General features: G+C 67.6%; 47 protein-coding genes (1 of these 47 running past the window's edge). 16 read left to right on the forward strand and 31 right to left on the reverse strand.

Features of this window, described 5'->3' with window-relative positions:
• Together J2S76_RS22360 and J2S76_RS22365 are read right to left on the reverse strand one after the other, a co-directional pair.
• Positions 1-12836, reverse strand: a 12836-nt coding sequence (locus J2S76_RS22360; protein ID WP_307064242.1) for an autotransporter-associated beta strand repeat-containing protein, incomplete at its 3' end; no start/stop codon positions are given.
• A gap of 367 nt (positions 12837-13203) precedes the next feature.
• Entirely contained in the window at positions 13204-14415 is a 1212-nt protein-coding gene (locus J2S76_RS22365; RefSeq protein ID WP_307064244.1) for an NADP-dependent isocitrate dehydrogenase, read from the reverse strand.
• 276 nt (positions 14416-14691) lie between these two features.
• On the opposite strand from J2S76_RS22365, the gene J2S76_RS22370 reads away from it, so the two are divergent.
• The 4 genes from J2S76_RS22370 to rpsD all read left to right on the forward strand — a co-directional run bounded on the left by J2S76_RS22370 (position 14692) and on the right by rpsD (position 18769).
• A complete protein-coding gene (locus tag J2S76_RS22370; RefSeq protein WP_307064246.1) occupies positions 14692-15528 on the forward strand; it encodes an RNA methyltransferase in 837 nt (278 codons plus the stop codon).
• Positions 15529-15672: 144 nt separating this feature from the next.
• On the forward strand, positions 15673-16515 hold the full coding sequence (murI, locus tag J2S76_RS22375) for a glutamate racemase (RefSeq protein WP_307064248.1): 843 nt from the start codon (positions 15673-15675) through the stop codon (positions 16513-16515).
• 70 nt (positions 16516-16585) lie between these two features.
• A complete protein-coding gene (locus J2S76_RS22380) occupies positions 16586-17851 on the forward strand; it encodes a lytic murein transglycosylase (RefSeq protein WP_307064250.1) in 1266 nt (421 codons plus the stop codon).
• Between the two features lie 300 nt (positions 17852-18151).
• The gene (rpsD, locus tag J2S76_RS22385) at positions 18152-18769 is read left to right on the forward strand and encodes a 30S ribosomal protein S4 (RefSeq protein ID WP_307064253.1); all 618 of its coding nucleotides are present in this window, start codon (positions 18152-18154) and stop codon (positions 18767-18769) included.
• A gap of 4 nt (positions 18770-18773) precedes the next feature.
• Here rpsD and J2S76_RS23210 read toward each other — a convergent pair whose 3' ends face one another.
• Complete coding sequence (locus J2S76_RS23210) at positions 18774-18968, reverse strand: hypothetical protein (protein WP_370874829.1); 195 nt, start codon at positions 18966-18968, stop codon at positions 18774-18776.
• A gap of 115 nt (positions 18969-19083) precedes the next feature.
• On the opposite strand from J2S76_RS23210, the gene J2S76_RS22395 reads away from it, so the two are divergent.
• A complete protein-coding gene (locus J2S76_RS22395; RefSeq protein WP_307064255.1) occupies positions 19084-19209 on the forward strand; it encodes a hypothetical protein in 126 nt (41 codons plus the stop codon).
• A 175-nt stretch (positions 19210-19384) separates the two neighbouring features.
• Here J2S76_RS22395 and J2S76_RS22400 read toward each other — a convergent pair whose 3' ends face one another.
• Together J2S76_RS22400 and J2S76_RS22405 are read right to left on the reverse strand one after the other, a co-directional pair.
• Complete coding sequence (locus J2S76_RS22400) at positions 19385-20536, reverse strand: alpha/beta hydrolase (RefSeq protein WP_307064257.1); 1152 nt, start codon at positions 20534-20536, stop codon at positions 19385-19387.
• A gap of 113 nt (positions 20537-20649) precedes the next feature.
• The gene (locus J2S76_RS22405) at positions 20650-20856 is read right to left on the reverse strand and encodes a hypothetical protein (RefSeq protein ID WP_307064260.1); all 207 of its coding nucleotides are present in this window, start codon (positions 20854-20856) and stop codon (positions 20650-20652) included.
• Positions 20857-20946: 90 nt separating this feature from the next.
• Here J2S76_RS22405 and J2S76_RS22410 point away from each other — a divergent pair, with 90 nt between their 5' ends.
• Positions 20947-21834, forward strand: coding sequence for a LysR substrate-binding domain-containing protein (locus J2S76_RS22410; protein ID WP_307064262.1), 888 nt, complete (start codon positions 20947-20949; stop codon positions 21832-21834).
• A gap of 66 nt (positions 21835-21900) precedes the next feature.
• Here J2S76_RS22410 and grxD read toward each other — a convergent pair whose 3' ends face one another.
• The 6 genes from grxD to purC all read right to left on the reverse strand — a co-directional run bounded on the left by grxD (position 21901) and on the right by purC (position 26725).
• Positions 21901-22239, reverse strand: a complete 339-nt coding sequence (gene grxD, locus J2S76_RS22415; RefSeq protein ID WP_018391434.1) for a Grx4 family monothiol glutaredoxin — start codon at positions 22237-22239, stop codon at positions 21901-21903.
• A 72-nt stretch (positions 22240-22311) separates the two neighbouring features.
• The gene (locus tag J2S76_RS22420; protein ID WP_018391433.1) at positions 22312-22545 is read right to left on the reverse strand and encodes a BolA family protein; all 234 of its coding nucleotides are present in this window, start codon (positions 22543-22545) and stop codon (positions 22312-22314) included.
• Between the two features lie 13 nt (positions 22546-22558).
• On the reverse strand, positions 22559-24772 hold the full coding sequence (gene purL / locus J2S76_RS22425; protein WP_307064264.1) for a phosphoribosylformylglycinamidine synthase subunit PurL: 2214 nt from the start codon (positions 24770-24772) through the stop codon (positions 22559-22561).
• A 45-nt stretch (positions 24773-24817) separates the two neighbouring features.
• The gene (purQ, locus tag J2S76_RS22430) at positions 24818-25516 is read right to left on the reverse strand and encodes a phosphoribosylformylglycinamidine synthase subunit PurQ (RefSeq protein ID WP_307064266.1); all 699 of its coding nucleotides are present in this window, start codon (positions 25514-25516) and stop codon (positions 24818-24820) included.
• 4 nt (positions 25517-25520) lie between these two features.
• Positions 25521-25763, reverse strand: a complete 243-nt coding sequence (gene purS / locus J2S76_RS22435; RefSeq protein ID WP_131835799.1) for a phosphoribosylformylglycinamidine synthase subunit PurS — start codon at positions 25761-25763, stop codon at positions 25521-25523.
• 152 nt (positions 25764-25915) lie between these two features.
• Entirely contained in the window at positions 25916-26725 is an 810-nt protein-coding gene (purC, locus tag J2S76_RS22440) for a phosphoribosylaminoimidazolesuccinocarboxamide synthase (RefSeq protein ID WP_026221476.1), read from the reverse strand.
• A gap of 313 nt (positions 26726-27038) precedes the next feature.
• Between purC and J2S76_RS22445 the strand changes: the two genes are divergently transcribed.
• Positions 27039-27362: a DUF1476 domain-containing protein gene (locus tag J2S76_RS22445; protein WP_307064269.1), complete on the forward strand. Its 324-nt coding sequence runs from the start codon at positions 27039-27041 to the stop codon at positions 27360-27362.
• A gap of 378 nt (positions 27363-27740) precedes the next feature.
• The gene (locus J2S76_RS22450; RefSeq protein WP_307064271.1) at positions 27741-28445 is read left to right on the forward strand and encodes an SH3 domain-containing protein; all 705 of its coding nucleotides are present in this window, start codon (positions 27741-27743) and stop codon (positions 28443-28445) included.
• Positions 28446-28511: 66 nt separating this feature from the next.
• Here the strand turns inward: J2S76_RS22450 and purB are convergent, their stop codons facing one another.
• Positions 28512-29819 (reverse strand): adenylosuccinate lyase, encoded by a 1308-nt coding sequence (purB, locus tag J2S76_RS22455; protein WP_307064273.1) that lies wholly within the window; start codon positions 29817-29819, stop codon positions 28512-28514.
• A gap of 151 nt (positions 29820-29970) precedes the next feature.
• On the opposite strand from purB, the gene J2S76_RS22460 reads away from it, so the two are divergent.
• Complete coding sequence (locus tag J2S76_RS22460) at positions 29971-30603, forward strand: N-acetylmuramoyl-L-alanine amidase (RefSeq protein WP_307064275.1); 633 nt, start codon at positions 29971-29973, stop codon at positions 30601-30603.
• A 4-nt stretch (positions 30604-30607) separates the two neighbouring features.
• Here J2S76_RS22460 and rpe read toward each other — a convergent pair whose 3' ends face one another.
• Together rpe and J2S76_RS22470 are read right to left on the reverse strand one after the other, a co-directional pair.
• Positions 30608-31294: a ribulose-phosphate 3-epimerase gene (gene rpe / locus J2S76_RS22465; RefSeq protein ID WP_307064277.1), complete on the reverse strand. Its 687-nt coding sequence runs from the start codon at positions 31292-31294 to the stop codon at positions 30608-30610.
• 78 nt (positions 31295-31372) lie between these two features.
• Positions 31373-33538, reverse strand: coding sequence for an inverse autotransporter beta domain-containing protein (locus J2S76_RS22470; RefSeq protein WP_307064278.1), 2166 nt, complete (start codon positions 33536-33538; stop codon positions 31373-31375).
• Positions 33539-33854: 316 nt separating this feature from the next.
• Here J2S76_RS22470 and J2S76_RS22475 point away from each other — a divergent pair, with 316 nt between their 5' ends.
• On the forward strand, positions 33855-34235 hold the full coding sequence (locus J2S76_RS22475; RefSeq protein ID WP_370874831.1) for a hypothetical protein: 381 nt from the start codon (positions 33855-33857) through the stop codon (positions 34233-34235).
• Between the two features lie 228 nt (positions 34236-34463).
• On the opposite strand, the gene J2S76_RS22480 is transcribed toward J2S76_RS22475, so the two are convergent.
• From J2S76_RS22480 to J2S76_RS22495, 4 genes are all read right to left on the reverse strand, one after another.
• A complete protein-coding gene (locus J2S76_RS22480) occupies positions 34464-35318 on the reverse strand; it encodes a glycine betaine ABC transporter substrate-binding protein (protein ID WP_307064282.1) in 855 nt (284 codons plus the stop codon).
• Positions 35319-35382: 64 nt separating this feature from the next.
• Positions 35383-36237 (reverse strand): ABC transporter permease, encoded by an 855-nt coding sequence (locus tag J2S76_RS22485; protein ID WP_307064283.1) that lies wholly within the window; start codon positions 36235-36237, stop codon positions 35383-35385.
• 12 nt (positions 36238-36249) lie between these two features.
• Entirely contained in the window at positions 36250-37449 is a 1200-nt protein-coding gene (locus J2S76_RS22490) for a quaternary amine ABC transporter ATP-binding protein (RefSeq protein WP_307064285.1), read from the reverse strand.
• A 126-nt stretch (positions 37450-37575) separates the two neighbouring features.
• Positions 37576-38568: a P1 family peptidase gene (locus tag J2S76_RS22495; protein ID WP_307064287.1), complete on the reverse strand. Its 993-nt coding sequence runs from the start codon at positions 38566-38568 to the stop codon at positions 37576-37578.
• Between the two features lie 143 nt (positions 38569-38711).
• Between J2S76_RS22495 and J2S76_RS22500 the strand changes: the two genes are divergently transcribed.
• Positions 38712-39443 carry a cytochrome c biogenesis CcdA family protein gene (locus J2S76_RS22500; protein ID WP_307064289.1) on the forward strand — a complete coding sequence of 244 codons (732 nt, stop codon included), beginning with the start codon at positions 38712-38714 and terminating at the stop codon, positions 39441-39443.
• Positions 39444-39559: 116 nt separating this feature from the next.
• Here J2S76_RS22500 and J2S76_RS22505 read toward each other — a convergent pair whose 3' ends face one another.
• From J2S76_RS22505 to J2S76_RS22530, 6 genes are all read right to left on the reverse strand, one after another.
• Entirely contained in the window at positions 39560-40660 is a 1101-nt protein-coding gene (locus J2S76_RS22505; protein ID WP_307064323.1) for a branched-chain amino acid ABC transporter substrate-binding protein, read from the reverse strand.
• A gap of 131 nt (positions 40661-40791) precedes the next feature.
• Entirely contained in the window at positions 40792-41172 is a 381-nt protein-coding gene (locus J2S76_RS22510; RefSeq protein WP_307064324.1) for a DUF6867 family protein, read from the reverse strand.
• 104 nt (positions 41173-41276) lie between these two features.
• Positions 41277-42053 carry an ABC transporter ATP-binding protein gene (locus tag J2S76_RS22515; RefSeq protein WP_126281472.1) on the reverse strand — a complete coding sequence of 259 codons (777 nt, stop codon included), beginning with the start codon at positions 42051-42053 and terminating at the stop codon, positions 41277-41279.
• A complete protein-coding gene (locus tag J2S76_RS22520; RefSeq protein ID WP_307064292.1) occupies positions 42050-43012 on the reverse strand; it encodes an ABC transporter ATP-binding protein in 963 nt (320 codons plus the stop codon). Before J2S76_RS22520 ends, J2S76_RS22515 begins: the two co-directional genes overlap by 4 nt.
• On the reverse strand, positions 43012-44445 hold the full coding sequence (livM, locus tag J2S76_RS22525; protein ID WP_307064294.1) for a high-affinity branched-chain amino acid ABC transporter permease LivM: 1434 nt from the start codon (positions 44443-44445) through the stop codon (positions 43012-43014). Before livM ends, J2S76_RS22520 begins: the two co-directional genes overlap by 1 nt.
• Positions 44446-44456: 11 nt before the next feature.
• On the reverse strand, positions 44457-45374 hold the full coding sequence (locus J2S76_RS22530) for a branched-chain amino acid ABC transporter permease (RefSeq protein WP_018391412.1): 918 nt from the start codon (positions 45372-45374) through the stop codon (positions 44457-44459).
• 392 nt (positions 45375-45766) lie between these two features.
• Here J2S76_RS22530 and J2S76_RS22535 point away from each other — a divergent pair, with 392 nt between their 5' ends.
• Positions 45767-46294: a flavin reductase gene (locus tag J2S76_RS22535; protein ID WP_307064296.1), complete on the forward strand. Its 528-nt coding sequence runs from the start codon at positions 45767-45769 to the stop codon at positions 46292-46294.
• A 6-nt stretch (positions 46295-46300) separates the two neighbouring features.
• Here the strand turns inward: J2S76_RS22535 and J2S76_RS22540 are convergent, their stop codons facing one another.
• Both J2S76_RS22540 and J2S76_RS22545 read right to left on the reverse strand, forming a co-directional pair.
• Complete coding sequence (locus J2S76_RS22540) at positions 46301-47488, reverse strand: BaiN/RdsA family NAD(P)/FAD-dependent oxidoreductase (protein ID WP_307064297.1); 1188 nt, start codon at positions 47486-47488, stop codon at positions 46301-46303.
• The gene (locus tag J2S76_RS22545; protein ID WP_307064299.1) at positions 47485-48573 is read right to left on the reverse strand and encodes a lysine-2,3-aminomutase-like protein; all 1089 of its coding nucleotides are present in this window, start codon (positions 48571-48573) and stop codon (positions 47485-47487) included. Before J2S76_RS22545 ends, J2S76_RS22540 begins: the two co-directional genes overlap by 4 nt.
• Positions 48574-48668: 95 nt before the next feature.
• On the opposite strand from J2S76_RS22545, the gene J2S76_RS22550 reads away from it, so the two are divergent.
• Together J2S76_RS22550 and J2S76_RS22555 are read left to right on the forward strand one after the other, a co-directional pair.
• A complete protein-coding gene (locus J2S76_RS22550) occupies positions 48669-48992 on the forward strand; it encodes an XdhC family protein (RefSeq protein ID WP_307064301.1) in 324 nt (107 codons plus the stop codon).
• Positions 48992-50329, forward strand: coding sequence for an XdhC family protein (locus tag J2S76_RS22555; protein ID WP_307064303.1), 1338 nt, complete (start codon positions 48992-48994; stop codon positions 50327-50329). The genes J2S76_RS22550 and J2S76_RS22555 overlap by 1 nt, the downstream gene beginning before the upstream one ends.
• Positions 50330-50340: 11 nt before the next feature.
• Here J2S76_RS22555 and bcsS read toward each other — a convergent pair whose 3' ends face one another.
• Positions 50341-51018: a cellulose biosynthesis protein BcsS gene (gene bcsS / locus J2S76_RS22560; protein ID WP_307064305.1), complete on the reverse strand. Its 678-nt coding sequence runs from the start codon at positions 51016-51018 to the stop codon at positions 50341-50343.
• A 202-nt stretch (positions 51019-51220) separates the two neighbouring features.
• A complete protein-coding gene (locus tag J2S76_RS22565; RefSeq protein WP_307064306.1) occupies positions 51221-51679 on the reverse strand; it encodes a DUF488 domain-containing protein in 459 nt (152 codons plus the stop codon).
• 225 nt (positions 51680-51904) lie between these two features.
• Between J2S76_RS22565 and J2S76_RS22570 the strand changes: the two genes are divergently transcribed.
• On the forward strand, positions 51905-53380 hold the full coding sequence (locus J2S76_RS22570) for an ATP-binding protein (RefSeq protein ID WP_307064308.1): 1476 nt from the start codon (positions 51905-51907) through the stop codon (positions 53378-53380).
• Positions 53381-53506: 126 nt separating this feature from the next.
• On the opposite strand, the gene J2S76_RS22575 is transcribed toward J2S76_RS22570, so the two are convergent.
• From J2S76_RS22575 to J2S76_RS22585, 3 genes are all read right to left on the reverse strand, one after another.
• Positions 53507-54835: a TRAP transporter large permease gene (locus J2S76_RS22575; RefSeq protein ID WP_307064310.1), complete on the reverse strand. Its 1329-nt coding sequence runs from the start codon at positions 54833-54835 to the stop codon at positions 53507-53509.
• Entirely contained in the window at positions 54835-55464 is a 630-nt protein-coding gene (locus tag J2S76_RS22580; RefSeq protein WP_307064312.1) for a TRAP transporter small permease subunit, read from the reverse strand. Before J2S76_RS22580 ends, J2S76_RS22575 begins: the two co-directional genes overlap by 1 nt.
• 240 nt (positions 55465-55704) lie before the next feature.
• Positions 55705-56847 (reverse strand): TRAP transporter substrate-binding protein, encoded by a 1143-nt coding sequence (locus J2S76_RS22585; protein ID WP_307064314.1) that lies wholly within the window; start codon positions 56845-56847, stop codon positions 55705-55707.
• Between the two features lie 360 nt (positions 56848-57207).
• On the opposite strand from J2S76_RS22585, the gene J2S76_RS22590 reads away from it, so the two are divergent.
• Positions 57208-57671: the 5' portion of an esterase-like activity of phytase family protein gene (locus tag J2S76_RS22590; protein ID WP_307064317.1), read on the forward strand. It continues 1753 nt past the right edge of the window; only the first 464 of its 2217 coding nucleotides appear in the window; it begins with the start codon at positions 57208-57210; its stop codon lies beyond the right edge, outside the window.

Here is a 57671-nt window from a genome sequence, read left to right on the forward strand (position 1 = left end):
GTGCCGGCGGAGATCGTCGTGCCGCCCTGATAGGTGTTGCTGCCGGAGAGGATCAGCGTGCCGGCGCCTGATTTGGTCAGCGCGCCTGTGCCGGAGACGACGCCGGAGAGGGTGAGCGTGGTGTCGGTCGCGGTGCTGAAGGTGCCGGTGCCGGTGAGGGTCACTGCACGGGTCGAGGTGAAGCTGGCGGTCGTCGCCAACGTGCCGCCGGCCAGCGTCAGCCCGCCATCTACGTCGCCGAGCGCGCTGTCTGCGGAAACCGCGAGCGTGCCGGCGGAGATCGTCGTGCCGCCCTGATAGGTGTTGGTGCCAGACAGCACCAGCGTGCCGGCGCCTGACTTGGTGAGGCTGCCCGTGCCGGAGACGACGCCGCTCAGCGTCAGGCTGGTGTCGGTGGCGGTGCTGAAGGTGCCGGCGCCGGTGAGGGTGACGTCGCGGGCGGAGGTGAAGCTGGCGGTCGTCGCCAACGTGCCGCCGGCCAGCGTCAGCCCGCCCGAGGCGTCGCCGAGGGCGGCGTCGGTGCCGACCTGCAACGTGCCGGCGGAGATCGTCGTGCCGCCCTGATAGGTGTTGCTGCCGGAGAGGATCAGCGTGCCGGCGCCCGACTTGGTCAGCGCGCCAGTGCCGGAGACGATGCCGCTCAGCGCCAGCGTGGTGTCGGTCGCGGTGCTGAAGGTGCCGGCGCCGGTGAGGGTGACCTCGCGGGCCGAGGTGAAGCTGGCGGTCGTCGCCAGCATGCCGCCGGCCAGCGTCAGCCCGCCATCTTCATCGCCGAGGGCGGCGTCGGTGCCGACCTGCAGCGTGCCGGCGGAGATCGTCGTGCCGCCCTGATAGGTGTTGCTGCCGGAGAGGATCAGCGTGCCGGCGCCTGATTTGGTGAGGCTGCCGGAGCCGGAGACGATGCCGCTCAGCGTCAGGCTGGTGTCGGTGGCGGTGCTGAAGGTGCCGGCGCCGGTGAGGGTGACCTCGCGGGCCGAGGTGAAGCTCGCGGTCGTCGCCAGCGTGCCGCCGGCCAGCGTCAGCCCGCCGGAGGTATCGCCCAAGGCGCCGTCCGCGGCCACCTCGAGCGTGCCGGCGGTGACGAAGGTGCCGCCGGTATAGGAATTGCCCGCAAAGCCGAGCGTCAGTGTGCCGGTGCCCGCCTGGGTGAGCGAGCCGGACCCATCCATGGAACCCGAGTAGGAGGCGTCGTCGGAGCGGTTGAAGACGACAGCGCCGTTATTGCCGACATCGCCCAGCAGCACGCCCGAGGTGCCGCCATTGCCGATCTGCAGCGTGCCGGCGGAGATGATGGCGCCGCCGTCATTCTCGGTATTGGTGCCGGCGAGGATGAGGGTGCCGGTGCCGGTCTTCTGGATGACGCCGAGGCCGGTGATGGCGCCGGTCAGGGTCAGGGTGGTGCTGCCCGCCACCTGGAAGGTGCCGCTGGAGGTGAAGGCGAGCGCCCGGGCCGAGGCGAAGGTGGCGGTGGTGGCCAGCGTGCCGCCATCGAGGGTGAGGCTCCCGAGCGCCCCGCCCGGTATGCCGCCGAGCGGGCCGCCCAGATTGGCGTCGGCGGACACCTGCAGGATGCCGGCTCTGAGCGTCGTGCCGCCGCTATAGGTGTTGGTGCCGCTGAGCACCAGCGTGCCGGCCGAGGCCTTGGTGAGCGATCCCGTGCCCGACACCGTGCCGCTGAGGGTGAGCTTTCCAGCCCCTGTCGTGAAGATCGTATTGCTGCCCGACAGCGACACCGCGCGGGCGGAGGTGAACGTGTTGTTGGTGGTGTTGAGCGCCGCGTCGGCCAAAGCGAGGCTGCCCGCGGCATTGCCCAGATTGGCATCGGCCGAGATCTGCAGCGTGCCGGCGGAGACGGTGGTGCCGCCCTCATACGTGTTGGTGCCGGACAGGACGAGCGTTCCGGCGCCGGCCATGGTGAGCGCGCCCGTGCCGGACACGACGCCCGACAGGGTCAGGTTGGTGCCGGTCGCGGGGGCGAAGGTGCCGGTGCCGGTGAGGGTGACGGCACGGGCGGAGCTGAAGGTCGCGGTCGTCGCCAACGTGCCGCCGGAGAGCGCGAGCCCACCCGAGGAGTCGCCCAGATTGGCGTTGGCCGCCACGCTCAGCGTGCCCGCCGAAACCGTTGTGCCGCCCGCATAGGTGTTGGTGCCGGAGAGGGTCAGCGTGCCCGCGCCGGCCTGCGTCACCGCGCCGGAACCGGAGATCACGTTGGAGAAGGTGACAGCATCGGAGCGGTTGAAGGCGAGCGTGGCATTGTTCACCACATTGCCGAGGATGCGGCCGGACGTGCCCCCGGCACCGATCTGCAGCGTTCCGGCGGAGATGGTGGTGCCGTTCTGATAGGTGTTGGTGCCTGACAGCACCAAGGTGCCCGCGCCTGATTTGGTCAGAGCGCCGAGATTGCCCGATACCACGCCGTTGAGGGTCAGGGTGGTGCCGCTCGACGGCGCGATGGTGCCCCCGCCGGGGCCAATGTTGATCGCGCGGCTAGAGGCGAACGACGCCGTGGTCGCCAGCGCGCCGCCCGACAGGGAGAGCGACTTGGAGGCGTCACCCAGTGCGCCATCCGCCTGGATCTGCAAGGTGCCGGCTTGGACGCTGGTGCCGCCCGAATAGGTGTTGGTGTCGGCGAGCACCAGCGTGCCCGCGCCCGCCTGGAGCAGCGCGCCGGTGCCGGACACGATGCCGGACAGTGTCAGGGTGGTGCCGCTGTCCGGGGCGAAGGTGCCGGTGCCGGTCAGCGTGACCGCGCGCTCCGAGGTGATGGTCTCCGTGGTCTGGAGCGTGCCGCCGGAGAGGGTGAGGCTCCCCAGGGCGCCGCCCGGCAGGCCGCCAAGGGGGCCGCCCAGCGCGGTGTCGGACGCGATCTGCAGTGTGCCGGCGGCGAGGATGGTGCCGCCCGTATAGGTGTTGGCGGCCGTCAGGGCCAGGATGCCATCGCCGGAGAGGGTCAGCGCCCCTGTGCCGGAGATGACGCCGTTGAGCGTCAGTGTCGCGATGCCGTCGGGCGCGAAGGCGCCGTTGCCAGTGAGGGCGATGGCGCGGTCCGAGGAGAAGCTGTCGGAAGCGGCCAGGGTGCCCCCGCCGGAAAGGGTCAGCCCGCCAGCTGCGTCGCCGAGCTTGGCGTCCGAGGCGACCTTGAGCGTGCCGGCGGAAATGAGCGTGCCGCCCGCATAGAGGTTGTCGGCGGTGAGCGTCAGCGTGCCCGATCCCGCCTGGGTCACCGAGCCGGAGCCGGAGATGGTGCCGTCGAAGGTTACGTCGTCGGAGCGATTGAAGACGAGGGCGCCGTCATTGGTCACATCGCCGGTGATGGCGCCGGTGCTGCCGCCATTGCCGATCTGCAGCGTGCCGGCCGAGATGGTGGTGCCGCCGCCATGGCTGCTTGCGCCGGTCAGCGTCAGCGTGCCGGTGCCGGCCTGGGTGAGGGTGCCCTGGCCGGAAATCTCGCCCGTGAAGGTGATGGCATCGGAGCGGTTGAAGACCAGCGCCGTGTCCACGCTCACGTCTCCGGCGAGGCTGCCGGATGTGCCGCCATCGCCCACCTGCAGCGTGCCGGCCGAGATGGTGGTGCCGCCGCTATGGCTGTCCTCGCCCGCGAGGATCAGTGTGCCATCGCCGATCGTGGTATAGGAGCCGCTGCCGGAAATGGCGCCGGTGAGGGTCAGGGTGCGGCCGAGGTCAACATTGATGGCGCTGTTGCCGGTCACCGAGACCGTGCGGGCGGAGGTGATGTCCGCGATGACGGCAAGCGCGCCGCCGTCGAGGGTCAGGCCGCCGGTGCTGCCGCCCAGATTGGCGTCGTCCGAAATCTGCAGGAGGCCGCCCGAGAGGATCGTGCCGCCGGAATAGGTGTTGTTGCCGGCAAGAACCAGCGTCCCCGCGCCCGCCATGTTCAGGCTGCCGGTGCCGGAGACAATGCCGGAAAGCGTGAGCACGGTGCCGAGGGATGGGGTGACCGCGCTGTTGGCGGAGAGCGAAACGCCCGAGCTGTAGGTCACGGAGGCCGTGGTAGCCAGCGTGCCGCCGGCCAGCGTCAGCCCGCCGGTCCCGAGATTGGCGGCGGCGGACACCTGCAGCGTGCCGGCGGAGACGGTGGTGCCGCCGCTATAGGTGTTGGTCCCCGACAGAACCAGCGTCCCGCTGCCCGCCTTCGTCAGGCTTCCCCCAACCCCCGAAACAACACCCGAAAGCGTCAGCGTCGTGCCGGTCGAGGGAGAAATCGTCCCGGCCGAACTCAGCACGATCGACCGCGCCGACGTCATGTCCGCCGTTGTCGCCAGCGTGCCGCCCGACAGGGTCAGTGACTTTGTGCTATCGCCCAGATTGCTGTCGGTGGAGACCTGCAACGTCCCGGCGGAAACCGTGGTCCCACCGCTATAGGTGTTGGCGCCAGAGAGAACGAGCGTCCCCGTGCCGCTCTGCGTCAGCCCGCCGCCGCCGGAGATGATACCTGCGAGGGTGAGCAGGGTGCCGGTGGACGGGGCGAAGGTGGCGGTGCCGTTCAAGGACACAGTCCGGGTGGACGAGAACGTTCCGGTGGTCGCCAGCGTGCCGGTCGTGAACGAGATCTGGGTGCCGGCACCGAGGTTGGCGTCGGCCGACACCTGAAGCGTGCCGCCGCTTATGCTGGTGGTTCCCGTATACGTGTTGGTCCCGGTGAGGACGAGCGTGCCACCGCCGGACATTCTGAGAAGGGTACCGGAGAGCTCCCCGGACAGGGTGAGCGTGGTACCGTTGTCGGGCTTGATGAAGCCGTTGCCGAGGATCACGGCCCGGCCGGAACTGAAGCTTGTGGTGGTGACGAAGCTGCTGCTGGACCCGGTAATGGTGAGGCTTCCTGAGGTGTCGCCGAGATTGGCGTCCGCGGACACCTGCAGGGTTCCACCCGAGACGGTCGTGCCACCGCTATAGGTGTTGGTCCCGGACAGCGTGAGGGTGCCGCTGCTCACCTTCGAGACGGCGCCGGTGCCGGATATCTTGCCGCCGAAGGTGAGGTTATCGCTGCGGGAGAAGGTGAGCGTCGCATTGTTTGTGACGTCGCCGGTGATGCTGCCGGTCGTTCCGGCATTCCCGATCTGCAGCGAGCCTGACGATATAGTCGTACCGCCGGAATAGGAGTTGGCACCCGTGAGAACCAGGGTGCCGGCGCCACTCTTGGTAAGTCCGCCCGAGCCGGTGATCCCGCTCGAAATGGTTGTCGTCCCTGAAGGACTGATGGTCGCGGCGCCGGTGAGGGAGATGGCGCGCGCGATCGTAAAAGACCCGGTCGTGGCCAGCGTGCCGCCCGCCATGGTCAGGGCGCCGCTCGTGTTGCCGAGACGGGTGTCGGCATTGATGCTCACGGTGCCGGAATTGAGGGTCGTGCCGCCGGTATAGTCATTGGCCCCGCCGAGAACCAAGGTCCCGGCTCCCGCTATGGTCAGCGCGCCGCCCCCGCTGATCTTTCCGTTCCAGGTCAGGGTCGCGCCATCTGCCGGCGCGATTGTGCCGCCGCTCCCGGACAGCGTGGTGACGCGCGAATTGGTGAAGGTTCCTGTGACCGCCAGTGTCCCCCCCGCAAGCGTGACGGTCCCGTTTGTCACTCCAAGGCCGCGGTCCGCTGCGATCTGGACCGTGCCGGACGCGATGGTGGTGCCGCCGGTATACGTATTGATGCCGGAGAGGAGGAGCGTGCCGGCTCCGTTCGCCGTCAGTCCGAAGCTGCTCCCGGAGACGATGCCGCTCAGCGTCAGCGTGGTGCCGGTGGCGACGGACACAGAGGAACTGCTGGTAAGGGTCACATTCGGGCTGAAAGTGAAGGTGCCGGTGGTGGACAGGGTGCCACCACCCAGGGTCAGTGTCCCGCTGCCGAGGGCCGTATCGCTGGCAACCTCCAAGGTGCCTGCGGAGATGGTCGTGCCGCCTGAATAGGTGTTTGTGCCGCTCAGGATGAGCGTGCCCGTGCCGTTCTTCGTGACTTTCCCCGTCCCGGAGATCGTGCCGGCATAGGTGAGGTCTGAACCGAAGGCGACTGTGGCGTTGTTGACGATGTCGGAGGAGAAGCTCGCCGTGTTGATCTGGAGGGTGCCGCCGGAAACCGTTGTCGCTCCGGTATGGGACGTGGTGCCGGAAAGGGTGAGGGTAGCGGTCCCGGTCTTCGTCAGCCCGCCGCTGCCGTCCACCGTCCCCGTCAAGGTGAGGTTGCTGGTGGAGTCGGCGAAGATTGTGCCGCCCCCCGTGCCGAGGTGGAAGGTGCGGTCGCTGGAGAAGGCGGAACTGACCGACAGGATGCCGCCGCCGGAGAGGGTGACCGATCCGGCGCTGTCCCCCAAATACGCGTTCGATGCCACCGAAACCGTGCCGGCGGAGACGAACAGGCCTCCGGTGAACGTGTTCGACCCCGACAAGGTGAGGGTGCCAGTGCCTGCTTGCGTCACCGAGCCGGAGCCCGAGATGATGCTGGCATAGGTGATGGCGTTGGACCGGTTGAACACCAGCGCGCTGTTATTGACGATATCGCCCGCGACGACGCCGGTGGTGCTGCCGGCGCCGATCTGCAGGGTCCCGGTGGAAACGGTCGTTCCGCCGCTATAGGTGTTGGTGCCCGAGAGGACGAGGGTGCCAGCCCCGTTCACCGTGAGCCCGCCCGTGCTGGAAACAATGCCGCTGAGCGTCAGCGTCGTGCCGGTGGCGACGGAAATGCTGGAGCTGCTGGACAGGCTCACATTTCGGCTGGACGTGAACGTGTCGGTGGTGGAGAGGGTGCCACCCGCGAGGGTCAGTGCCCCGCTGCCGAGTCCGGCATTGGCCGCGATCTCGACGGTGCCAGAGGAAATGGTGGTTCCGCCGGAATAGGTATTGGTGCCCGACAGGATGAGCGTGCCGGTGCCGGCCTGGGTGAGGGTGCCAGTCCCCGAAATGTCGCCGCTGTAGGTAACGTCGTCCGAGCGATTGAAGATCAGGGCCGCATTGTCGGTGATGTTTCCGGTGATGCTGCCCGCCGCGCCCCCATTGCCGATCTGCAGCGTTCCGGCGGAAATGGTGGTGCCGCCCTCATAGGTGTTGGTGCCGGTGAGGGTCACCACGCCGGAGCCAAGCTTGGTCAGAGCGCCGGTGCCGGAAATCACGCCCGCATAAGTGCCGTCCGTCGTCTGCGAAATGGCGACGGTGCCGTTGTTGAGGATGTTCGCCGAGAAGTTCGTCGTCGCGATCTGCAGGGTGCCAGCGGAGACCGTGGTGGCGCCGGTATAGGAATTGGTGCCCGCGAGCACCAGCGTGCCGCCGCCGATCTTGGTGAGCGTGCCGGTGCCGTCCAGCGTGCCTGATAGGGTGAGGGTGACCGCGCCCGTGCTAAAGAAAGTGCCGCCATCCGCGCCGAGATGGATCGTGCGGGCGCTGGTGAAGGAGCTGGTGGAAGCGAGGGTGCCGCCGGAAAGCGTCAGCGCGCCGGCCGCATCGCCGAGATTGGCATCGGCGCCGATCGACAGCGTGCCCGCAGTGACCGAGATGCCGCCGGTAAAGGTGTTCGCGCCTGAGAGGGTCAGCGTGCCCAAGCCGCTCTTGGCGATGCCGCCGTCGCCGGAGAGGATGCCGGACCAGGTGGCGCCGAAGCCGTTGGTGTCGATGCTCGTGTTGACGCCATTGACCAGCGTCGCGTTCACCGCCGTGGTGATGGCGTTGTCGATGATCCGGATCGAGCCGCCGCCAAGATTGAAGGCGTAGGTGCCGGTGGGGCTGCTGGCGCCGAACCGCGTCCGCAGGTCGCCGCCCAGCTCGAACACGCCGCCATTCAGGTCGTAGCGGCCGTTGCCGTAGGAGGACAGGTAGAGGGTCGTTCCAGAGCGCAGGCGGAAGGTGCCGCCGGTCTGCGTGATGGTGCCGGTGCTCTGGCCATTGGTGGCGCCCGGCTCGCGATTGCCGAGGATCAGCGTGCCCCCGCCGGACACGCCGGTGCTCAGTTCGACCGTGCCGGTGCCGCTAATGTTCAGCGTGCCGCTGCCCGCCGGGTTGGAGCCCGAGTTGCGGCCGATATTGTTGAGCCCGCCCTGGATGCTGAGCGTGCCGGCGCTGATGTTGTAGGTGCCGGTGCCGCCCTGATTGCCGATATTGATCGAGGCGCAATTGGCGCTCTCGCCGCAGGTGGCGGCGATGTTGAGCGTGCCGCCGGTCTGGTTGACCGTTCCCGTGCCGCCCCAGTCGCCGATCTGCAGCCCGACGCCGACATTGAGCGTGCCGCCGGAGATGGCCAGCGTGCCGGTGTTCGGCGTGCCGGAGGTGGTGGACGTTCCAACGGAGAAATAGTCGACGCTCGCCGTGCCGCTGGTGACGGCGACAGTGCCACCGAACACATAGGCTTCGCCACCGGCGATGGTCGCCCCGTCGATTGTCAGCGTGCCGGTGCCGGCCTTGGAGAAGGTGCCGGCGGCGCCGCCGCCATAGGCGGTGCCGGAGTTGGTAAGCGTGCCGGAGAAGCTGGTGTTGGTATTGTCGAGGCCGGCGATGAGCGCGTTCGTTCCGGTCGTGACATTGCCGGCGCCGGCGAGCGAGCCGATGAGGAGCTGCGCGGCGTTGAGGGTGAAGGTCGCCCCGCTCGCCACGGTCAGCGCGGTGCTGGTGGACAGCGCGCCGGTCGAGCCGGCGCTGAGGGTGCCAGCGGCGACCGTCAGGGGGCCGGCTGAGGTGTTGGTGCCGGTGAGGGTGAGCGTGCCCGCGCCGGATTTCGTCAGGGCTCCCGTGCCGGAAATGGCGCCGCTCAGCGTCGTCGACCCGGAGGCCACATCGAGCGTGGCGGTGACGCCGGTGTTCACGGCAAGCGCATTCGACACGCTGGTGGCGCTGCTGTTGAAGGCCAGCGTAGCGTCTGCCGTGACGGTCGCGGTGCCGGTGCCGAGCGCGCTGTTGGAGCCGATCTCCAGCGTGCCGGCCGAAACCGAGGTGCCGCCGGTATAGGTGTTGGTGCCGGTCAGAATGAGCGTGCCGGCGCCGGACTTCACCAGCGCGCCGCTGGAGACCACCCCGGAAAGGGTGAGCGTCATACCGGTGGCGGTGTTGATCGTGCCGGTGCCGGTGAGGGTGACGTTGCGGGTGGAGCTGAAGGTGCCCGTCGTTGCCAGCGTGCCGCCGGAGAGCGTGAGCGCGCCGGTGCCACCGAGATTGGCATCCGCCGACACCTGCAGCGTGCCGGCGGAGACGGTGGTGCCGCCGGTATACGCATTGCTGCCCGTGAGGACGAGCGTGCCGGCGCCGGCCTTGGTGAGCGAGCCCGTGCCGGAGATGACGCCCGACAGGGTGAGCGCGGTGGCGTCAGCCGTGACGATGGTTGCGCTGCTGGTCAACGCGACGGTGCGGGCGGAGCTGAAGCTGCCCGTCGTGCTCAGCGTGCCCCCGGCAAAGGTCAGCCCGCCGGCCGCGCCACCCAGATTGGTATCGGCCGAGATTTGCAGCGTGCCGGCGGAGAGGGTGGTGCCGCCAGTGTAGGTGTTGCTGCCGGAGAGCACCAGCGTGCCGGCGCCTGATTTGGTGAGCGATCCGTCGCCGGAGATGGTGCCCGACAGGGTGAGCGTGGTGGAGGCGTCGGTGCTGATGGTGCCGGCGCTGGTGAGCGTGACGCTGCGTTCTGAGGCGAAGGTGGCGGAGGTCTTGAGTGTGCCGCCGTCGAAGGTCAGGCCGCCATAACCCAGCTTGTCTTCGCTGGACACCTGCAGCGTGCCGGCGGCCAGCACGGTGCCGCCTTCATAGGTGTTGTCTTCGGTGAGAACCAGCGTGCCGGCCCCAGCCATCACGAGCGCGCCGCTGCCCTCCAGAGAGCCGGTGAGGGTGAGCGTCGTCCCGACCTTCGGGGTGAAGATGCCATCGGCGGTAAATTCGGCGCGGCGGCCCGAGGTGAAGCTGTTCGTGGTGGCGAGCGTGCCGCCGGTGAAGATCAGCGCCTGCCCCGCATTGCCGAGATTGGCGTCGGCGCCGATCGACAGCGTGCCGGCGGCGAGGGTGGTGTCGCCGCTATAGGTGTTGGTGCCGGACAGGGTGAGGGTGCCAGCGCCGGTTTTGGTCAGCGCGCCGGTGCCGGAAAGGACGCCGGACCAGGTGGCATTGAGCCCGTTGGTGTCGATGGTGCTGGTCGTGTCGGCGACCAGCGTCGCTTTCACCGAGGTGACGAGGTTCGATCCGATGACCTGGATCGTACCGCCGCCAAGGTTGAACGCATAGGTGCCGCTGCCGCCGGTATAGTTCCCGACCAGCCCGTCGCTGCCGCCCACCTGCAGCGTGCCGCCCAGCAGGTCGTAGCGGCCGGCGCCGTAGGCCGAGAGATAGAGGTGCGAATCCTGCGAGATCGTCAGCGTGCCGCCGGTCTGGTTGATGGTACCGGTGCCGTTATTGGTGGCACCGTCCGCGCGGTTGCCGAGCACCAGGCTCGCCCCGACGACACTCGTCTGCACGACGACGGTGCCGGTGCCGCTGATGTTGAGCGTGCCGGCGCTGGCGGCGCGGGTGCCGGTGCTGCGGCCGAGATTGTGGAGGCCGCCGACGAGATTGAGCGTGCCGGCGGAGATGGTGTAGGTGCCGGTGCCGCCCTGGTTGCCGATGTTGAGGCTGGCGCATCGGGAGAGGTCGCCGCAGGTCGCCGCGACGTTCACGATGCCGCCGGTCTGGTTCACCGTGCCGGTGCCGCCCCAGTCGCCAACCTGCAGCGCGGTGCCGATATTGAGCGTGCCGCCGGAGACGAGGAGCGAGCCGGTGTTCGGCGTGCCCGAACTGGTGCCGGTGCCGACCGCGAGATAGTCGATAGCGGTCGTGCCGCTGGTGACGGAGACCGCGCCGCCCTGGATATAGCTCTCGCCGCCGGTGATGGTGGCGTTGGACAAGGTCAGCGTGCCGCTGCCCGCCTTGGTGAAGGTGCCGTAGGAGGAGTTCCAGCCGAAGCCGCTATTGGTGATGGTGCCGCTGAAGGTGCTGTCGGTGGCGGTGTTGACGGTCAGGTTGTTGGTGTTGGTGGTCACCGTGCCGCTGCCGGACAGCCCGGCGATGGTCTGGCTGGCGGTGAGGTTCAGCGTCGCGCCGTCGGAGAGGCTGACCGCCGCGCTGCTCGACAGCGCGCCCGCCGCCCCGGCGGTGAGGGTGCCGGCGGCGACCGTCAGGGTGCCGGCGGAGGTGTTGGTGCCGGTGAGGGTGAGCGTGCCAGCGCCGGATTTCGTCACGGCTCCCGTGCCGGAAATGGCGCCGCTGAGCGTCGTCGAGCCGGAGGCCACGTTGAGCGTGGCGGTGGCGCCGGTGTTCACCACAAGCGCATTGGACACACTGGTGGCGTTGCCGCCGAACGCCAGCGTGGCGGCTGCCGTCACGGTCGCCATGCCAGTGCCGAGCGCGCTGTTAGAGCCGATCTCCAACGTGCCGGCCGAGACCGTGGTGCCGCCGGTATAGGTGTTGGTGCCCGACAGGGTGAGGGTGCCGGCGCCGGTCTTCGCCAGCCCGCCGTCGCCCGACAGCACGCCGGAAAGCGTGGCGCTGTTGCCATTGGTGTTGACGGTCGCCGTCGCGCCCGTCTTCAGCGTCATCGCGTTCGACGTGGTCAGCGTCGAGCTGACGAGCAGCGTGCCGCTGCCGAAATTGAACGCGCCGGTTCCCCTTATGCCGTTGGTGCCGCCGACGGAGAAGGTGCCGCCATCGAGGTTGAAGGTGCCGGTGCCCGAACCGAAGGAGAGGTAGCTGCTGCCCGAAAGGGTGAGCGTGCCGCCGGTCAGGTTGACCGTGCCGGTCGATCCCGAGGCGCTGGCGAGAATGAGCGTGGTCGCCACAGTCGCGGACCCGCCCGAGATATTGAAGGTGCCCGTGCCCCCCGATGCGGCGCCGAAGATCAGCTGCGGCGAGCCACCCGCATGCTGCACCGAGAGCGTGCCGGCGGAGAGGTTGTAGGTGCCGGTGCCGCCGGTGCCATCACCGCTGACATCGCTGCCGAAAATGATGGGATTCTCAAGCGCCAGGGTAACGGAGGAACCGGCGCCGTCCTGGGTGATGACGCCGACGCCCTTGGAATCGCCGACATAGAGCTGGCCGCCGGTGAAGCTGCCGGTCGTCATCGAGAAGGTGGCGCTGTCGGAGATTGTCAGCGTGCCGCTGGCGGCGGTTCCGCTTCCCCCCGCGCCTGATGTGCGCGAGCCGATATAGGCGGTCATGCCGCCGGAGGCGGCATCGAAGACCGCGTCGCCCGACAAGGCGTAGGTGCCCGTCCCGCCTTGCGTGCCGAGATCCAGACTGCCGACGCTGCTGAAGCGCACTTCGCCGCCGGACTGGTCGAACACACCCGTCACGCCAGTGCCGCGGCCGATGGCGAGGCCGCCATAGTTCAGGCTGCCGGCATTGGCGACATAGAGCAGCTCGCCGTCCGTCATGTTGACAGTGCCGCTGCCGCCGGTCGTGTTGGTGGAGCCGCCGCCGACCCAGATGCGGCCGATCGACGTTCCCGGCGCGGTGCTGGTGTCCGCGAGATTTACCTGGATCGTGCCGCCGGAGATGTTCAGCGTGCCGAAGCCGCCATTGCCGATCTCGATGCGGCCGGCGCTCGTGCCGCTGGTCGTGTTGAGGGTGAGGGTCGACGTGCTGTTCAGCGTCAGGGCCGCGTCGCCGTCGGCGTTGCCGATGACGAAGGGCGAGGTATTGAAGATGAGCTGCAGCGAGGTCCCGGCGCCGGGAAGAGTCCAGTCCGCGCCTGAAATGAAGGTGGATCCACCTTGCGCAGTGATGGTGTCCGGCTGGCCGGTGGCGATGGCCGCCTCGACCGCCGCAGAGAACTCAGTCTGATCGGTAACGGTAACGCTGTCGGCGCGGGCCACGCCCGGGGTGGCGACCTGCGCAAGCACAGACAGAGCAGCGACACCCGCATACAGCCGCGCTGCGCGTGCTTTCAATAAGCCAGCCAAACCCCGTCCCCCGCACCGTTTGTCGGCTTGTGCCGCAGAGCAGATTCGCCCCGTGGCTGCGCTTAGTCAGGTAACGTTGTACGCTGTCGGGCCTTCGCTACGCAATAAAACGCGGCAGATCTGGGTGGCGATTTTTGTATGTTCCCGTCCGATCCCGTGGGTCGGGTCTGACGCAGGAAGCGAGTAATGTCTCGGAGGTATCTGGCTCATCTCATCGGCCGGGGGCGCCGCCAAAAAGGCTGCGAGCTTTGGCAGTCCCGGCGAGCGGGGAAGCTCCCCGGGACGTGTCACGCCCCGGGGAGGTGACTCAGGCGAGCGCCTTGCCGAGATTCTCGGAGATCTTGTCGAGGAAGCCGGTCGTGGACAGCCACTTCTGGTCGGCGCCGACGAGAAGGGCGAGGTCCTTGGTCATGTAGCCGCTCTCGACCGTGTCGATGCACACCTTCTCCAGCGTGGCGCAGAAGGCGGCGAGTTCGGCATTGTCGTCCAGCTTGGCGCGATGGGCGAGGCCGCGGGTCCAGGCGAAGATCGAGGCGATGGAGTTGGTCGAGGTCTCCTTGCCCTTCTGGTGCTCGCGGTAATGGCGCGTCACCGTGCCGTGCGCGGCTTCCGCTTCCACCGTTTTGCCGTCCGGGGTCATCAGCACCGAGGTCATCAGGCCGAGCGAGCCGAAGCCCTGCGCCACGATGTCGGACTGCACGTCGCCATCATAGTTCTTGCAGGCCCAGACATAGCCGCCGGACCATTTGAGCGCCGAGGCGACCATATCGTCGATCAGCCGGTGCTCGTACCAGATCTTGTGCTTCTCGAACTCGGCCTTGAACTCGGCCTCATAGATCTCCTGGAAGATCTGGCGGAAGCGGCCATCATACTGCTTGAGGATGGTGTCCTTGGTGGACAGGTACACCGGGTACTTCCGCATCAGCCCGTAATTGAGCGAGGCGCGGGCGAATTCGGCGATGGATTCGTCGATATTGTACATCGACAGCGCCACGCCGGCGCCCGGGTACTTATAGACCTCATGCTCGATCACCTGGCCGTCGTCGCCGACGAACTTGATCGTCAGCGTGCCCTTGCCGGGGACGAGAAAATCGGTGGCGCGGTACTGGTCGCCAAAGGCGTGGCGGCCGACGATGATCGGCTTGGTCCAGCCTGGCACGAGACGCGGCACGTTCTTGCAGATGATCGGCTCACGGAAGATCACCCCGCCGAGGATGTTGCGGATGGTGCCGTTGGGCGAGCGCCACATCTTCTTGAGGTTGTATTCGGTCATGCGGCCGGCATCGGGGGTGATGGTGGCGCACTTCACGCCCACGCCCACGCGCTTGATGGCCTCAGCGGCGTCGATGGTGACCTGGTCGCCGGTCGCGTCGCGGTTCTCGACGCCGAGGTCGTAATACTCGAGCGGCACGTCGAGATAGGGATGGATCAACTTGTCCTTGATGTACTGCCAGATGATCCGGGTCATCTCGTCGCCGTCGAGCTCGACGACCGGATTCGCCACCTTGATCTTCGCCATGAAATATCACCTCGCACGGAAATCGTTGTCGGAGGGGTCGCGGCGCGTGTCCGCGCGGGCAGACGCCGGCTGCGCGGGTGATACCGCGCGGGGCGCAACAGGGGAAGCAGGTAACGGGCCAAATCGCGGAGAAAGCGGCGCCAAATGCGCCTTCTCCCCCAAGGAGTTCTGGCATTTGGTATGCCTTGCGCGTCCCGGGCCTGGCGGCCGGGCCGCTTCGCAACCGTCATCCGGGCGGCTATAGGAGCACACCCGCCGCCACCAGGAGAAACCGCCATGTCCGGCACTGACAGCACGAAGCCCTGGCTGGAAGGCGGGCCGGTGGTGATTCTGGTCGAGCCGCAGCTCGGCGAGAATATCGGTTCGGCGGTGCGGGCCATGGGCAATTTCGGCCTGTCGCGGCTGCGCCTGGTCAATCCGCGCGAGGGCTGGCCCAACCCGAAGGCCGTGACCTTCGCCTCCGGCGCCGACCGCATTCTCGACAATGCGCAGGTGTTTCCCGATCTGCGCGCGGCTCTGGCTGACCTTAATTTCGTCGTCGCCGCCACGGCGCGCGAGCGCGGCATGCAGAAATCCGTGCTCGGCGCCGGTGAGGTCGCGCGCGAGGTGGTGGGCCGCATGGCCGGGGGCGAGCAGGTGGGGCTGGTGTTCGGGCGCGAGCGCACCGGGCTCTATACGGAAGAGGTGTCGCTCGCCGACGTCATCCTCACTTTGCCGGTCAATCCCGCCTTCGCCTCGCTCAATCTCGGCATGGCGGTGGCGGTGGTGGCCTATGAATGGTTCAAACTTTCCTCGGGCGGCGCGCTGCCCTTCCAGCCGCCGGACCGCTACAAGATCGCCGACAAGGCGGACCTTCTGGCCTTCTTCGACCATCTCGAGCGCGAACTCGACACGGCGCTGTTCTTCCGCTCGCCGACCAAGCGGCCCGTCACCATCCGCAACATCCGCAACATTTTCCACCGCGTCGGGCTGACGCGGCAGGATGTGGCCACGCTGCACGGCATCGTGGCGGCGCTGGTGGAGGGCAGGGGGCTGCGCGAGGCGCGCACGGCCGCCCGGCTGGAGGGGCGGCGCGAGGAGGGCGGGGCGGGCGAGGGTGAGGCGGATGCCTGAGGCCGCTGCAACGAAGCGTTCACCAAGATGCGCCACAATGATGCCCGGGATGGAGGACATCAGATGCGTATCGAGGCTTCTCCTGTAACCGCTGCCGGCGTGCACGGCGTCTCGTCACCCGTTTCGTCCACCGGGGCTGTCGCCGTGTCGTCTGTCCGTACACCTGCCGCCCTGCGCGCGCCGACCATATTGGTGTTCGATTCCGGGCTCGGCGGGCTCTCCGTGTTCCGCGAACTCGCCCGCACCCGGCCGGACGCGCGTTTCATCTACGCCGCCGACGATGCCGCCTTTCCCTATGGCGCGCTGAGCGAGACCGCGCTCGTCGCCCGGGTGATGGCGGTGATGGAGCATCTGATCGCCCGCCACGCCCCCGATGCGGTGGTCATCGCCTGCCACACGGCCTCCACGCTGGTGTTGCCGCCGCTCCGGGCGCGCTTTCCCATTCCCTTCGTCGGCACCGTGCCGGCGATCAAGCCGGCCTGTGAAAGCTCGCTGACGCGGCAGGTGAGCGTGCTGGCCACGCCCGGCACGGTGCGGCGCGACTACACGCAGAAGCTGATCCAGGACTTCGCCGGTGATTGCCACGTCACGCTGGTCGGCTCCACCCGCCTGGCACCGCTGGCCGAGGCGGCGATGCGTGGCGAAGGCGTGAGCGACGAGGAGATCGCCGCCGAGATCGCCCCCGCCTTCGTGCGCGAGGGGCGTGCGCGCACCGACACGGTGGTGCTTGCCTGTACCCATTATCCGCTGCTGCGCGACCGGCTGGAGAAGGTGGCGCCCTGGCCGGTGCGCTGGATCGACCCCGCCCCGGCGATCGCCCGGCGCCTGTCCTCGCTGATCGGCCCGGTCGCCTTCGCCGCCAGCCCGGCGCCGCTGCGGCTGTTCTCCACCGGAAAGCTGCTCGACGCGGAAATGGTGGAGCGCATCGTCGGGCGTCGCGCACGGGCGGGCGAGATCCTGGTCATGGACGCGCCGGCGCCGGCGTGATCCACTGGCACGGGCGCCTTGCCCGCGCCGCGATCCCTGCCCAACATGCCGCAACGGCAGGAGCCTTGACGTGACGCGCGACCTCTTCCACGCCCTTCATTCGGCGATGCCTTCAAGCCGCCGGGCCTTCCTTTTCGGTGCGGCGGCGAGCGTGGGCACTCTCGCGCTCGGTGGCGGCGCCGACGCGCAGGTGGCGAAGGAGCGATTCGAGGCGTGGGTGGTGGCGTTCCAGCCCCGTGCCCGCGCCAAGGGCATTTCCGATTCGGTCTATGAGCAGGTGATGGGCGGGCTGCGGCCCGACCTGTCGGTCTATGCCAAGGACAGCGGCCAGCCGGAGTTCCGCGAGCAGCTCTGGCAGTATCTCAACCGGCGCATTTCCGACTGGCGGCTGATCACCGGCCGGGCGGCGGCGAAGGAGAACGCCGCGCTGATGAAGCGGCTGCAGAAGGATTTCGGCGTCGAGCCGGACGTTCTGCTGGGCCTGTGGGGCATGGAGAGCGCCTTCGGCGAGCTCGTCACCGACCCCGACCACATGAAGCCGGTATTCCCGGCGCTCGCCGCCCTTGCCTGGGGCGAGCCGCGCCGTCGCTCCTATTGGGAAACCGAGCTCATTAATGGCCTCGCCATCGTGCAGCGCGGCTGGGCGAGCCCCGACGAGATGCTCGGCTCCTGGGCCGGGGCGATGGGGCATACGCAATGGATGCCGGAAGTCTGGCTCAATCTCGGCGTCGACTATGACGGCAACGGCGCGCCCTCGCCCTACAGCGTGCCGGACGCGCTGGCGGGCTCGTCGCTCTATCTCATCAAGCGCGGCAAGTACCAGCGCGGCCTGCCCTGGGGCTTCGAGGTGCGGATGGAGGGCGTGCCGGAAAAATACGCCGATGCCAAGGCCTGGCGCACAGTGGCGGAGTGGGCCAAGCTCGGCGTCACGCCGGCCGGCGGCGGGCGGTTCGACCTGCCCAAGGCCCGGGCCCGCCTGTGGGCGCCGGTGGGGCCGGAAGGGCCGTGCTTCCTGCTGACGCAGAATTTCTACGCCGTGCGCAGCTACAACCCCTCGATGAACTATGCCCTCGCCGTCTGCCATCTCGGCGACCGGGTGCTGGGCGGCGATCCCTTCATCACGCCCTTCCCCGGCGGCGAGCGCCCGCTGACCTTGGCCGAGATTCAGGACGTGCAGCGCCGGCTGACCCGCGCGGGATTCGACACCGGCGGCGTCGATGGCCGGGTCGGCAACATGACGATGCGGGCGGTGGCCAACTTCCAGCGCAAGATGGGCGTGGAGCCGGACGGCTATGCCAGCCTCGACGTGCTGGCGGCGCTGCGCGGCGGGCGGTGAGCCATTTGATCGCGTCATCCCGGCCGCAGCGAAGCGGAGAGCCCGGATCTTTTCCATCGCGACGAGTGATCCCGGCGCGGCCTTCGGTCGTCCGGGATGACGGAATGGCGACAGGAGCTTGACCTTCCGCCCTTTTGTGCCTATGCACCCGGCCAAGCGCGGGGCTGGAAACGGCCCCGCGTGGTGTTTCACGCACCCGTGGGTCCGTCCGGCGCGTTCGGACGATCCTGTCGGCCCCCGAAATGGGGGTAGAGGAGGGGGCGCGATCCAAACCGCAACGATATGCGAGAGGACCTGCGCATGAGCAAGCGCGTTTCGGCCAAGCACAAGCTTGACCGCCGTATGGGCGAGAATATCTGGGGTCGCCCGAAGAGCCCCATCAACAAGCGTGAATACGGCCCCGGCCAGCACGGCCAGCGCCGCAAGGGCAAGGTTTCCGACTTCGGCGTGCAGCTGCGCGCCAAGCAGAAGCTGAAGGGCTACTATGCCTCGATCGGCGAGAAGCAGTTCTATTCGGTGTATGTCGAGGCCTCGCGCCTCAAGGGCGACACCGGCGCCAACCTGATCGGCCTGCTGGAGCGTCGTCTCGACGCGGTGATCTACCGCGCCAAGTTCGTCCCCACCGTGTTCGCCGCCCGCCAGTTCGTGAGCCACGGCCACATCAAGGTGAACGGCCGCCGCGTCAACATCCCGTCCTACCAGGTGAAGGTCGGCGATGTGATCGAGGTCAAGGAATCCTCCCGCCAGCTCGTGCTGGTGCTGGAAGCCGTTGCCTCCGGCGAGCGCGACACCCCGGACTATCTCGAAGTCGACCACTCCAAGATGACGGCCAAGTTCGTCCGCATCCCGGAACTCAACGAGGTGCCCTATCCGGTCGTGATGGAGCCCAACCTCGTCGTCGAATTCTATTCGCGCTGATCCCTCACCGGATCGCGAGAGACGAAAAGCCGCCCGGAAAGGGCGGCTTTTTTGTTGGGCGGGGAGGGGCTTTCCCCACGATGATGCCAGCCTCCGCCTCGGCTGCGCCCTGCTGCTGGAGCCGAATGACGAAGGAGCCGTCCGGCGCGCCCGCCGCATGACACTTGTAACCATCACCCTGCTGGTCGATGGTGCCCATGTCAGCATGACCGCTGCGGCAACCTGACAGAAAGCTCCCCGAGCGGCACAGTGACGGGCAAAGAAAAAGCCACCACTTGGTGGGACACGATCCGTTTAATGGAAGCGAGGGACACATGAGTGGGAATGAAGTGAGCGTCATTCGGAAGATCTGGCGCGCGCCGCAGTTGAAGGTCATCGGCCTTCCTGTCGCGACACAACAATTTAATGGTGGCGAGGGGGATGCAAACACCGGCAGCTGAGCTGCCTCTGCAGCGCCTGTTAGGAGCCCCGGGCGGTGTTCCACAGCCGCCCGTAGGCGATACGGGCGGCTTGGCGCCATCTCAACGGACCGCGCGCAAGCTGGCCGGGTGACGCGCCTTGTATTCAATTATCTCATACCCAAAAGCCGCCCGGAAGGGCGGCTTTTTTGTTGGTTCAGCCCGCCGGCTCGATGCGGTACAGCCGGCCCGCTCTTAGCGGCGTGCGTCCGTCGATCTGGTCGGGTGCCTTGCCGGCGATGACCTGCCGGACGTCGTAAATGACTTCCGGCCGAAGTCGGTAATATTGATGGCGACCATGCTTCCAGGCGCTTGTATCGCTGACGGCCGCGCAGTCAATGCCGTATATATTGGTGTCTAGCCCGTCGATGATGCTCGGGCCCCTATTTCCAAGCCGGTCCGGGTTGACTTTGGTGATGTCGCTTATCAGAAGGGCGAGGTCGTTCTTGCTATGATAGACATGTATCGCTTCGGCCATCTGTGGAAGCAGCCCAAGCTTGTGCCTGTGCTCCAGCGCATCGGCGTCCTCGTCTGCGGCCATCAGGAAGGCGTTGGTGAAGATCTTCGGCAGGCGCGCGCCGTGGATGAGCGCGCGAAGGGATAGAAGGGCATGGCGTAGCGCCCAGTTTCCCATGCTGTGGGCGACAAGGTGAATGCACTGCTCGCAGGGCTCGGCCTGGGCCGCGATGTCCTGTTTGCGAAGTTCCATCAGGTAGTCGAGCAGCCGGCGCAGGCTGCGGGCAATCGCCTTGCCGGAGGATTCGGCGTCGTCACGATCGCTGAAATACTTCCATTTCGAGCCGGTCTCGCCGTTCTGGCCGAAGCCCAGCCCATCGCCGCCATCGGCGGGCCAGCTGAAAGCGAAGACGAGCGGCGCCCCGTCGCCATCCAGCCAGGCATCGTGCAACTGCGCGGCGCGCTGGATGCAGGTCTCGAAGCTCGAATTGAAGCCGTGGATATAGACGACGATGTTCCGCCGCTGCACGCGGGATTTGTGGGTGAGCTCGGCAAATATCTTGCTCGAGCCGAGCACTTCCTTGGCATCCGCCGTGTCGGCCGATGCTTCGGGCTCGACATGGATGGAGTCGATGGTGAAGGCATCGTCCGGCTTCTCGGCCGGGTCCGCGTTCTTCGTCACCTCGGCATAGCCGACCCGGTAGATCGCCGGCCCCTCGACATTGTAGCGGTCCCTGAACGGCGGAATGCTGGCTTCGACGTAACGCCGGTTGGTCGCAAAATAGATGCGCATGGCCCTGTCCCCCTTAGGAGCACCATTAACGCATCGGTAAAATACAACTTCAAGTGACAAAATGCAGCCATAGAGGGTGTGATCAGCCCGCCAGTTTGTGCTGGCGCGGGGCGGAGGAGCGCTCCCGCTACCAATAAGCCGCCCCGGTGGGCGGCTTTGTTGGGCGGGCGCCCTCAGCGAGCCAGGCCTAGCCGGGCCAACGCCCCGAGCGTCCAGACCCGCCTGGACGGCCGGGGCGCAGGCGCCGCAACCCGCGCGCCGACGTCCTCGCGGCAAAAGCCGGTTTCATCGCGGCCATGGTTCACGCGTCGATGCGGCGGGCGCTGAAACGTCGCCAGCGCGATCGTATCGATTAGTACATTGAGCAAAATCGTCGGCATGGGGGCATCTCCTCGGCCGCCATCTGAACCCCTGTTGGCGCCGGTCGACAAACGAGCTTATGATCGCCCTCGCATGACTTGAGGTTATGAATGAAACGAGGCCGGCTGCCGCTTACCGCACTGCGCAGCTTCGAGGTGGCTGCGCGGCATTCCAGCTTTACCCAGGCCGCCGCCGAACTCTTCATCTCGCAGGCGGCGATCAGCCGGCAGGTGCGGGACCTGGAAGCGCTGATCGGGTGTCCACTCTTCGAGCGGCGTCATCGTGCCGTGGTGCTGACGGCAGCCGGCCAGGAACTGCGGGTGACGCTGACCGCTTCCTTCGACAGCATCGGCGATTGTCTCGACCGGCTGCGCAGCACTGATGAGCAACCGCCGCTGATCATCAGTTGCGAGCCGTCCTTTGCCTCGTGCTGGCTCATGCCCAATCTCGCCGATTTTCAGCGGCGTTATCCCGGCATTGATCTCGATATTGATACCGATCGGCGCTTCTATGAATTTCGCGGGCGGGATCCCGCCATCGCCATCCGTCACAGCGAAACGCAAAGTCGGTGGCCGAGGGTCGAGAGCCGCCCGCTGTGCACGACACGGCTGACGCCGGTGCTCTCGCCCGCCCTGCTGCGTGATGGCGAGGCGTTACAGCGGCCGGAGGAGTTGTTGACCTACCCGCTGGTTCACGAGGAGCGGCGCGATGTGTGGGGGCAGTGGTTTGCCGCCGCAGGAATCACCGCGCCGGCCGCAGCGCAACGCGGGCTGGTCTATGCGGAAGGTGGCCTCACCTTGCAGGCGGCGCTGCGCGGGCAGGGCGTGGTGCTCTCCGATGACCGGCTGGCGTCTGACGCTCTCGCCCGGGGCGAACTGATACGGCCCTTCGCGCTTTCCATTCCCTTCGGCGCCTACTGGCTGGTGGCCCGCCGCTTCGTGACGCTGCCACCCTCCGGCGAGAGTTTTCTCGCCTGGATCGAAGGGCATTTTCGCTGACATGCCGCCGGAAACAGAACGGGGCGCCACCTGCGCCCCGGAATGCCGCAGAAATCGCGAAACGCCTCAGGCCGTCGCCTTGCCCATCACCGGGACGCCCTTTTCTTCCAGCAGCGTCTGCAGCTCGCCGGACTGGTACATCTCGCGGACGATGTCGCAGCCGCCGACGAACTCGCCCTTGACGAAGACCTGCGGAATGGTCGGCCAGTTGGTGTATTCCTTGATGCCGGTGCGCATCTCGTCGGAATCGAGGACGTTGATGCCCTTATAGTCGACGCCGAGCAGGGCGAAGACCTGCGCCACCTGGCCGGAGAAGCCGCACATCGGGAATTGCGGCGTGCCCTTCATGAACACGACGACGTCGTTGCTCTTCACCTGGCTGTCGATGAAATCCTGAATGCTCATGGCGTGCCTTTCGCCCTTGCGGGCCTCGCGAGAGGGGGTCGTGGCGGCGCGGGTTGGGGGCGCCGGCCGCCTTCAGTCGGGTACATTGGTCTGAAGCGCGAGGGCGTGCAACACGCCGCCCATCTGGCCCTTCAGCGTCGCATAGACCATCTGATGCTGCTGCACTCGGCTCTTGCCGCGGAAGCTCTCGGCGATCACGGTCGCGGCATAGTGATTGCCGTCGCCGGCGAGATCGCGGATCTCGACCGAGGCGTCCGGCAGACCTTCCTTGATCAGCCGTTCGATTTCGGCTGCTTCCATTGCCATCAGACAGGCTCCCTCACATCAAGCCCGCGCCCATATAGATGGGCAGCCAGGCCTCGTGCCGCTCGCGCAGCGCGTCCACTACAATTGGGCGCTCGCCCGCGATATGCAATCGGTCGCCGCCTGTTGTGCCGAGCTTGGCGACCGGGATGCCGGCCAGCTCCGCCCGGCGCAGCACCAGTGCCTTGGCGCTGCTCTCGACGGTGACGATGTAGCGGGCCTGGTCCTCGCCGAACCAGAAGGCGAAGGGGTTCATGTCCGGCGGCGGGGCGGCGAGGTTGGCGCCGATGCCGGAGGCCAGCGCCATTTCCGTCAGCGCCACCAGCAGCCCGCCATCCGACACGTCGTGCACGGCGGTGACGAGGCCGTCATTGATCAGCCCGCGCACGAGATCGCCGGTCTTGCGCTCCAGCGCGAGGTCGACCGGCGGCGGGGCGCCGTCCTCGCGGTCGAGGATTTCCGAGAGGAAGGCGGACTGGCCGAGCCAGCCGGTGGTGGCGCCGAGGACGAGGATGGTCTCGCCATTGGCTTTGAAGTCCAGCGTCGCCATCTTCTCGATGTCGTCGAGCACGCCGACGCCGCCAATGGTCGGGGTCGGGAGGATGCCGCGGCCATTGGTTTCGTTGTAGAGGCTGACATTGCCGGAGACGACCGGGAAGTCCAGTTCCAGCGCCGCCGCCCCGATGCCGCGCAGGCAGCCGACCAGCTGGCCCATGATCTCGGGTTTTTCGGGATTGCCGAAATTGAGGTTGTCGGTCAGCGCCAGCGGCCGGGCACCGACGGCGGTGAGGTTGCGCCAGGCTTCCGCCACCGCCTGCTTGCCGCCCTCGAACGGGTCGGCCTCGCAATAGCGGGGGGTGACGTCGCAGGTCATGGCAAGGCCCTTGGGGCCGTCTTCCACCCGCACCACCGCCGCGTCGCCGCCGGGGCGCTGCACGGTGTTGTTGAGGATCAAATGGTCATACTGCTCCCAGATCCAGCGCTTGGAGGCGAAGTCGGGCGAGCCGATCAGCCGTTCCAGCGCGCCGGGAAGGGTGGCGGTGATGTCGAGCGAAGCGGGGTCGATGCGCTGCTGCTTGGGCGTTTCCACCCAGGGGCGATCATAGAGCGGGGCCTCGTCGCCCAGTTCCTTGATCGGCAGGTCGGCCTTGATCTCGCCCTTGTGGCGGACGACGAAGCGCAGCGTGTCGGTGGTGTAGCCGACGATGGCGAAGTCGAGGCCCCATTTGAGGAAAATGGCTTCCGCCTGCTCTTCCTTGCCGGGCGCGATCACCATGAGCATGCGCTCCTGGCTCTCGGAGAGCATCATCTCATAGGCGCTCATGCCGGTTTCGCGGCAGGGCAGCTTGTCGAGGTCGAGCTCGATGCCGAGGTCGCCCTTGGCGCCCATCTCCACCGCCGAGCAGGTGAGGCCGGCGGCGCCCATGTCCTGAATGGCGACGACACAGCCCGCCTCCATGATTTCAAGGCACGCTTCCAGCAGCAGCTTTTCGGCGAAGGGGTCGCCGACCTGCACGGTGGGGCGTTTTTCCTCCGCGCCCTCGCCAAACTCTGCCGAGGCCATGGTGGCGCCGTGGATGCCGTCGCGTCCGGTCTTCGAGCCGAGATAGACCACGGGCAGGCCGACGCCGGTGGCCTTGGCGTAGAAGATCTTGTCGGCGTCGGCGAGGCCGACCGCCATGGCGTTTACAAGGTTGTTGCCGTCATAGCGGGTGTGGAAGCCGACCAGCCCGCCCACGGTGGGGACGCCGAACGAATTGCCGTAGCCGGCGATGCCGGCCACCACGCCTCCCACGAGATGGCGGGTGCGCGGGTGCTTGGGGTCGCCGAAGCGCAGCGCGTTCAAAGCCGCAATCGGGCGCGCGCCCATGGTGAACACGTCGCGCAGGATGCCGCCGACACCTGTACCGGCGCCCTGATAGGGCTCGATATAGGAGGGGTGGTTGTGGCTCTCCATCTTGAACACGGCGGCCTTGCCGTCGCCGATGTCGATGACGCCGGCATTCTCGCCCGGTCCCTGGATCACCCAGGGCGCCTTGGTCGGCAGGCCGCGCAGATGCAGGCGCGAAGATTTGTAAGAGCAGTGCTCGTTCCACATCGCCGAGAAGATGCCGAGCTCGGTGAAGGTCGGCTCGCGGCCGATCAGCTTCAGGATGCGCTCATACTCGTCGGGCTTGAGGCCATGCTCGGCGACGAGTTCGGGAGTGATTTTCGGTTCGGAGGGGATCATGCGAAGGCCGTCATTCCGTTACGCGGTCGGGCAGGGCGGGCGGGGTCACGCCTTCTCCAGCGCGCCGACGATGCTTTCGAACAAAGCGCGCCCGTCGGTCGGGCCGACCACCGGGTCCACATGGTTTTCGGGGTGCGGCATCAGGCCGAGCACGTTCAGCTTCTCGGAGACGATGCCGGCGATGGAGTTGGCGGCGCCGTTGAGCACCTGCGCGTCGTCGCGGTGCCCGTCCGGCATCACATAGCGGAACAGCACGCGCCCTTCCTCCTCCAGCCGCTTCAGCGTCGCTGCGTCGGCGGTGTAGTTGCCCTCGCCATGGGCGACGGGGTAGCGCACGATGGCGCCCCGCGCGTAGCGGCGGGTGAAGGGGGTGTCGTTGCGCTCAACCTTCAAGAGCGCCTCGCGGCAGATGAAGCGCAGGCGGGCGTTGCGCACGAGCACGCCGGGCAGCAGCCCGCTCTCGCACAGGATCTGGAAGCCATTGCAGATGCCGAGCACCAGCCCGCCGCGGGCGGCATGGGCGCGCACCGCCTCCATGATCGGGGCGCGGGCGGCGATGGCGCCGCAGCGCAGATAGTCGCCATAGGAAAAGCCGCCCGGCAGGACGACGAGATCGGTGCCCGGGGGAAGCGCGGTGTCGGCGTGCCAGACCATGGCCGGCTTGACGCCCGAGACCATGTGGAGCGCGCGTGCGACATCGCCCTCGCGGTTGGAGCCGGGAAAGACGAGGACGGCGGATTTCATGGCGTCAGTCCACGAGCTCGATGCGGTAGGTTTCGATCACCGTATTGGCGAGCAGCTTCTCGCAGGCGTCCTTCAGCGTCGCCTCGGCCTTGGCCGGATCGCTGGTGTCCAGCTCGACATCGAAGACCTTGCCCTGGCGGACGCTGGAGACGCCGGGGACGCCGAGCGAGCGCAGGGCGCCCTCAATGGCCTTGCCCTGCGGATCGAGCACGGCGGATTTCAGGGTGACGAGGACGCGCGCCTTCATGGATCACTCTCGGGCAGGTTCGTGCGACAGAAGCAGCGGGAAAAACAGAAACGGGGGCTTTGAGGCCCCCGCCTACCATTTGGCCGCGAACGGCTCAATGCTGGAATGCGGAATGGCTGACCCGAGGGCAGCGCATCACGCATCCGGCATCATCACTCTTCGGGTTCGGACTTCACCAGAACCGGACCGCCCGTCTGGACGCGCTCGTTCTCGGACATGATGCCGAGGCGACGGGCGACTTCCGAATAGGCTTCGACCAGCCCGCCCATGTCGCGGCGGAAGCGGTCCTTGTCGAGCTTGTCGTTCGACTTGATGTCCCACAGCCGGCACGAATCCGGGCTGATCTCGTCGGCAACGACGATCCGCATCATGTCGTTTTCCCATAGGCGGCCGCATTCCATCTTGAAGTCCACAAGACGGATGCCGACGCCGAGGAAAAGGCCCGAGAGGAAATCGTTGACGCGGATCGCCAGGGCGATGATGTCGTCGATTTCCTGAGTCGTGGCCCAGCCGAACGCGGTGATGTGCTCTTCCGACACCAGCGGGTCGTTAAGCGCGTCGTTCTTGTAATAGAACTCGATGATCGAGCGCGGGAGCTGCGTGCCTTCCTCGATGCCGAGGCGGGTCGACAGCGAGCCGGCGGCGACATTGCGCACGACGACTTCCAGCGGGATGATCTCGACCTCGCGGATGAGCTGCTCGCGCATGTTCAGCCGCTTGATGAAATGCGTGGGGACACCGATCTCGTTCAGTCTCAGGAAGACATATTCCGAGATGCGGTTGTTCAGCACGCCTTTGCCGTCGATGACATCGTGCTTCTTGTTGTTGAAGGCGGTGGCGTCATCCTTGAAGTGCTGGATCAGGGTGCCGGGCTCAGGACCTTCATACAGGACCTTCGCCTTACCTTCATAAATGCGGCGGCGGCGGCTCATGGGTGGGTACCGTCGGTTGAGGAAGTCCATTAGGATGCCGGGGCTCCGGTTCCGGGTTCACGGCTGGGGGCGCCGCACGTCTGCGCACGCTCGGCGCTCTGACGATTCGTCTCGCATTGGTGCTGACACCCTCGCGCCGACACTAGCCCATCGGGGGGGCGGATACAAACGCCGCCACGCGGTATGGCGTCCTTGCGTGGCGGGGTGCGACACCATCCACCGCAAACGCCGCCGATGAGCGTCACATTGCCGTAGGGCGAGGCGCGCGGCGTCGGCGGCGTTGATTTGGGGCCGGGGTCGGGATAATCAAGCCGGCGCTTTTACCGAGACACGGGGCGATCACATGAGCACGTTCGACAACCGCGAAGATGCGTTCGAGGCCAAGTACGCCCACGACCAGAACCTGCGGTTCAAGGCCATGGCGCGGCGCAACAAGGCCCTCGGCCTGTGGGCGGCCGAGAAGCTCGGCCTCACGGGCGACGAGGCGAGCACCTATGCCGGCTCCGTCGTCGCGGCCGATCTGGAAGAGGCCGGCGACGAGGATGTCTACCGCAAGCTGAAGGCGGACTTCGATGCCAAGGGCGTCGACGTGTCCGAGCACCGTATCCGTCGCACCATGGACGAACTCCTGGCGGCCGCGATCGAGACGCTGAAGAACGACGGCTGACGCCTCGTTTCCGCCAGCGCCACACTCCAGCGCCGGCCGGCAACTTCCGGCCTGCGACGCATGCCCGGCCACTATCGGCCGTGCGGCGCCCTGCCGACGATGGATGGCCACGCCGTTCCGTCCGGCGGATCACCATCCTCTGCCTCGCCTCGGCCTTGCCGCGCGGCGCCCCGCCGGGCGCGGGCGCTTGCACCGCTGCGGCTGGCGGACGGATGAGCGCGGCCCTTCGTCTCCTGGTCCCTTCAGGTCCGGCGCGGCGCGCGCCGGACGGCGATAGGTAATGCAACCAATTTCGCCCGATTCGATTGGTACCGAGGATGGATATCGATCGGGTCCGCCGGGAAACGTGGCCTCAGGCGCTCCCTCAGGGAGGTTCACATGCAAAAAATCTTCAAAACGCTGGCACTCGCCGCCAGCCTTCTCGTCGGCGGGGCGGCGTTTACCGCCGCGTCGGCTGCGGTGGTGACGCGCGATCTCAATGTGCGCGCCGGCCCCGGCACAAATTTTCGTGTGATCGGCACGCTGCCGGGCGGCACGCGGGTGAATGTCGGCGGTTGCCAGGGCAATTGGTGCCAGGCGGCCGGCGGCTGGGTGAGCGCCAGCTATCTCGCCGGCGGCAACCAGACCGTGATGGTCAACCCCAATTACGTCGCGGACGATGTCGCCCTTGGCGTCGGCGCCTTCGCGCTTGGCGCCGTGGCGGGCTCAGCCTGGGGGCCGGGTTGGGGCGGCGGCTATTACGGGCCCGGTCCCGGCTGGGGCTATTACGGCCCGGGCTGGCGCCCGCGCCCGGTGTGGTGGGGTGGTCGTCCGGGCTGGGGCCCGCGTCCGGGCTGGGGCCCGCGTCCCGGCTGGGGCCCGCGTCCCGGTTGGGGTCCGCGTCCGGGTTGGGGGCCGCGTCCGGGCTGGGGGCCTCGTCCCGGTCGTCCGGGCTGGGCCGGTCCGCGTCCGGGTCGCCCGGGCTGGGGCGGTCGTCCCGGCATGGGCCCGCGCCCGGTCTTCGTGCGCGGCGGCGGCTTCAGCGGCGGCCCGCGCGGATTCGGCGGGCGCGGCTTTGGCGGTGGCGGGCGCGGCTGGCGCTGACCTGCTCGCATCCGTTCTTACGAGAGAGGCCGGGGGAAACCCCGGCCTCTTTGCGTTGCGGCATGGTCAGCTGCGGCCGAAGACCCGCTGGAAGATCGTGTCGACGTGCTTGAGGTGGTAGCCGAGATCGAATTTCTCGGCGATCTCCTCTTCCGACAGATAGGTGCGCACATCCTCGTCGGCGGTGAGCAGGGCCTGGAATTCGCCCTCGCCGCGCCAGACCGGCATGGCGTTTCGCTGCACGAGGCGATAGGCGTCCTCGCGGCTCGCGCCCTTCTGCGTCAGCGCCAGCAGCACGCGCTGCGAATGAACGAGGCCGCCGAGCCGATCGAGATTCTTCTGCATGGTCTCGGGATAGACCAATAGCTTCTCCACGACGCCGGCCAGCCGGTTCAGTGCGAAGTCGAGCGTCACCGTGGCATCGGGGCCGATCATCCGCTCGACCGAGGAGTGCGAGATGTCGCGCTCATGCCAGAGCGCCACATTTTCGAGCGCCGGCGTGACCATGCCGCGCACCAGGCGGGCGAGGCCGGTGATGTTCTCGGTGAGCACCGGGTTGCGCTTGTGCGGCATGGCCGAGGAACCCTTCTGGCCGGCGGAGAAGAACTCCTCGGCCTCCAGAACCTCGGTGCGCTGCAGATGGCGGATCTCGATCGCCACCCGCTCCATCGAGGAGGCGACGACGCCGAGCGTGGCGAAATAGGCGGCGTGGCGGTCGCGCGGGATCACCTGGGTCGACACCGGCTCGACCTTCAGCCCCATCTTGGCGGCGACATGTTCCTCCACCCGCGGGTCGATCTGGGCGAAGGTGCCGACAGCGCCTGATATGGCGCAGGTCGCCACTTCTGCACGCGCCGTGACCAGCCGGGCGCGGTTGCGCTGGAACTCAGCATGCGCCTGGGCGAGCTTCAGCCCGAAGGTGGTCGGCTCGGCATGGATGCCGTGCGAGCGGCCGATGGTGGGGGTGAGCTTGTGCTCGAAGGCGCGGGCCTCCAGCGCCGCCAGCAGCCGGTCGACATCGGCAATCAGGATGTCGGCGGCGCGCACCAACTGCACGGCGAGGCAGGTGTCGAGCACGTCGGACGAGGTCATGCCCTGATGGACGAAGCGCGCCTCGGGGCCGACGATCTCGGAAAGGTGGGTGAGGAAGGCGATGACGTCGTGCTTGGTAACGGCCTCGATCTCGTCGATGCGGGCGACGTCGAAGGTCACATCCTTCGCCATCTCCCAGATCTTCGCGGCGGCCTCCTTCGGCACCACGCCGAGCTCGGCGAGCGCATCGGTGGCGTGCGCCTCGATCTCGAACCAGATGCGAAAGCGGGTCTGCGGCTCCCAAATGGCAGCCATTTCGGGGCGGGAATAGCGCGGGATCACGGGCGGGCTCTTTCGTCGTGGGTCGGGGTCAGGCGCGGCATTAGCAGGCAATCGGGGCTGGGTGCAACGGCGTGCCCAACACGGAAAAATTGTTATAGATAAAAATACAACGTAAGATGGTGCCGCTCATTCTCTGGCCGGGGGGCCTGATATGCCGCTGATCCAGGTTTCGCCGTGGCTCGCCCACGGCAATCGCAAGCATCCGCCGTCGCTTATCGTTCTGCATGCTACCGCAGGCTCGACCGCATCCTCCAGTATCAACCATCTGCGCGGCGTCGGCTTGAGCTATCACTACATCATCGCGCGCGACGGGAAGGATTCCGCCAAGAGCGAGAACGCCAACGGGACGGCGCCGATCATCTATCACTGCGTGCCGACGGCGAACCGGGCCTTTCATGTGGCCTCGCAGGTGCCCACGCCATCCGGTCAGGGGGCCTGCAACGAGACCGGCATCGGCGTCTCGCTTGCCAATATTCAGCGCAGCAGCAATCCGGAGCCTTATCCGCCGGCGCAGCTTGCCGCGCTGGATGAGCTCGTCGCGAAGATACTGGCGGAGAATCCCACGGTGCGGTGGCTGACAACCCACGCCGTCGTCCAGCCCTGGAACCGCGCCGATCCGCGCGGCATCGACGGTTCAGCGATGGCCCGCAAGCACGACCTGACATGGTGGCAGCCGACGCCGGAACAGATCGACCAGCACAGACCGCCAAAGCCGCGCGTCGCCGGGGGCGGGCCAGTTCGCCCAGCTGTAGTCGCCCCGGCTCAGGCTGCCGGCCGCGCGTGAGCGCTCACACAAGCTCGCCGCGTGCCCGCAGCGCGGCGCTGCGGATGGCGTCGATATTGCCGGCATAGGCCTGTGCGCCGCCCTTGAACACGGCGGAGCCGGCGACCAGCGCGTTGGCGCCGGCCTTGATGCAGGCGGCGGCGGTGTCCTTGGTGACGCCGCCGTCGATCTCGATATGGATCGGCCGCTCGGCGACCATGGAGGACAGGGTAGTCACCTTGTCCATGACCGAGGGGATGAAGGCCTGGCCGCCAAAACCGGGATTGACCGTCATCACGATGATGACGTCGATCAGGTCGAGCACATGCTCCACCGCATTGGCAGGGGTGGCGGGATTGAGCGCGACGCCGGCCTTCTTGCCCAGCGCGCGGATCGCCTGCAGTGAGCGATGCAGGTGCGGGCCGGCTTCGGCATGGACGGTGATGTGGTCGGCGCCCGCCTTGGCGAAGGCTTCCAGATACGGGTCCGCCGGCGCGATCATCAGATGCACGTCGAAGGGTTTTGCCGAGAACGGCCGCACCGCCTTCACCACATCCGGGCCGAAGGAGATGTTGGGCACGAAATGCCCGTCCATCACGTCGATATGAATCCAGTCGGCACCGGCGGCATCTACCGCGCGGACTTCCTCGCCGAAGCGCGCGAAGTCGCAGGCGAGGATGGAGGGGGAGAGGATCAGCGGGCGTGTGGTCATGGCGGGGGCTCCGGCTGTTTGCCGGGGCGTAGCATCAAGGCGCCGGGGCGGCAATGCCGTCCCGGCGTTCTCTAGGGCTCAGAGGCCGCAGGAGGCGGAGAGCGTGCCCACCGGCACCGTCGCCCCGCCAATAGCGAACACCTGTCCGCCGGTCTGCGTGAGTTCGGTGCCGGACCACTGGCCGGCATCGGCCGAGCAGGGGACAGACACGTTGCTGGTGGCGATGTCGCCGGAAATGTCCTGGATCGGACCCGAGACATAGACGGCGGAGCTGCCGCTGGCGATCACCTCCACATCGGTGAAGCTCACCCCCGTCACCGGTCCGCCGGCGAAGCCATAGGCGTCGCCATAGAAATAGACGCCATAGCTGCCGGGGTTGGAGATGGTGACATTGGTGAAGCTGATGTCGCTCGACGGGTTGAGGAAGATGCCGGCGCGGTAGGTGTCCTCGATGAAGGCATTGGACACCGCGATGTCGGTGGTCACGCCCGGCAGGTTGAAGGACGAGGCGAACATCAGCCCGTTGATGCCGCCCTTCAGCGTCAGGTCGTCGAGCACGGCATGCGTGGTCTTTTGCAGCACGATCAGGTCCATTGAGCGCTGCATGGCGGAATTGTCGATGCTGATCGAGCGCAGCTCCGCCCCGTCGACGCCGACCAGCAGTATGCCCTCGCGGCGGCTGTTGACGATGGAGAGGTTCTGCACGGTGAGGTTGCCGCTCTGGCCGGTGATGGTGTTCTCCCAGTCGATCTCCTCATACTGGCTGCCGACAAAGAGGCCGTAGGTGACGTTTTCCATCGACACGTCGCGGATGGTCAGGTCCTCTACCGCCAGCGCGGCGATGCCGGCATTGCGCACGACATTGGGATTGAAGATCGACCATTCGCATTCCGTGTTGTTCTCGCAGGTGGCGAGGTCGTGGATGCGGGTGGAGGCGATGGTGGCGCCGGAGACGCTTTCCAGCGAGATGCCGTGCTCGGCGGTGCCGGATATGTCGAGATCGCGCATCACGATGCCGGAGACGCCTTCCGCCACCACGCCGGAGCGGCCGCCACGCAGGGCGAGCGAGGCCACCGCGCTGCGGTTGCCCTCCAGCGAGAGCACATCGTCGAGCGGGTCGGTGCCGTTCAGCGTCGCCGCCGGCAGCGCATTGCGGAACACCGCCGTGCCGCCGCTCACCGCGCCGCGCACGGCGAGCGCGCCGCCGCCGCCGAGCAGATACTGGCCGGTGCCGAGCGCGACGGTGGAATCGACGTCGACCGTGCCGGAGGCGAGCACAAGCGCGCCATTCCCGGCCGTCACCAGCCGGGCGTTGATGGTGCCGGCATCGTCGCCCGCGCCGATGGCGACCACCCGGCCGGCAACCGCGCCGGTTTCGGTATAGACCGCCGCCTCCGCCGCGCCGGTGGCGCCGACATGGGTGCGGATCGCATCCGAGCGCTCGACCCGACGGTAGAGCGGGTCATAGGGCGCCTGGCCTGAGGTGTCGCCGAGCGGCACGCGCAGCCGGGCGAGGAAGATGCCCTGCGTGTCGTATTGCTCGTCATAGGTCAGCCCGGCAATGAGCGTCAGCCGCGAGCCATTGCCGAAGGCGGGAAGGCCGGCGCGCGAGACTTCGACCCGCGCGGAGACGCCCGGCACGTCCTCGACGCCTTCACCGGTGTACCAGTAGCCGCCAGCGAAGAGCTTGATCTGCGTGAGATCATCCGGCGTGAGGAAGGGCAGGCGGTAGCCGATCTCGCCATCGAAGCCCTGCAGCGCGGTTTCCTCGCCGGCGCGGAACACCAGGCGCCCGGCCTCGATCAGCGCGGCATTGGCGCTGGCCAGCGCGGCCTCAAGGTCGCCCACCGGGAGATAGCCATTGGCGCGCAACTCCCAATCCTGGCTCAGCGCCTCGACGCCGAGGCCGAACTGGGTGAAGTCGTTGTCGTACTGGCTGTTCAGATAGTCGAAATAGCCATTGATGCCGTAAACCCAGCCATTCTCATGCCGGAAGCGATAGCCAAGGCCCACCGAGCCCTGCTCGATTTCCTGCTCACTGCCGAAGCTGGCGCGGGCATCGAGGAACAGCAGCCTGTCCGTGTCGCCCAGCATGGGAAGGAACAGGTCGAAGCTGCCAAAGCCCTCGTTTCCTACGCTGCCGAGCGTGGCTTCCACCGAGGCGGGGGAAATGCCCCGCGGGTCGGCCATTGCCGGCAGACTCACCGTTGCCGCGACGATCACGGGAAGTACGGCGCGTCTCATGTGCACTCTCCTGGGAATGTGTCGGGACATTTTCGAACCCGACCCAGCGCGTGCGATAGCACCGATTTCCGCCACAAAGAACGACGAACGACTCTAACCTATTGATAATAAATGTATCTTTGAATTGTTCGTATTCTAATGAGGAGGGTCCCGATCCCACCCCCCGAGCGGGCCCTACGGGCGGCGGGGCCACACCGCAGGACGCTGCGGAACTCCCTTATTGCCGAGCGTGGGGAAAAGGCGTCCCATTACCGCAGCGAATCCGCTGCGCGCGAGGCGGCGCCGGAGGCGTGGTCCTGAGGAGGGAAATGTCATGATGAAAAAGAGCATGCTCGCCGCGCTGGCGGTGCTGTCCACCGCCGGTCTGTTCGGCATGGTGCAGGAAGCCAGCGCCTGGCGCGCCGCCGGCTGCGGCGCGCGCGGCTGTGGCGTTGCGTGGGGCGGCGGCTGGCGCGGCCCCGGCCATTATTACGGCCCCGGCCGCTATTACGGCCCGGTGCCGCGCGGTGGCGGCGTGGTCGTGGTCAACCCGCGCCCCTATTGGCCGCCCGGCGGCGCGGTCGCGGCCGGTGCCGCCCTCGGCTTCCTCACCGGCGTCGCCGCCGCCAATCTCGCTGGCCCGCCGCCGCAGCCGAACTATTGCTGGTTCTATACCAACCCGCAGCGCACCCAGGGCTTCTGGGAACCGTGCCCCTGATCTGCGCGCCGATCGCGCGTCAATGAAAAAAGGGCGGCCGGAACGCGCCGGCCGCCCAAGGGGAGGGTCCCCCAGCCGGGATGACCGGCCGGGATCGTTCGCGAGGGCAGGCAAAGCCTGCTCACCCGGATCGACGCCATCGCGTCGATGGAAGTTCGATGGCAGCGCGCGGCCTCGCATCGGCCCGGCGCGTCGTCCCGATCCGATAATCGGGACGACTCATCGAGATCACTTCATCCAGGCGTCGACCTTGGCCTTGTTGGCGGCGACCCAGGCCTTGGCGGTGGCGGCCGGATCGGCGCCGGGCTTGTTGTTCTCGACCATCACCTTCTGCTCGTCGTCCAGCGACAGGCTGAAATTGTCGAGGATCTTGTAGGCCTCAGGCGCCTCGGTCTTCAGCTTGGTGGAAACGATGGTGTTCACCGTCTCTTCGCCGCCGAACACGTTCTTGGGGTCGGCGAGGTATTTCAGGTCCCACTCGGCGAACATCCAGTGCGGCGTCCAGGTGGTGATGACGATCGGCTCCTTCTTGGCGTAGGCGTCCTTGAGCGCGGCGACCATGGTGGCGTCCGAGCCCTCGACCAGCTTCACCTTCAGGCCGTAGTCCTTGATCGCCTTTTCCGACGCTTTCATCAGGCCGGCGCCGGGATCGATGCCGATGACCTTGCCGCCGAACTTCGCCGGGTCCTTGTTGATGTCCTCGATCGAGGTGATGTCGACGTAGGTCGGCACGGCCCAGCCGATCTTGGCGCCGGACAGGTTGGGGCCGAGATTGACCACCTTGTCCTTCAGCTTGGCGTTATAGGCCTCGTGCGTCGCCGGCAGCCAGCCAGCCACCATCGCATCGGCCTCGCCGGTCGCCACCGCCTGCCACATGGCGGCGCCGGAGAGCGGCACGAGCTTGACCTTGTAGCCCGCCTCTTCCAGCACCGTCTTGACGATGTTGGTGGCGACGACAGTGTCGGACCATTCGACATAGGCGAGGGTGAGGTCCTTCTTCTCCGCCTGCGCTGCGCCGGCGGCGAGCCCGAGCGCGGTGGCGGCGACGGCGGCCGTCTTCAGGAATTTCGCGAGGAATGCCATTGCGTTTCTCCACTCCGTGGGTTGTGAGGTCGGAAGTCCCGTTCTGCTTCCGTTGGCGAAGGGTTCAGCCCTGCTGGCGGTCGCGCCGCATGTGGCGGGCGATGTGCTGGGTGATGCGGTCGAGGATGACTGCGAGCACGACGATGGCGATGCCGGCTTGGAAGCCCTGGCCCGCCTCCAGCCGCTGGATCGCCCGCCACACCTCGCCGCCGAGGCCGCCGGCACCGATCATCGCGGCGATGACCACCATGGACAGCGCCAGCATGATGGTCTGGTTGACGCCGGCCATGATGGTGGGAATGGCGAGGGGCAGCTGGATCTTGAACAGTTTCTGCCAGCGGCTGGAGCCGAAGGCATCCGCCGCCTCCACCAGTTCCGGCGGGGTCTGCAGGATGCCGAGCGCGGTCAGGCGGATGGTGGGCGGCATGGCGAAGACGATGGTGGCAAAGCAGGCCGAGACCGCCCCCAGCCCGAAGAACGGGATGGCGGGGATCAGATAGACGAAGCTCGGCATGGTCTGCATCATGTCGAGCCCCGGCCCGACAATGCGCCAGAACCGCTTGCTCAGCGCTGCCGCGATGCCGATCGGAATGCCGATGGCGAGGGCGAACGCCGTCGACACCAGCACCAGCACCAGCGATTGCAGCGTCGCCCGCCAAAGTTCGAGGTTCCACAGAAAGGCGAAGCCGAGCATCGTGCCGATGGCGATGCGCGCATTGGTGAGGCGCCACACCAGCAGCCCGCAGGCGATGATGACGAGCCAGGGCGGCAGGCCGACGAGAAAGTCGGTCGTCGTCTCGATGGCGGTGCCGATCACTGCGCTCATGGCGCGGGTGACACCGGAAAAATGCTCCGTCGCCCAGTCGAGCGCGATGTCGCACCATTCGGCGAGAGGAATGCGCGGGATCTCGAATTCCATCATTCCCTCCCGTCAGTGCGCGGTTTCGACCCGCCGCCGCGCCAGGGCGGCGATGAGGTCAGCATTGGCGATGACGCCGAGAAGCGCGCCATCCGGGCCTGTGACGGCGATCTCGCCGCGCCCGGCGGCGAGGCGGGCGACGGCTTCGTTCAACGTGGCGCCGCGCGGCACGCTGGCGTCGCGGTCGCTCAGCAGCAGGCGCAGCTCGGTGGCGCCTGCGCGCCGGAGCGTGTCCGCATCCACCGTGCCCTGGAAGCGGCCCAGCTCGCAGACCACCGTCATCACAGGCTCGCCGGATCGGGTGAGGACCTCCAGCGCCTCGGCGGCGCTGCTTTGCCAGGGGCGGACCGCCATTGGCGGGCGCATGGCATCGCCGGCGGTGACGACGCCGAGCACGTCGATATGCTCGACGAAGCGGCGCACATAGTCGTCAGCCGGGTTGGCGAGGAAATCGGCGGCGGTGCCCTGCTGCACCACCCGCCCGTCTTTCATCAGCACGATCCGCCCGCCGAGCGCGATCGCCTCGTCGAGGTCGTGGCTGACAAAGACGATGGTCTTTTTCAGCCGCTTCTGCAGCGCGACGAGTTCCTGCTGCATGTCGCGGCGGATCAGCGGATCGAGGGCGCTGAACGCCTCGTCCATCAGCAGCACGTCCGGGTCGAGCGCCAGTGCGCGGGCGAGGCCGGCGCGCTGCTGCATGCCGCCGGAAAGTTGCGAGGGAAAATGCTGGTCCCAGCCCTTCAGTCCCACCGTCTCGATGGCGGCGAGCGCCTTGTCGCGCCGGGCGGCGGGCGGCACGCCCTGCACCTCAAGCCCATATTCGACATTGCGCAGGATGGTGCGGTGGGGGAACAGCGCGAATTGCTGGAACACCATGCCGAAGCGGATGCGGCGCAGCGCCATCAGGTCGCGCTCGCCCAGTGCGGTGACATCGGTATCATCGATATGGACCGAGCCGGCGGTGGGCTCGATCAGCCGGTTGATGCAGCGCAGGCAGGTGGACTTGCCCGAGCCCGACAGGCCCATGACGACGAGGATCTCGCCCTCGGCGACGTCGAAGCTCACATCCTGCAGTCCGATGACCGCGCCGGTGGCCTTCTGCACCTCGGCGCGGCTCTGCCCGGCCTGAAGCAGGGGCAGCGCGGCCCCCGATTCGTCGCCGAAGATCTTGGTAAGGCTCCGAACCCGGATCCGTGCCTGCGTGTCGCTCATGCGCCCCCCTTATTCTTGAGGGCAGTGTCGGGCGCATGGCAGCCATGCAGATTGGACAGATGCGACAAGCGGGGCTGCAAAGCCGACAGGACCACGCGCTATTGCGTGCGACGCAATAAGCCGATGTCACCCACCGAAACGCTGCTTCCAGCTCGGAATGGTGCCGGGCTGAGGCAGGGCGGTGGCCTCGAAAACCGCGCGGGCGCAAGCGCGGGCCAGCGTGCGGACCACGGCGTCGCCGATCAAGGCGAGGTCGAAGATCGGGTCCTCCAGCGGGCGCTTGCCCGTGGCGGCGGCGAAGATGGTGTCGCCGTCGAGCGGGGTGTGGACGGGCCAGATCGCGTGGGCATAGCCGTCATGGGCCATGACAGCGAGCCGCTTGCACTGCGCCTTGGTCAGCACGGCATCGGTAGCCACAATAGCGATGGTGGTGTTGGCGCCGGGAGGGAGCCCCTTCAGCGCCGGGCGTTCGGGCAGCGGCGGCAGCGGATGGGGCAGGCCGAGGCCGCCGAACTCGCCCGCCTGCTCGAACGGTGCCGCCCAGAAATGCGGCCCGCCGGGGAAATTGGTGGCGCCGCAGGCATTGACCGCCACCAGCGCCCCGACCCGGTGGCCGGTGGCCGCGATCATCGAGGCGGAGCCGAGACCGCCCTTGAGGTCCACCGTCGTCGCCCCGGTGCCGGCACCCACCGTGCCGAGCCGGAAATCGAGCCCGGCCGCATTAGCCGCGGCATAGCCGAGGTCGCGATAGGGCGGGAACCGTCCCCAGTTCTTGTCGCCGCCATTGATGAGATCGAACAGCACCGCGCCTGGTACGATCGGCACCCGCGCATCGCCGACGGGAAAGCCGATGCCGCGCTCGGCCAGCGCCGCCGCCACCCCGCCGGCGGCATCGAGCCCGAAGGCGGAGCCGCCGGACAGAGTGAGGGCATGGATGGCGCCCACCGTCTCGTCAGGGGCGAGGAGGTCGGTCTCGCGCGTGCCCGGCCCGCCGCCGCGCACATCGACCGAGGCGACACTGGGTTCGTCGAACAGCACGACGGTGACGCCGGAGGCCAGTGTCAGGTCGGTGGCGTGGCCCACGCGGAGGCCGGCGACATCGGTGATCAGGTTGCGCATCGAAACGTCGTCCTTGGTAACAGCTTGGGAAACAGCTTGCCTGGCGGGCATCACATCACGGGGAGGGTTAACCGGCCGCATTGCATAAGCCGACAAGGGCGTGCATGGGGAAGCCCTCGGACAAGGCTAGGGTTGCTCATTTCATGGCTGACGTCACTCTTCCGGCCGCCTTCCTGGCCGGCATCGCCAGCTTCGCCTCCCCCTGCGTGCTGCCGCTTGTGCCGCCCTATCTGTGCTACCTCGCCGGCACCAGTCTCGACCAGATCACCCACAAGGCGCCGACCGACGCGGCGGCGCGGCGGACGCTGGGCGCGGCGGCGCTGTTCGTCGCCGGCTTCTCCACGGTGTTCGTGGCGCTGGGGGCGGGCGCCTCGGTGGCGGGGGCGTATCTGCGGCTGTACTCGCAGGAGCTCGCCATGGTGGCGGGCGTCGCCATCCTGCTGATGGGCCTGCATTTTCTCGGCATTCTGCGCTTCGGCTGGCTGACCCGCACCAAGCGGGTGCATGTGGATGCACCAACCACCTTCCTCGGCGCCTATGTGATGGGGCTCGCCTTCGCCTTCGGGTGGACGCCCTGCATCGGCCCGGTGCTGGCGGCGATCCTCGCCGTGGCCGCGAGCGAGCAGACGCTGACCCATGGCGCGGGGCTGCTGGCGGTGTATTCGGCCGGGCTCGGCGTGCCCTTCCTCGCGGTGGCGGCGATGGCGCGGCCGGCGCTGGGCGTGCTCGGCCATGCCAAGCGCTACCTGCCGATCATCGAGAAGGTGATGGGCGCGCTGCTGGTGCTGACCGGCATCGGCTTTCTCTCGGGCTGGATGGCGCAGGTGAGCTTCTGGCTGCTGGAAACCTTCCCGGCGCTGTCCGCCTTCGGCTAGGCGGCTGGGGGTTCTCCCACGCGTCGGACAATGAAAAACCCGCCGGATCGCTCCGGCGGGTTTCGTTTATTGTTGATGGACATCGCCGCCGCGCCGCAAAGGCGCGGCCGTGCGGCTCACATCTGCGAGTAGCCGCCGTCCTTCCAGACGTACAGCACGTAGTCGAGGGTGGTGCGGTCGCCCTTCTTGTCGAAGATCAGGTCGCCGAGCACGGTCTTGAAGGTCTTGCCCGAGTGGATGTACTCGGCCAGCTTGGCGTTATCGAGCGACTTGGTCGCCTCGGCCGCCTGCTGGAACACCTGGCCGGCGGCGTAGGTGTAGAGCACGTAGCCTTCCGGATCGATGCCCTTCTTCTTGAACTCGGCGACGACCGCGGCGGCAGCCGGGCTGTTGCGCGGGTCGGGACCGAAGGTCATTAGGGTGCCGGCGGCGCCCGGACCGGCGATGGTCCAGAACTCCTTGTCGGTGATGCCGTCGCCCGAGAACAGGACGGTGGTCATGCCCTGGTCGCGCATCTGGCGCACGAGCAGGCCGGCTTCGGTGTGCAGGCCGCCGTAGTAGAGCACGTCGACATTCGCGGCCTTCAGCTTCGACACGAGCGCTGAATAGTCCTTCTCGCCCGGGTTGATGCCTTCATAGACCACTTCCTTGATGCCGGCGGCATTCATGGACTTCTGGGTTTCGTCGGCAAGGCCCTTTCCGTAGGGGGTCTTGTCGTGAACGATGCCGACCTTCTTATCCTTCAGGTTCTTGGCGATGTAGTCGCCGGCGACGGCGCCCTGCTGGTCGTCGCGGCCGCAGACGCGGAACACGGTGGTCAGGCCGCGCTCGGTGAAGGTCGGGTTGGTCGAGGCCGGGGTGAGCTGGAGGATGCCGGCTTCGGCATACTGCTCGGAGGCCGGGATCGACACGCCCGAATTGAAGTGGCCGAGGACGACTTTGACGCCGTCCGAGATGAACTTGTTGGCCACCGACACGCCCTGCTCGGGCTTGGAGGCGTCGTCGCCGATGATCAGCTCGACCTTCTCGCCGAGGATGCCGCCCTTGGCGTTGACGTCAGCGGCCCACTGTTCGGCGCCGTTCTTCAGCTGGGCGCCGAAGGTGGCGTTCGCGCCGGTCATGGGACCGCCCACGCCGACCTTGATCTGCGCGGACGCCGGAGCGGCCAGCGCCGCCATGGCGGCGAGCGCCAGGCCGGCAGTCAGAAGCTTCTTCATGAACGTCTCTCCTGGTTCTGGAAGGGTGGAAAGCACGGCCTTTACGGCTCGGCGGCGATCGCCCCGGGCCGATATCATGCCCTTTTCGATGCTCTTGTCGACGAGCAAGCGAAACATGGTGAAGGCGCCGGTCAGGGCTCGCCGGCTGGGGCGCCGGAACGGGTGCCGCCGCCGCCTTCAAGCCAGCCGAACAGCCCGGACTGGCGGTAGATCCAGCCATAGCGGGTCGACATCTGCCGGGCCCGCTCGGCACGGAAGCCGAGGGTGGCGATGGCGACCAGGAAGGCCGTATCGGTGAGGAAATAGTGCAGCGAGAGCAGCGTGCCCTCGAACAGCGCGAAATGGAAAAACCGCACCACGCAGCCCAGCAGCAGCGCATAGAGCGCCGCCTGCCGGTAGGGCCGCCAGGTGGTGGCGATGGAGCGGCCGGTCAACCACGCCGCGCCGCCGCCCAGAAACAGGGTGACCAGCACGAAATCGGCGCGCGACACCTCGACCACCAGCTCGGGCATGAACACGGCCGAGAGCAGGACGAGGGCCACCACCAGCAGTGGCAAGGCGACGGCGAGACTTGCCGAACTGCCCTTGGAGACGAGGGTGCCGGACATGGGAGCCATCAGTGCGCCCCTCCTTCGAGATAGGCGGCGCGCACTTCCGGCCGCTCCAGCAATTCGCGGCCCTCGCCGGAGAGGGTGATGGCGCCATTGACCAGAACATAGCCGCGATGGGCGAGCTTGAGGGCGTGAAAGGCGTTCTGCTCGACCAGGAACACTGTGAGTCCTTCCGTGCGGTTGAGCTCGCGGATGGCGTCGAAGATCTGGCGCACCACCAGCGGGGCGAGGCCGAGCGAGGGCTCGTCCAGCATCAGGAGGCGCGGCCGGCTCATCAGCGCCCGGCCGATCGCCAGCATCTGCTGCTCGCCGCCCGAAAGCGTGCCGCCGCGCTGGTTGATCCGCTCCTTCAGGCGCGGGAACAGCACGAAGACCTTTTCGAGGTCGGCATCGAAATGGGCGAAGCCATCCACCGCCGCGCCCATCTGCAGGTTCTCGAACACGCTCATGCGCGGGAAGATGCGCCGTCCCTCGGGCGACTGGGCGATCTTGAGATGGGCGATCTCATGGGTCGGCACCTGGGTGATGTCGCGCCCCTCGAACAGGATCGAGCCCTCGCGCGGGCGCGGCTGGCCGAAAATGGTCATCATCAGCGTCGACTTGCCGGCGCCGTTGGAGCCGATAAGCGTGACGATCTCGCCCTTGTAGACGTCCACATCGACGCCGCGCAGGGCCATGATGTTGCCGTAGAAGGTCTTGACCCCCCGCACCTGCAGCATCGGCGCGTCGGTGCGGGCCGGCGTGGCGAGGGCGGGCGTGGTGGCGGTGAGGGTGTCGCTCATGCGCCCGCTCCCGTCGGGTTGGTGTCCAGCTTGAGTTCGGCCTCGACCTCCTCCACCGCGTCCTCGTCGACGCCGAGATAGGCGGCGATGACGCGCGGGTCGTTCTTCACCGCCTCCGGCGTGCCGTCGGAGATCTTCGTGCCGTAGTCGAGCACGACCACATGGTCGGAGATTTCCATCACCACGCTCATGTCGTGCTCGATCAGCAGGATCGAGGTGCCGTGCTCGGCGCGGATGGCGCGCAGCAGCGTGTTGAGTTCGAGGCTCTCGCGCGGGTTGAGGCCGGCGGCGGGCTCGTCGAGGCAGAGCAGGATCGGCTCCGAGCACATGGCGCGGGCGATCTCCAGCCGGCGCTGGGCGCCATAGGGCAGGTCGCCGGCCGGGTCGTCGGCGCGGTCGGTGAGGCCGACCTTGTCGAGCCAGTATTCCGCCTTCGCGGTGGCGGCCTTCTGGGCCCTCGTCCAGCCCGGCAGTCCGAACAGCCCCTTGAGCGAATAGCCCGAGGCGGCCATCAGCGCGTTGTGCTGGGCGACCATGAGGTTTTCCAGCACGGTCATGCCGGTGAACAGCCGGATGTTCTGGAAGGTGCGGGCCACCTTGGCGCCGCCCGAGACCAGATAATCGGGCATCCGCTCCAGCAGGAACACGCCGGCCTCGCGCCCGACCAGCGAGCGCTCGCCGATGCGCGTTACCTCGGCGATCTCCTCCGGCGTCGGCGCGCGGCCATGCGCCAGGATGAGGCGGCCCTCGCTCGGCTTGTAGAAGCCGGTGATGCAGTTGAACACCGTGGTCTTGCCGGCGCCATTGGGGCCGATCAGGGCGGTGATGTCGCCGCGCCCGACCTTGAAGCTGAGGTCGTTGACCGCGATCAGGCCGCCGAAGCGCATGAACAGGTGTTCGACGATGAGGATGGGGTCGGCTTCCCAGCGCGGGAGGCCGTTTGCGGGAGAGGTTGCCATCAGCCGTGGCCCTCCTTCACGAGATCGCCGGATACCGCCTTGCGCTCCTTGAGGAAGATCGTCGGGTCGCGGGTGGAGACGAGACCGCGCGGCTTCCACACCATGATGGCGACCATGGCGAAGCCGAAGATCAGCATGCGGTAGAGGCTGGGGTCGAAGTCATTGCCGAAGATCTGCTTCAGGAAACCGAGATTGCGCAGCATCTCCATGCCGCCCATCATGACCGCAGCCGCCACCGCGACGCCGATCTGCGAGCCCATGCCGCCGAGCACGACAATGGCCAGGATCATCGCCGAGACGTCGAAGGTGAAGCTCTCCGGGCTGACGAAGCCGGCGCGCACGGCGAAGAAGCAGCCGGCGAAGCCGCCGAACATGGCGCCGGTGGCGAAGGCGGACAGCTTGGTCGTGGTGGTGTTGATGCCGAGCGAGCGGCAGGCGATCTCATCCTCGCGCAGCGCTTCCCAGGCGCGGCCGACGGGAAGCCGGCGCAGGCGCACGGTGACGAAGGCGGTCAGCAGTGCCAGCGCCAGGATGACGAAGTAGAGGAAGACGATGCGGTGCATCGGGCTGAAGGGCAGCCCGAACAGCGCGGCGAAGCCGTCCGGTCCGGCATTGAAGGGAATGCCGAAGAAGGTGGCGCGCGGGATCGAGGCGATGCCCGCCCCGCCATTGGTGAAGTCCACCCAGTTGATCAGCACGAGGCGGATGATCTCGCCGAAGGCAAGGGTGACGATGGCGAGATAGTCGCCGCGCAGGCGCAGCACCGGGAAGCCGAGGATCATGCCCCAGACGCCGGCGAAGATGCCGGCCATCGGCAGGCAGATCCAGAACGCCCAATTGGCCCAGAAGGTGGCGCCGAACAGGCCGGCGAAGAAGTCGTTGATCGGCGCCGAGGTGGCGAGCAGCGCATAGGTGTAGGCGCCCACCGCGTAGAAGGCGACATAGCCGAGATCGAGCAGGCCGGCGAGGCCGACGACGATGTTCAGCCCCCAGCCCAGCATCACATAGGTGAGGATGAGGATGCCGAGATCGATCAGATAGCGGCTCTCGTTCAGCCCGCCGAGGGAGAAGATGGCGATGGCGGGGAACAGCACGGCGAAGGCCAGCAGCGCCGGCTTGACGCCGGGGCCCATCACCGTGCCGGCGCGGTCGAACAAGGTCGGGCCGGTGTGGGTGGAGGGCTTGCGGTTCGGCGACCACAAAGTGACGTTTAGCAGCAGCCGGCCGAAGAAGATGATGCCGACCATGATGGCCAGCAGCGAGGGCCGGTAGGCCAGCCCCAGCGCGCCGTCGATGATGACGGTCTCGAACCCGATGAGCGGGCCGAACAGGCCCAGCGCGATCAGGCCGACGATCAGCGCGTCCTTGAAGGCGGGGCCCAGCACGGGGTTGGCGGCCGCGGGCGGGGCGGTGTCTGCGGTCTGGACAGCCATGATGCGCGACCTCAGACCTTCTCGACCTCAGGCCGGCCTAGAAGGCCCTGCGGCATGAAGATCAGCGTGATGGCGAGGATGGAGAACGCCGCCACATCCTTGTATTCGATGGAGAAATAGGCCGACCAGAAGGTCTCGATCAGGCCGATCAGCAGCCCGCCGAGCACCGCGCCGGGGAGCGAGCCGATGCCGCCGAGCACGGCTGCAGTGAAGGCCTTCACGCCGGGCACGAAGCCATCGGCGAAGTTCGCCACCCCATAATACATCAGGTACAGCGTGCCGGCGACGGCAGCCAGCGCGGCGCCGATGACGAAGGTCAGCGAGATGGTGTGGTCGACATTGATGCCGAGCAGCGCGGCCATCTTGCGGTCCTGTTCGCAGGCGCGCTGGGCGCGGCCGAGCGAGGTCTTCTGCACCAGGTACCAGAACCCGCCGAGCAGCGCGGCGGTGATCACCATGATGATCACCTGCTTCCAGGCCAGCGTGACCTGGTAGGAGCCATTGTCCATCAGCACGATCACGTCGGTGATCATTGGTGGGATCGGCTTGTTGCGCGGGCCCTGCGTCACCTGGACGAAATTGGCGAGGAAGATCGACATGCCGATGGCGGAGATCATCGGCGCCAGCCGGAACGAGCCGCGCAGCGGCCGGTAGGCCACACGCTCGATCGCCCAGTTCAGCAACGAGGTGAACACCATCGCCACGACAAGCACGATGGCCAGCGCCAGAAAGATGGAGGTGATGCCCATCACAGTCGTGACCAGCAGGAAGCAGATCAACGCGATGAAGGCCGAGACCATGAAGACGTCGCCATGGGCGAAGTTGACCATGCCGATGATGCCGAACACCATGGTATAGCCGATGGCGATCAGCCCGTAGATCGAGCCGAGCGTCAGCCCATTGATGAGCTGCTGAACAAATATTTCCATGATTGTGCCGGCTCCCCTCAGCCGCATTTGCGCAAGGCGCCGCCGTCGGGCTTTTGCACAGTTTGTAACCGTGCCCGTACGGTGTGCGCCCCTGACTCTTAGCCTGCGCCACGTTCCGATACAATTCGATCGAAAGACGAAATGCAATCGATCGAAAAGCATGATACGAGGGTATTTAAATACCTATTTCATGAATCCCTTTGCAACTCAAGCGGTTAATGTGGCGAGGCTGCGTTTGCACTGTGGCGCGGGCGGTCATTTTTGTCTTCACATCGTCATGTACGTTCCCGCGCGCCGCGCGGTTTCCAAATGCGCGCCGCAAAGGTTATGCACAGCGAAGCCGCGTGGTGTGGATCCTTCGCCCCGCGCGAGGCCGCAGGAGGCACGCCAGCTTGGACCAGCCCAAGGCACATGATGCGGCACAGCATGACGCGGCCCACGCGGTCGAGGCCGGGCTCTATCGCGAGGCGATGAGCCGCCTGGTGGCCGCCGTGCATGTGATCACCACACACGGCCCGGACGGGCGCGCCGGCTTCACCGCCACCGCCGTCGCCTCGGTGTCGGACAGCCCGCCGACCCTTCTGGTCTGCCTCAACCGCCGCATCCGCTCCGCCCCCGCCTTCCGCCAGTCCGGCCGGTTCGCGGTCAACATGCTGGGCGCGGACCAGCAAAGCGTGGCGGAAAGCTTTGGTGGGCGGGGCGGGCTGGAGGGGGAGGCGCGATTCGGCGTCGGCCACTGGCATGAGGGGGCGCTGGGCCTGCCCTGCCTCACGGGGGCGATCGCGGTTTTCCAGTGCCGTATGGTGGAACTGCGCACCATCGCCACCCATGACGTGCTGGTCGGCCGGGTCGAGGCGGTGGCGCTCGGCCCCGACAAGGCCAAGCTCGCCTATCTCGGACGGGGGTTCCTGTCGGTGTGAGTGTGCTCAGGCAAACTGCCCGGCAACCCAGCCGGACGACCAGGCCCATTGGAAATTATAGCCGCCGAGCCAGCCGGTGACGTCAACCACCTCGCCGACGAAATACAGCCCCGGCACCTCGCGCGCCGCCAGGGTGCGCGAATCGAGGCCGGTCGTGTCGACGCCGCCAAGCGTCACCTCGGCGGTGCGGTAACCTTCCGAGCCGGTCGGCTTCAGTCGCCAGCCATTCACCGCCGCGTCGATCCGGCGCAGCGCCTTGTCGGAGAGATCGGCGAGATTGACCGTGCCGGCCTCGCGCTCGGCGATGATCTGGGCGAGGCGCTTGGGCAGCAGGCTCGCCAGCGCGGTGGCGGGCGACTGCCGGCCATTTGCTGTGCGGGCCTCGCGCAGCCGGGCGAAGATGTCCGCGCCGGGGGCCAGCGCGAGTGTGATTTCGTCGCCCTCGCGCCAATAGGAGGAGATCTGCAGGATCGCCGGGCCGGACAGGCCGCGATGGGTGAAAAGCAGCCCTTCCTCGAATCGCGTCTTGCCATGGCTCACCCGGGCCTCGACCGCCACCCCGGCGAGCGGGGCGAGCCGCTCCAGCTGCGCCGGATCGAGGGTGAGGGGGACAAGGCCGGGGCGGGTGGGCTGCAGCGCCAGCCCGAAGCGCTCCGCCACCTCATAGCCGAAGCCGGTGGCGCCCATCTTGGGGATCGACTTGCCGCCCGAGGCGATGACCAGCGACGCGCAGGCCAGGGTGCCGGCGGCCGTCGCCACGGTGAAGCCGTCAGAGCTGCGCTCGATGCCTGTTATGGCGGTGGACAGGCGCAGTTCCCCGCCGGCCTCGTTGAGGTCGTCGGTCAGCATCTCCACCACCTGCCGCGCCGAGCCGTCGCAAAAGAGCTGGCCGAGCGTCTTTTCGTGCCAGGCGATGCCGCGCCGGTCGATGCGGGCGATGAAATCCTGCGCGCTGTAGCGCTTCAGCGCCGAGATGGCGAAGCCCGGATTGGCAGAGAGATAATGGCGCGGGGCGGCGTCGCGATTGGTGAAGTTGCAGCGCCCGCCGCCGGAAATGCGGATCTTCTCGCCCGGCGTGCGGGCATGGTCGAGCACCACCACCCGGCGCCCGCGCCGTCCGGCCTCGATGGCGCACATCAGCCCGGCCGCACCGGCGCCGATCACCACCACATCGACGGGGACGGGGCGGCTCATACGCCTTCTCCGTAAGCGTGCACGCCGCCGCAATAATCGGTGACGCTCCAGCCCTCCGCTGCCGGCTCCAGATAGGACGGCCCCACCGGCACCTTGCCATGGCCGCCGGGGATGTCGAGCACATAGGTCGGCAGTGCGAGGCCGGAGACGCGCCCACGCAACGCCGCCATCAGTTCCTGCCCGCGAGCGATGGGAAGGCGGAAATGCGCGGTACCGGGGGCGAGGTCGGGATGGTGGAGGTAATACGGCTTCACCCGGCACTCGACGAGCGCCCGGAACAGCGCCGCCAGCGTCTCCGCCTCGTCATTGACGCCGGCAAGCAGCACGCTCTGCCCGACCAGCGCGATGCCGGCATCCGCCAGCCGGGCCAGCGCCGCGCGCGCGTCCGGGCCGAGCTCGCGGGCGTGGTTGGCGTGCACGGCGACATAGGTGGTCACGTCAGACGCCCGCAACGCCGCCACCAGCGCGCCGGTAATGCGCTCGGGCGCGGCGATGGGCACGCGGGTGTGAAAGCGCACGACCTTTACATGCGGGATGGCGGCGAGCCGGGCCATCAGCTCGGCAAGGCGGCGCGGGGCGGCGACGAGCGGGTCGCCGCCGGTCAGCACCACCTCCCAGATCTCGGGATGGCCGGCGATATAGACCAGGGCGGCCTCCAGCGCCTCCTCGGAAAGGCTGGTCTCCGCGCCCGGCCCGACCATTTCCCGGCGGAAGCAGAAGCGGCAATAGACGGCGCAGACGCCGACCAGCTTCAGCAGCACGCGGTCGGGATAGCGGTGGACGATGCCCGGCACCGGGCTATGCGCGTCGTCGCCGATCGGGTCCTCGCGCTCTTCCGGGCGCGTCTCCAGCTCGCGCGCATCGGGCACGAACTGGCGGGCGATCGGGTCGGCGGCATCGGTGGGGTCGATCAGGCCGGCCAGCACCGGCGTCACCGCCACGGCATAGCGCGCCGCGACCGCCTCCAGCGCCGGATCGGCCGCCACCAGCCCGGCCTGCGCCAGCTCATGGACGCGGCGCAGCGTCCGGCCGGGCAGCGGGGTGGCGTCGGGCGGGGCGAGGGGGGAGCGGGCAGGGACGTTCATGCGCGGTCTTGTGATCGTTTCCGCGCGCGCCGGCAAGGCGCCGCCGCGTTGCCGCGCTATAGTGGGGCAAATGGTCGAACGCGAAGGAGGAGCCGATGCTCACGCGCGAGGAAGATGTGCTGCAGGCGGCGGCGAGCTGGCGGCAGGCCGGCCGGGGTGTGGCGCTGGCAACGGTGGTGGAGACCTGGGGCTCGGCGCCGCGCCCGGTCGGCAGCCATCTGGCGATCGACGAGGATGGCAATTTCCTCGGTTCGGTGTCGGGCGGCTGCGTCGAGGGCGCGGTGGTGGCGGAAGCGGCCGAGGTGATCGCCGATGGCAGCCCCCGGCTGCTGGAATTCGGCGTCGCCAATGAGACCGCCTGGCAGGTCGGCCTGTCCTGTGGCGGGCGCATCGCCGTCTATGTCGAGAAGGTTTCCTGATGGAACTGTCGCTCCTCGAAGCGCTGAACACCGAGCGCGCCGCGCGCCGCCCCATTGTCCTCGTCACCGACCTGGACGGCGGCGCGCAGCGGCTGGTGAGTGCCGCCGACGTGGCGGGCGATCCTCTGGCGGAGCCTCTCGCCGAGGCGCTGCGCAGCGGCCGCAGCGGACGGGTGGAGGTGGAGGGCTCGCGGCTGTTCCTCACCGTGCATCTGCCGTCCCCGCGCCTCGTCATCACTGGGGCGGTGCATATCTCGCAGGCGTTGGCGCCGATGGCCAAGGCCGTCGGCTTCGAGGTGATCATCGTCGATCCGCGCACGGCTTTCGCCTCGGAAGAGCGTTTCCCCGGAGTCGAGGTGCGGGCGCAATGGCCGCAGGAGGCGCTGGCGGAGCTGGTGCTCGACCCCTTCACGGCGGTGGCGGTGCTGGCGCATGACCCGAAAATCGACGATCCCGCGCTGGAAGCGGCGCTGACCGCGGGGTGCTTCTATGTCGGCGCGCTCGGCTCGCGCAAATCCCATGCCGGCCGGGTGGCGCGGCTGGCGGAACGCGGCGTGCCGCGCGCGGCGCTGGAGCGCATCCGCGCGCCGATCGGCCTCGATATCGGCGCCGCCAACCCGGCGGAGATCGCCGTGTCCATTCTCGCCCAGATCGTCGGCGAATTGCGCCGCCGCCCGGCCCGGCCACCGGCCGCGCTGGTGCTGGCGGCCGGGCAGGGCACGCGCCTGCCGCGGGCCCACAAGCTGACGCTGCCGCTCGGCGGGGTGCCGCTGGTGCGCCGGGTGGTGGAGACGGCCCTCGCCGCGCGGGCACGCCCGGTCATCGTCGTGACGGGCCATGAGGCGGACGCGGTGCGGGCGGCGTTGACCGGGCTCGACGTCACCTTCGCGCACAATCCGGATTTCGCGCAGGGGCTTTCCACCTCGCTCAAGGCCGGCGTCGCCGCGCTGCCGCGGGAGGTGGAGCGGGTGGTGGTGATGCTGGGCGACATGCCGAGGGTCGAGCCGTCGCTGGTCGACCGCCTCGCCGACGCGCTCGATCCCGCGCGTGGGCGGCTGGCGGCGGTGCCGGTGGCCGAGGGACGGCAGGGTAACCCGGTGGCGCTGGCGCGGGCGCTCTTCCCGGCGCTGAAGACGTTGCAAGGCGATGTCGGCGCCCGCCAAATTCTCGCCCAGAACGCCGATTTCGTGGTCGAGGTGCCGGTGGAGGGCGAGGGCGCCTTTCTCGACATCGACACCAGCGAGGATCTGGAGGCGCTGGAGATTCACGAGATCGCCGCTGCCTCGGATATCGATGCCGACGCCGCGCTGGAGGCGATGAAGGCGGAAGACGCCTGAAGGCGCGAGGGTCAGAACGGCATGAACAGCGAGAGCGTGCCATAGGGGCTGGCGTCGCTGTCGCTGCTCCAGCGCCAGCCGGCGGCGGCGCGCAGTTCCTGCCCCGCCAGCGGGCAGGTGAGGAACAGCCCGAGGCGGGCGCTCTGGTCCAGCCAGTCGGTGGTGGCGCCGGTCTCCGCGCCGACAGCGAGCCAGCTGAACGCCTGCCAGCCGACGCTGGCGCGGCCGTTCACCGTGCCGTCCGCCGTCGAGGCGCTGAGGGCGGCGGTCAGCGTCCAGCGCGCATCAACGCGATAGAACCATTCGGCTACGAATTTGGCGCCGAATTGCGTGCCCTGGTCGGGATTGCCGGGATCGGGATCATCGAGCTGGTTGTCGACCACATTCACCCCGCCATAGAGGGCGAGGGCGTGCGGGCCGCGCAGGAACTGCCAGCCCAGCAGCACCTCTCCATCGGTTTTGTTGCCGGTGTTCCAGCCGCCCGGCACCGCCTGCGTGCGGTACTGGTAGCGCCCCCCGCCGGTCTGGGTTCGCACCCGCAGGCCTTCCTGGTCCATGGGCGCGAACGGCGCCCACGCCATGCCGCCCCAGCCATAGCCATTGTCGCGCGCTATATCGAGGCCGGTATAGAAATAGAGACGCCGGCGCAGTGCCGCCTCCGCACTCTCCTCGGCTGCCGCGCTGGACACTGGGCACGCGGCGGACAACGCCGCGAGGAGAGGCGCGAGGGCTCGCGCCGGCGAAGAGAACATCGCCGCGCTCACGGTTGCAGATGGTCAGGAAGTACCCCTTATCCGAGCACCCCAGTCCTGTGCCCTCAATCAACCGGAGGGAGAGCACGTGTGTCGCTGCACGCGGTGGCATGCCGCATTTTGTCGCAGGGTGGCGTGTCTAAATCGGCGGCGCCATCAGGTGCTCGACCGCGACGCCCACCCGCTCGCAGATGAGATCGGCGACCATCTGCCGGTGGCAATGCTCGGGATGGCGCTCGAAGCACAGCACACACACCCGCCGGCCCGCCTTCACCAGCGCGGTCAGTTCGTCGAGCTGTTCCTGCGCGGTGGAGGTGGCGAGGTGGGCGTCGTAGATACGCCGCAGCTCGCTGTAATGGCCGCTGCGCGCCGCCTGCCGGCCTTCCGCCGGCGTGCCGAGGCCGCGCAGATGCAGATAGCCGATGCCGCGCTCGCTCACGCCGGCGGCGAGGTGGCTCTTGGAAAAGCCGGCGCGGCGCGAGGCGGCGACGGCGCGCACATCGACCAGAAGATCGACCCCCGCTCCGCTCAACGTGTCGAGCACGGCGGCAGAGGAGACCTGTTCATAGCCGATGGTGAAGAAAGGCGGGCGCGACATTCGGCAAGGATGACCCTACACACGGGGCTTGTCGAGCCGGGCCGAATCTGTGGAGTTCTTGGCGGCTGTCGGCGCGGGCCCTTGCCGCGTGCTAAAGGCAGGCCGGGCAGGGGGCGGCCAGGCTTGCCGTTCCGGTCGGATCGTCCGGTCTGGGGGGCCCGGACAATCGAACCATTCGGCCCGCCGCCGCAGCGGAGGGGCCGGTTCAGGGATGCGTCATCGCAGATGAAGATCGGTATCGAGCTCGGAAGCAGCAACGCCGGACAGCCGGTTCGGCTCGACCTGGAAGAGCTCCTGTCCACCCGCCTGCTGGTGCAGGGCAATTCCGGCTCGGGAAAATCGCATTTGCTGCGCCGCCTGCTCGAACAGAGCGCCGGCCATGTGCAGCAGGCGATCATCGACCCGGAAGGCGATTTCGTCGGGCTGGCCGAACGCTTCGGCCATGTGGTGATCGACGCCGAGCGCACCGCCGGCGAAATCCAGCGCATTGCCGCCCGTATCCGCAAGCACCGCGCCTCTGTCGTATTCAACCTGGAAGGGCTGGATGCCGACGCGCAGATGCGCTCGGCCGCCGCCTTCCTCAACGGCCTGTTCGACGCCGACCGCGAATATTGGTTCCCGATGCTGGTCGTGGTCGACGAGGCGCAGCTCTTCGCGCCCTCGGGCGGCGGCGAGATTTCCGACGAGGCGCGGCGCATCTCGCTCTCGGCGATGACCAATCTGATGTGCCGCGGCCGCAAGCGCGGGCTGGCCGGCGTCATCGCCACCCAGCGCCTTGCCAAGCTGGCCAAGAATGTCGCGGCTGAAGCCTCCAACTTCCTGATGGGCCGCACCTTTCTCGACATCGACATGGCCCGCGCCGCCGATCTGCTCGGCATGGACAAGCGGCAGGCGGAGAGTTTTCGCGACCTCAACACCGGTTCCTTCGTGGCGCTCGGCCCGGCGCTGTCGCGCCGGCCGCTGCCGGTAAAGATCGGCCATGTCGAGACCGCCAGCCGCAACGGGCGGCCCTCGCTGCTGCCCCCGCCCGAGATGGCCATGGCGGAACTGCAGGACCTGATCTTCGACGATCTCGGCACCGAGCCGTTGCCCGCCCCGCCGCCGCGCGGCGAGCCGCGTGCCACCGACGCCATTCTGGAGACGCTGGAGGAGGCGCCGGCGCCCGAGCCGGTGCCGGTGGACCCCGAAGTGGCGGCGGCGTTCGATGCCGAGCGCGAGGCGCTGGTCGAGGAGATCGTGCGCCAGTTCGTGGCCGACCCGGAAGCGCCCTTCCGCTCAGCCGCCGCGCTCTACCCGGACTTCCTCGTGCATTGCCGGGTGCGGCGGGTCGGCTCGAAAGTGCCTGATCTTGCCGCCTTCACCCGCCGGCTGGCCATTGCCCGCGCCGGGCTCGATTCCCGCCCCGGCGACGAGGGGTGGGCGCGGGCGGTGGAGCAGGCGACCGGGCTGCCGGAGGAGATGCAGGGCGTGTTCCTGCTGCTGGCGCGTGCCGGCATGGAGGGCGCGCCATCCCCCGCCGACGAGGCGCTGGCACGCGCCTATGGCAGCCGCTCACCCTCGCGCGGGCGCTGGCTGCTGACCTATATGGAAGAGCGCGGGCACCTGGTCTGCGAGGCGGATTTCCGTGGTCGGCGGGTGGTGCGCTTCCCCGCGCTCGGCTGGAAGACCGCGCCGGGCGACCCCAAGGCGCTATCTGCCTAGGCAACCCGACCCGTCGCGTCATGGCCGGGCTTGTCCCGGCCCTCGACGCTTCCCTGCCTGCCGCTTGGCTCAAAGACGTGGATGCCCGGGACAAGCCCGGGCATGACGTTGTTCTATTGGCTGCGTCTATCCCCCGTAGAGATAGTTCGGCAGCCAGAGCGCGAAGTTCGGGAAGGTGTAGAGCAGCACCATCGCGAAGATGACGATGAAGATGAACGGCATCACGCCGGAGAAGATCTCTTCGATGGTCACATGCTTGGGTGCCACGCCCTTCAAATAGAAGGGCGCCATGGCGACCGGCGGGGAGAGGAACGAGGTCTGCAGGTTCAGCGCCACCAGCACGCCGAAGAAGATCGGGTCGATACCGAAATGGTCGAGCAGCGGCAGGAAGATGGGCAGGAAGATCACGATGATCTCCGTCCATTCCAGCGGCCAGCCCAGCACGAAGATGATGACCTGGGTAAGGATCAGGAAGCCGATGGGCCCGATGTCCAGCCCCATGATGAATTCTTCGACCACCCGCTGGCCGCCCAGCAGCGCGAACACGGCGGAGAACACCGCCGAGCCGACGAACAGCCAGCACACCATCGCCGAGGCGCGGGCGGTGAGGAACACCGAATCCTTCAGTTTTTCGATGCTGAAGGTGCGGTAGGCCAGCGCCAGCAGGATGGCGCCGGCGGCTCCGATGGCGGCGGCTTCCGACGGGGTGGCAAGGCCGAGGATGATGCAGCCGAGCACCGAGACGATGAGCAGGACCAGCGGGAAGAACGAGGTTGCCAGCGCCCAGATAATGGTGAGCACGGGAACGTTGCGCTCCGATGCCGGCAGCTTCGGCGCCAGCGACGGGTTGATCATCGCGCGGATGATGACATAGGCCATGTACATGCCCGCCAGCGCGATGCCGGGGAAGAAGGCTGCGGCATAGAGCTTCACCACGGAGACGCCGGCGGTGGCGCCATAGAGGATGAGCATGACGCTGGGCGGGATGAGGATGCCGAGACAGCCGCCGGCGCACACGACGCCAGCGGAAATCTTGGTGTCGTAGCCCGCGCGCAGCATGGCCGGGAAGGCCAGCAGGCCCATCAGCGTCACCACGGCGCCGACAATGCCGGTCGCGGTGGCGAACAGGGCGCAGGTGATGAGGGTGGCAACAGCGAGCGAGCCCGGAATCCAGCCGGCGGCGAGCTGGATGGAGCGGAACAGCCGGTCGAGAATGTTGGCGCGCTCGATCACATAGCCCATGAACAGGAACAGCGGGATCGAGATCAGCACGTCGTTCGCCATCACCGAATAGGTGCGTTGGACGAAAAGCTGGAAGATGCCGTCGCCGATCGAGAGGTAGCCGAAGGCCACGCCCAGCGCCATCAGGGTGAAAGCGATGGGGAAGCCGAGCATCAGCAGGAACAGGAAGACGACCAGCATCAAGATGCCGAGCGCGGGATCGGAAAGAAACATCACAGGGACCCCCGCGTGGTGGATTCGCGCTCGATGGCGTTGAGCCGGGCCTCTTCCTCGGCAGCCTTGGCGGCGGCCTCGTCGAGAATGACCTTCTCCAGTTCTTCCACGTCATGCAGGCGCTGCGGCCAGTCGCCGTCGCGAATGCAGATCCAGCAGCGCACGACCTCGACCATTCCCTGGAGCAGCATCATCACGCCGACGATGGGGATCAATGCCTTGAACGGCCAGATCACCGGCCCGTCCGGGCTGAAGGAGGAGTGCTCGTTCAGCATGTAGGAGAGGTGGAAATAGCCCCAGCCGGAATAGATCAGCGCCAGGATGCCGGGGAAATAGAACAGGAAGTACAGGACCAGGTCGGTCTTGGCCTGGGTGCGGGGTTGCCACTTCCGGTACAGGAAGTCGGCCCGCACATGGCCATTACGCGAGAGCGTGTAGGCGCCTGCCATCATGAACAGCGCGCCATAGAGCATCAGGCTGACATCATAGGCCCAGGTGGTGGGGTCGCGCAGCACATAGCGGCAGAACACCTCGTAGCAGATGGCCGCCATGAGAATGACGATGCACCAGGCGAAAATCTTGCCGATGAGGCCGTTCAGCCGGTCAACGCCGAGAAGGATGGATTGCATGGGGAGGGGCCTCTTCGGGCAAGGCGAGTGTGGGCAAGGTAAATTCGGGCACGGCGAGGTCTCGGAGGGCAAGCTCGGGCAACGCTCGTTCGGGTACGACGAGGGATGGCGCGCCGTCCGTCACGGCCGCACGGCGGCATCGCCGCACGACGCCGTCACGGTCCGCTGCGGGAGTGCCAATGCTCTACCGAAACCAAAAGCCCCTCTCCGTCGCCGGAGAGGGGCGCACGCGCTGGCAGGTCAGGCCGGCTTGAAGAAGTGGTCGTAGGCGAACTTCGAATCCGGCTCATATTCGAGACGGAAGCCGACAATGCGCTTGGCCCATTCCTTCTGGCTGTCCACCACCTTCTTGAACACCGGGTCGGCCGACAGATTGGCGATCACCACGTCCCAGGCGTTGAGCTGGGCTTCCAGCACCGCCTTCGGCGTCGGCAGTACCTTCACGCCGCGCGCCTTGATGGCGGCGAGGTCCTTGGAATAGCGGTCCTGCGCCTTCCACATCATGGTGGAGGAGGTGGCGTCGGACGCGCCCTTGAGGATTTCCTGCACGTCCGCCGGCAGGCTGTCGAACTTAGTCTTGTTGAACAGGATCTCGAAGCATTCGAGCGCCTGATGGTAGCTGCCGAGCATGTAGACCTTGGCGACGTCGGGGAAGCCGAGGATGAGGTCCGAGGACGGGTTGTTGAACTCGGCGCCGTCGAGCAGGCCGCGATCGATCGCAGGCACGATTTCGCCGCCCGGCACGATCGTGACCGCCGCCCCAAATTCCTTGAACAGGTCCGCGCCGAGGCCGACGGTGCGGTACTTCATGCCCTTCATGTCGTCGGCGCTGGTGATTTCCTTCTTGAACCAGCCGAGCGGCTGGCTGGGCATCGGCCCGGTCAGCATGCCGACGACGTTCAGCTTCAGCGTGTTCTGCACAAGGTCGTCATAGAGCTGCTGTCCACCGCCAAAGCGCACCCAGCCGAGCAGCTCGTCCGCGTCCCAGCCGAAGGCGGGGGCGGTGCCGAACAGCGAGAACGCCTTGCTCTTGCCGTACCAATAGGCGGCGACGCCGTGGCCGCCGTCGAGAATGCCTGACGAGACCGCGTCGAGCATCTGGAAGGCCGGGACGACCGAGCCGGCCGGCAGGATTTCCAGTTCGACACGCCCGCCGGTCATGGCGTTGACGCGCTTCACATAGTCGCCGGCGAACTCGTGGAAGATGTCCTTGTTCGGCCAGGTCGACTGGAATTTCAGCTTGATGGGGGCCTGCGCGTGCACGGCGGGGGCCGCAACGGTGGCGCCGGCGGCCGCAGCTGCGGCGGCAGTGGCGATGAAGCGACGGCGGCTGGTACGGACATCCTGACGCGCGTCCGTGCTCTTCCCTGACGTGTCGGTCATGGGCGGTTCCTCCTATGGCGTTTCCTTGCGGGTCGTGCCCGCCGGGCGGCGCTTGAGCGCCTTGTCCCGATGCGACAAGGAGACGATGCCGCAACGGCGAGTGCAAGCCCTAATTCATGGTTTCCCGGCGAATTCCCTCGTCCGAAAGTCGAAGGTCGCGGCGCGGAAGCGTCGTCCGGCGCGGCGGGTGGCTTTGGCGGGCCGCAGCGGGCCCTCGCAAGCTCCCCGCGCGGGCCGCCCGAGGGGGGCGCGGTGGAATTCCCGTCCCTATCGGCGCGTCGTCATCCCTCTGTCATCGGCGGGGACTTGAACCGCAGCAGCGCGGGCTGCCGGCCCGCTTCCCGAGAGGAGATTCCCGCCATGCGCCCGCTGTTTCTCGCCAGTGCTTCCGTCGCGGTGCTCGCGCTCGTCGCCCTGTCGTCGCCGAGCCTCGCGGCCGACGCGGTGTTCAATCGCATCGGCACCTTCAACGTGGTCGACAACCTGCCCGCCGGTGCCGACCCGGCCAAGTCGACCGCCGCCGAAATCATCACCTATACCGAGGACGGCAACACGCTGATCTACAGCGACAGCCCCGGCCAGCGTATCGGCTTCATCGACATCACCGATCCTGCCGCGCCGAAATCCGCCGGAATCGTCGCGCTGGACGGCGAGCCGACCACCACTGTCGTGATCGGCACCAAGGCCTATGTCGGCGTCAACACGTCGGAATCGAAGGCCAAGCCCTCGGGCCATCTCGCCGTGGTCGACCTTGCCACCCGCAAGGTCGAGGACAAGATCGACCTTGGCGGCCAGCCGGATTCGATCACCAAGAGCCCGGATGG

Origin of the sequence: Ancylobacter vacuolatus (genome assembly GCF_030813595.1) — a bacterium.
GTDB lineage: Bacteria > Pseudomonadota > Alphaproteobacteria > Rhizobiales > Xanthobacteraceae > Ancylobacter > Ancylobacter vacuolatus.

Bases quoted from the DNA above. Each gene is read 5' to 3' on its own strand.
- J2S76_RS22565 (WP_307064306.1), bottom strand. From the start codon at position 51,679: ATGTCGCGCCCGCCTTTCTTCACCATCGGCTATGAACAGGTCTCCTCT.
- J2S76_RS22460 (WP_307064275.1), top strand. From the start codon at position 29,971: ATGCCGCTGATCCAGGTTTCGCCGTGGCTCGCCCACGGCAATCGCAAG.
- J2S76_RS22480 (WP_307064282.1), bottom strand. From the start codon at position 35,318: ATGGCATTCCTCGCGAAATTCCTGAAGACGGCCGCCGTCGCCGCCACC.
- J2S76_RS22500 (WP_307064289.1), top strand. From the start codon at position 38,712: ATGGCTGACGTCACTCTTCCGGCCGCCTTCCTGGCCGGCATCGCCAGC.
- J2S76_RS22515 (WP_126281472.1), bottom strand. From the start codon at position 42,053: ATGAGCGACACCCTCACCGCCACCACGCCCGCCCTCGCCACGCCGGCC.
- J2S76_RS22485 (WP_307064283.1), bottom strand. From the start codon at position 36,237: ATGGAATTCGAGATCCCGCGCATTCCTCTCGCCGAATGGTGCGACATC.
- purL (WP_307064264.1), bottom strand. From the start codon at position 24,772: ATGATCCCCTCCGAACCGAAAATCACTCCCGAACTCGTCGCCGAGCAT.
- J2S76_RS22405 (WP_307064260.1), bottom strand. From the start codon at position 20,856: ATGCCGACGATTTTGCTCAATGTACTAATCGATACGATCGCGCTGGCG.
- J2S76_RS22365 (WP_307064244.1), bottom strand. From the start codon at position 14,415: ATGGCGAAGATCAAGGTGGCGAATCCGGTCGTCGAGCTCGACGGCGAC.
- J2S76_RS22555 (WP_307064303.1), top strand. From the start codon at position 48,992: ATGGAACTGTCGCTCCTCGAAGCGCTGAACACCGAGCGCGCCGCGCGC.
- livM (WP_307064294.1), bottom strand. From the start codon at position 44,445: ATGGCTGTCCAGACCGCAGACACCGCCCCGCCCGCGGCCGCCAACCCC.
- J2S76_RS22540 (WP_307064297.1), bottom strand. From the start codon at position 47,488: ATGAGCCGCCCCGTCCCCGTCGATGTGGTGGTGATCGGCGCCGGTGCG.
- J2S76_RS22530 (WP_018391412.1), bottom strand. From the start codon at position 45,374: ATGGAAATATTTGTTCAGCAGCTCATCAATGGGCTGACGCTCGGCTCG.
- rpsD (WP_307064253.1), top strand. From the start codon at position 18,152: ATGAGCAAGCGCGTTTCGGCCAAGCACAAGCTTGACCGCCGTATGGGC.
- J2S76_RS22490 (WP_307064285.1), bottom strand. From the start codon at position 37,449: ATGAGCGACACGCAGGCACGGATCCGGGTTCGGAGCCTTACCAAGATC.
- J2S76_RS22510 (WP_307064324.1), bottom strand. From the start codon at position 41,172: ATGCCCGAGCTGGTGGTCGAGGTGTCGCGCGCCGATTTCGTGCTGGTC.
- J2S76_RS22470 (WP_307064278.1), bottom strand. From the start codon at position 33,538: ATGAGACGCGCCGTACTTCCCGTGATCGTCGCGGCAACGGTGAGTCTG.
- J2S76_RS22550 (WP_307064301.1), top strand. From the start codon at position 48,669: ATGCTCACGCGCGAGGAAGATGTGCTGCAGGCGGCGGCGAGCTGGCGG.
- purQ (WP_307064266.1), bottom strand. From the start codon at position 25,516: ATGAAATCCGCCGTCCTCGTCTTTCCCGGCTCCAACCGCGAGGGCGAT.
- J2S76_RS22420 (WP_018391433.1), bottom strand. From the start codon at position 22,545: ATGGCAATGGAAGCAGCCGAAATCGAACGGCTGATCAAGGAAGGTCTG.
- J2S76_RS22575 (WP_307064310.1), bottom strand. From the start codon at position 54,835: ATGTTTCTTTCCGATCCCGCGCTCGGCATCTTGATGCTGGTCGTCTTC.
- J2S76_RS22495 (WP_307064287.1), bottom strand. From the start codon at position 38,568: ATGCGCAACCTGATCACCGATGTCGCCGGCCTCCGCGTGGGCCACGCC.
- J2S76_RS22505 (WP_307064323.1), bottom strand. From the start codon at position 40,660: ATGAAGAAGCTTCTGACTGCCGGCCTGGCGCTCGCCGCCATGGCGGCG.
- rpe (WP_307064277.1), bottom strand. From the start codon at position 31,294: ATGACCACACGCCCGCTGATCCTCTCCCCCTCCATCCTCGCCTGCGAC.
- grxD (WP_018391434.1), bottom strand. From the start codon at position 22,239: ATGAGCATTCAGGATTTCATCGACAGCCAGGTGAAGAGCAACGACGTC.
- J2S76_RS22445 (WP_307064269.1), top strand. From the start codon at position 27,039: ATGAGCACGTTCGACAACCGCGAAGATGCGTTCGAGGCCAAGTACGCC.
- J2S76_RS22450 (WP_307064271.1), top strand. From the start codon at position 27,741: ATGCAAAAAATCTTCAAAACGCTGGCACTCGCCGCCAGCCTTCTCGTC.
- J2S76_RS22580 (WP_307064312.1), bottom strand. From the start codon at position 55,464: ATGCAATCCATCCTTCTCGGCGTTGACCGGCTGAACGGCCTCATCGGC.
- J2S76_RS22520 (WP_307064292.1), bottom strand. From the start codon at position 43,012: ATGGCAACCTCTCCCGCAAACGGCCTCCCGCGCTGGGAAGCCGACCCC.
- purC (WP_026221476.1), bottom strand. From the start codon at position 26,725: ATGGACTTCCTCAACCGACGGTACCCACCCATGAGCCGCCGCCGCCGC.
- J2S76_RS22585 (WP_307064314.1), bottom strand. From the start codon at position 56,847: ATGACCGACACGTCAGGGAAGAGCACGGACGCGCGTCAGGATGTCCGT.
- J2S76_RS22475 (WP_370874831.1), top strand. From the start codon at position 33,855: ATGAAAAAGAGCATGCTCGCCGCGCTGGCGGTGCTGTCCACCGCCGGT.
- J2S76_RS22370 (WP_307064246.1), top strand. From the start codon at position 14,692: ATGTCCGGCACTGACAGCACGAAGCCCTGGCTGGAAGGCGGGCCGGTG.
- J2S76_RS22570 (WP_307064308.1), top strand. From the start codon at position 51,905: ATGAAGATCGGTATCGAGCTCGGAAGCAGCAACGCCGGACAGCCGGTT.
- J2S76_RS23210 (WP_370874829.1), bottom strand. From the start codon at position 18,968: ATGGGCACCATCGACCAGCAGGGTGATGGTTACAAGTGTCATGCGGCG.
- J2S76_RS22545 (WP_307064299.1), bottom strand. From the start codon at position 48,573: ATGAACGTCCCTGCCCGCTCCCCCCTCGCCCCGCCCGACGCCACCCCG.
- J2S76_RS22395 (WP_307064255.1), top strand. From the start codon at position 19,084: ATGAGTGGGAATGAAGTGAGCGTCATTCGGAAGATCTGGCGCGCGCCG.
- purS (WP_131835799.1), bottom strand. From the start codon at position 25,763: ATGAAGGCGCGCGTCCTCGTCACCCTGAAATCCGCCGTGCTCGATCCG.
- J2S76_RS22410 (WP_307064262.1), top strand. From the start codon at position 20,947: ATGAAACGAGGCCGGCTGCCGCTTACCGCACTGCGCAGCTTCGAGGTG.